52 protein-coding genes, 1 tRNA gene and 1 pseudogene are annotated in these 55,079 nt (G+C 72.4%); 26 read left to right on the top strand and 28 right to left on the bottom strand.

Annotated elements, in window-relative coordinates; all coding sequences use genetic code 11:
• Positions 1–251 precede the first annotated feature (251 nt).
• The 4 genes from ACWDYJ_RS23340 (at position 252) to ACWDYJ_RS23325 (ending at position 5,386) form a co-directional block, all read left to right on the top strand.
• The gene (locus ACWDYJ_RS23340; RefSeq protein ID WP_451567529.1) at positions 252–1,040 is read left to right on the top strand and encodes an MIP/aquaporin family protein; all 789 of its coding nucleotides are present in this window, start codon (positions 252–254) and stop codon (positions 1,038–1,040) included.
• 36 nt (positions 1,041–1,076) lie between these two features.
• Positions 1,077–2,618: a glycerol kinase GlpK gene (gene glpK / locus ACWDYJ_RS23335; RefSeq protein WP_451567528.1), complete on the top strand. Its 1,542-nt coding sequence runs from the start codon at positions 1,077–1,079 to the stop codon at positions 2,616–2,618.
• A gap of 38 nt (positions 2,619–2,656) precedes the next feature.
• Positions 2,657–4,264 (top strand): FAD-dependent oxidoreductase, encoded by a 1,608-nt coding sequence (locus ACWDYJ_RS23330; RefSeq protein ID WP_451567527.1) that lies wholly within the window; start codon positions 2,657–2,659, stop codon positions 4,262–4,264.
• Between the two features lie 126 nt (positions 4,265–4,390).
• Positions 4,391–5,386: a PAC2 family protein gene (locus ACWDYJ_RS23325; protein WP_451567526.1), complete on the top strand. Its 996-nt coding sequence runs from the start codon at positions 4,391–4,393 to the stop codon at positions 5,384–5,386.
• Positions 5,387–5,523: 137 nt separating this feature from the next.
• On the opposite strand, the gene mshC is transcribed toward ACWDYJ_RS23325, so the two are convergent.
• From mshC to ACWDYJ_RS23305, 4 genes are all read right to left on the bottom strand, one after another.
• Positions 5,524–6,753 carry a cysteine--1-D-myo-inosityl 2-amino-2-deoxy-alpha-D-glucopyranoside ligase gene (gene mshC / locus ACWDYJ_RS23320; RefSeq protein ID WP_451567525.1) on the bottom strand — a complete coding sequence of 410 codons (1,230 nt, stop codon included), beginning with the start codon at positions 6,751–6,753 and terminating at the stop codon, positions 5,524–5,526.
• A 120-nt stretch (positions 6,754–6,873) separates the two neighbouring features.
• Positions 6,874–7,668 carry an SCO1664 family protein gene (locus ACWDYJ_RS23315; protein ID WP_451567524.1) on the bottom strand — a complete coding sequence of 265 codons (795 nt, stop codon included), beginning with the start codon at positions 7,666–7,668 and terminating at the stop codon, positions 6,874–6,876.
• A 5-nt stretch (positions 7,669–7,673) separates the two neighbouring features.
• Positions 7,674–8,264, bottom strand: a complete 591-nt coding sequence (locus ACWDYJ_RS23310) for a DUF3090 domain-containing protein (RefSeq protein WP_451567523.1) — start codon at positions 8,262–8,264, stop codon at positions 7,674–7,676.
• A 75-nt stretch (positions 8,265–8,339) separates the two neighbouring features.
• Positions 8,340–9,047, bottom strand: a complete 708-nt coding sequence (locus ACWDYJ_RS23305) for a histidine phosphatase family protein (RefSeq protein WP_451567522.1) — start codon at positions 9,045–9,047, stop codon at positions 8,340–8,342.
• An 89-nt stretch (positions 9,048–9,136) separates the two neighbouring features.
• Here ACWDYJ_RS23305 and corA point away from each other — a divergent pair, with 89 nt between their 5' ends.
• The gene (corA, locus tag ACWDYJ_RS23300; RefSeq protein WP_451567521.1) at positions 9,137–10,129 is read left to right on the top strand and encodes a magnesium/cobalt transporter CorA; all 993 of its coding nucleotides are present in this window, start codon (positions 9,137–9,139) and stop codon (positions 10,127–10,129) included.
• Between the two features lie 13 nt (positions 10,130–10,142).
• Here the strand turns inward: corA and ACWDYJ_RS23295 are convergent, their stop codons facing one another.
• Both ACWDYJ_RS23295 and ACWDYJ_RS23290 read right to left on the bottom strand, forming a co-directional pair.
• A complete protein-coding gene (locus ACWDYJ_RS23295; protein ID WP_451567520.1) occupies positions 10,143–10,931 on the bottom strand; it encodes a ferritin-like domain-containing protein in 789 nt (262 codons plus the stop codon).
• A gap of 224 nt (positions 10,932–11,155) precedes the next feature.
• On the bottom strand, positions 11,156–12,205 hold the full coding sequence (locus ACWDYJ_RS23290; protein WP_451567519.1) for an LLM class F420-dependent oxidoreductase: 1,050 nt from the start codon (positions 12,203–12,205) through the stop codon (positions 11,156–11,158).
• Between the two features lie 106 nt (positions 12,206–12,311).
• On the opposite strand from ACWDYJ_RS23290, the gene ACWDYJ_RS23285 reads away from it, so the two are divergent.
• Both ACWDYJ_RS23285 and ACWDYJ_RS23280 read left to right on the top strand, forming a co-directional pair.
• Positions 12,312–13,295 (top strand): aldo/keto reductase, encoded by a 984-nt coding sequence (locus ACWDYJ_RS23285; protein WP_451567518.1) that lies wholly within the window; start codon positions 12,312–12,314, stop codon positions 13,293–13,295.
• Between the two features lie 95 nt (positions 13,296–13,390).
• Complete coding sequence (locus ACWDYJ_RS23280) at positions 13,391–15,754, top strand: helix-hairpin-helix domain-containing protein (protein ID WP_451567533.1); 2,364 nt, start codon at positions 13,391–13,393, stop codon at positions 15,752–15,754.
• Positions 15,755–15,795: 41 nt separating this feature from the next.
• On the opposite strand, the gene ACWDYJ_RS23275 is transcribed toward ACWDYJ_RS23280, so the two are convergent.
• Complete coding sequence (locus ACWDYJ_RS23275; RefSeq protein ID WP_451567517.1) at positions 15,796–16,494, bottom strand: hypothetical protein; 699 nt, start codon at positions 16,492–16,494, stop codon at positions 15,796–15,798.
• Between the two features lie 47 nt (positions 16,495–16,541).
• Here ACWDYJ_RS23275 and ACWDYJ_RS23270 point away from each other — a divergent pair, with 47 nt between their 5' ends.
• On the top strand, positions 16,542–16,730 hold the full coding sequence (locus tag ACWDYJ_RS23270; RefSeq protein ID WP_249765309.1) for a DUF5703 family protein: 189 nt from the start codon (positions 16,542–16,544) through the stop codon (positions 16,728–16,730).
• A 39-nt stretch (positions 16,731–16,769) separates the two neighbouring features.
• Here the strand turns inward: ACWDYJ_RS23270 and ACWDYJ_RS23265 are convergent, their stop codons facing one another.
• The 3 genes from ACWDYJ_RS23265 to ACWDYJ_RS23255 all read right to left on the bottom strand — a co-directional run bounded on the left by ACWDYJ_RS23265 (position 16,770) and on the right by ACWDYJ_RS23255 (position 19,397).
• Positions 16,770–17,561, bottom strand: coding sequence for a chaplin (locus ACWDYJ_RS23265; protein ID WP_451567516.1), 792 nt, complete (start codon positions 17,559–17,561; stop codon positions 16,770–16,772).
• Positions 17,562–17,707: 146 nt separating this feature from the next.
• Complete coding sequence (gene chpH, locus ACWDYJ_RS23260; protein ID WP_451567515.1) at positions 17,708–17,941, bottom strand: chaplin ChpH; 234 nt, start codon at positions 17,939–17,941, stop codon at positions 17,708–17,710.
• A gap of 130 nt (positions 17,942–18,071) precedes the next feature.
• Positions 18,072–19,397 carry a M20/M25/M40 family metallo-hydrolase gene (locus ACWDYJ_RS23255; RefSeq protein ID WP_451567514.1) on the bottom strand — a complete coding sequence of 442 codons (1,326 nt, stop codon included), beginning with the start codon at positions 19,395–19,397 and terminating at the stop codon, positions 18,072–18,074.
• Positions 19,398–19,566: 169 nt separating this feature from the next.
• Between ACWDYJ_RS23255 and ACWDYJ_RS23250 the strand changes: the two genes are divergently transcribed.
• A tRNA-Leu gene (locus ACWDYJ_RS23250) sits at positions 19,567–19,651 on the top strand.
• A 136-nt stretch (positions 19,652–19,787) separates the two neighbouring features.
• Here ACWDYJ_RS23250 and ACWDYJ_RS23245 read toward each other — a convergent pair.
• From ACWDYJ_RS23245 to ACWDYJ_RS23235, 3 genes are all read right to left on the bottom strand, one after another.
• Positions 19,788–21,227, bottom strand: a complete 1,440-nt coding sequence (locus ACWDYJ_RS23245) for an amino acid permease (RefSeq protein WP_451567513.1) — start codon at positions 21,225–21,227, stop codon at positions 19,788–19,790.
• A 219-nt stretch (positions 21,228–21,446) separates the two neighbouring features.
• On the bottom strand, positions 21,447–22,997 hold the full coding sequence (locus tag ACWDYJ_RS23240; RefSeq protein ID WP_451567512.1) for an APC family permease: 1,551 nt from the start codon (positions 22,995–22,997) through the stop codon (positions 21,447–21,449).
• 101 nt (positions 22,998–23,098) lie between these two features.
• Entirely contained in the window at positions 23,099–24,049 is a 951-nt protein-coding gene (locus ACWDYJ_RS23235; protein ID WP_451567511.1) for a hypothetical protein, read from the bottom strand.
• A 262-nt stretch (positions 24,050–24,311) separates the two neighbouring features.
• Between ACWDYJ_RS23235 and ACWDYJ_RS23230 the strand changes: the two genes are divergently transcribed.
• Complete coding sequence (locus ACWDYJ_RS23230; protein WP_451567510.1) at positions 24,312–24,737, top strand: ASCH domain-containing protein; 426 nt, start codon at positions 24,312–24,314, stop codon at positions 24,735–24,737.
• Between the two features lie 54 nt (positions 24,738–24,791).
• Here the strand turns inward: ACWDYJ_RS23230 and ACWDYJ_RS23225 are convergent, their stop codons facing one another.
• On the bottom strand, positions 24,792–26,447 hold the full coding sequence (locus ACWDYJ_RS23225) for an FAD-binding dehydrogenase (RefSeq protein WP_451567509.1): 1,656 nt from the start codon (positions 26,445–26,447) through the stop codon (positions 24,792–24,794).
• Positions 26,448–26,531: 84 nt separating this feature from the next.
• Between ACWDYJ_RS23225 and ACWDYJ_RS23220 the strand changes: the two genes are divergently transcribed.
• Positions 26,532–27,047, top strand: a complete 516-nt coding sequence (locus ACWDYJ_RS23220) for an NUDIX hydrolase (RefSeq protein ID WP_451567508.1) — start codon at positions 26,532–26,534, stop codon at positions 27,045–27,047.
• Positions 27,048–27,192: 145 nt separating this feature from the next.
• Here the strand turns inward: ACWDYJ_RS23220 and ACWDYJ_RS23215 are convergent, their stop codons facing one another.
• On the bottom strand, positions 27,193–27,504 hold the full coding sequence (locus ACWDYJ_RS23215) for a hypothetical protein (protein WP_451567507.1): 312 nt from the start codon (positions 27,502–27,504) through the stop codon (positions 27,193–27,195).
• Between the two features lie 112 nt (positions 27,505–27,616).
• Positions 27,617–29,047: an amidase gene (locus tag ACWDYJ_RS23210; protein WP_451567506.1), complete on the bottom strand. Its 1,431-nt coding sequence runs from the start codon at positions 29,045–29,047 to the stop codon at positions 27,617–27,619.
• Between the two features lie 126 nt (positions 29,048–29,173).
• Here ACWDYJ_RS23210 and ACWDYJ_RS23205 point away from each other — a divergent pair, with 126 nt between their 5' ends.
• The 8 genes and pseudogenes from ACWDYJ_RS23205 (at position 29,174) to ACWDYJ_RS23170 (ending at position 35,165) form a co-directional block, all read left to right on the top strand.
• Positions 29,174–29,833 carry a TetR/AcrR family transcriptional regulator gene (locus ACWDYJ_RS23205; protein ID WP_451567505.1) on the top strand — a complete coding sequence of 220 codons (660 nt, stop codon included), beginning with the start codon at positions 29,174–29,176 and terminating at the stop codon, positions 29,831–29,833.
• A 34-nt stretch (positions 29,834–29,867) separates the two neighbouring features.
• Positions 29,868–30,530, top strand: a complete 663-nt coding sequence (locus ACWDYJ_RS23200) for a GOLPH3/VPS74 family protein (RefSeq protein ID WP_451567504.1) — start codon at positions 29,868–29,870, stop codon at positions 30,528–30,530.
• Positions 30,531–30,641: 111 nt separating this feature from the next.
• A complete protein-coding gene (locus tag ACWDYJ_RS23195; protein WP_451567503.1) occupies positions 30,642–31,043 on the top strand; it encodes a YidH family protein in 402 nt (133 codons plus the stop codon).
• Complete coding sequence (locus ACWDYJ_RS23190; protein WP_451567502.1) at positions 31,036–31,353, top strand: DUF202 domain-containing protein; 318 nt, start codon at positions 31,036–31,038, stop codon at positions 31,351–31,353. Before ACWDYJ_RS23195 ends, ACWDYJ_RS23190 begins: the two co-directional genes overlap by 8 nt.
• A gap of 71 nt (positions 31,354–31,424) precedes the next feature.
• Positions 31,425–31,721: a hypothetical protein gene (locus tag ACWDYJ_RS23185; protein WP_451567501.1), complete on the top strand. Its 297-nt coding sequence runs from the start codon at positions 31,425–31,427 to the stop codon at positions 31,719–31,721.
• A gap of 103 nt (positions 31,722–31,824) precedes the next feature.
• A pseudogene (locus ACWDYJ_RS23180) lies at positions 31,825–32,731 on the top strand (MBL fold metallo-hydrolase).
• A 149-nt stretch (positions 32,732–32,880) separates the two neighbouring features.
• Positions 32,881–33,921, top strand: a complete 1,041-nt coding sequence (locus ACWDYJ_RS23175; RefSeq protein WP_451567500.1) for a phosphotransferase family protein — start codon at positions 32,881–32,883, stop codon at positions 33,919–33,921.
• 11 nt (positions 33,922–33,932) lie between these two features.
• Positions 33,933–35,165, top strand: a complete 1,233-nt coding sequence (locus tag ACWDYJ_RS23170; protein ID WP_451567499.1) for an acyl-CoA dehydrogenase family protein — start codon at positions 33,933–33,935, stop codon at positions 35,163–35,165.
• 66 nt (positions 35,166–35,231) lie between these two features.
• Here ACWDYJ_RS23170 and ACWDYJ_RS23165 read toward each other — a convergent pair whose 3' ends face one another.
• On the bottom strand, positions 35,232–35,603 hold the full coding sequence (locus tag ACWDYJ_RS23165) for a MerR family transcriptional regulator (RefSeq protein WP_451567498.1): 372 nt from the start codon (positions 35,601–35,603) through the stop codon (positions 35,232–35,234).
• 65 nt (positions 35,604–35,668) lie between these two features.
• On the opposite strand from ACWDYJ_RS23165, the gene ACWDYJ_RS23160 reads away from it, so the two are divergent.
• Positions 35,669–36,781 carry an alkene reductase gene (locus ACWDYJ_RS23160; RefSeq protein WP_451567497.1) on the top strand — a complete coding sequence of 371 codons (1,113 nt, stop codon included), beginning with the start codon at positions 35,669–35,671 and terminating at the stop codon, positions 36,779–36,781.
• Between the two features lie 24 nt (positions 36,782–36,805).
• Here ACWDYJ_RS23160 and ACWDYJ_RS23155 read toward each other — a convergent pair whose 3' ends face one another.
• From ACWDYJ_RS23155 to ACWDYJ_RS23145, 3 genes are read right to left on the bottom strand one after another with little or no spacing between them, the layout of a single operon-like run.
• On the bottom strand, positions 36,806–37,417 hold the full coding sequence (locus tag ACWDYJ_RS23155; protein ID WP_451567496.1) for a TetR/AcrR family transcriptional regulator: 612 nt from the start codon (positions 37,415–37,417) through the stop codon (positions 36,806–36,808).
• A gap of 59 nt (positions 37,418–37,476) precedes the next feature.
• Positions 37,477–39,201, bottom strand: a complete 1,725-nt coding sequence (locus tag ACWDYJ_RS23150) for a class I adenylate-forming enzyme family protein (RefSeq protein ID WP_451567495.1) — start codon at positions 39,199–39,201, stop codon at positions 37,477–37,479.
• A complete protein-coding gene (locus tag ACWDYJ_RS23145; RefSeq protein WP_451567494.1) occupies positions 39,198–39,971 on the bottom strand; it encodes an SDR family oxidoreductase in 774 nt (257 codons plus the stop codon). Before ACWDYJ_RS23145 ends, ACWDYJ_RS23150 begins: the two co-directional genes overlap by 4 nt.
• Positions 39,972–40,058: 87 nt before the next feature.
• On the opposite strand from ACWDYJ_RS23145, the gene ACWDYJ_RS23140 reads away from it, so the two are divergent.
• The 4 genes from ACWDYJ_RS23140 to ACWDYJ_RS23125 all read left to right on the top strand — a co-directional run bounded on the left by ACWDYJ_RS23140 (position 40,059) and on the right by ACWDYJ_RS23125 (position 44,492).
• Entirely contained in the window at positions 40,059–41,348 is a 1,290-nt protein-coding gene (locus tag ACWDYJ_RS23140; RefSeq protein WP_451567493.1) for an exo-beta-N-acetylmuramidase NamZ family protein, read from the top strand.
• A gap of 184 nt (positions 41,349–41,532) precedes the next feature.
• Positions 41,533–42,903, top strand: a complete 1,371-nt coding sequence (locus tag ACWDYJ_RS23135) for a serine-threonine protein kinase (protein WP_451567492.1) — start codon at positions 41,533–41,535, stop codon at positions 42,901–42,903.
• Positions 42,904–43,053: 150 nt separating this feature from the next.
• Positions 43,054–43,656: a hypothetical protein gene (locus ACWDYJ_RS23130; protein ID WP_451567491.1), complete on the top strand. Its 603-nt coding sequence runs from the start codon at positions 43,054–43,056 to the stop codon at positions 43,654–43,656.
• On the top strand, positions 43,653–44,492 hold the full coding sequence (locus tag ACWDYJ_RS23125; protein ID WP_451567490.1) for a 3-keto-5-aminohexanoate cleavage protein: 840 nt from the start codon (positions 43,653–43,655) through the stop codon (positions 44,490–44,492). The genes ACWDYJ_RS23130 and ACWDYJ_RS23125 overlap by 4 nt, the downstream gene beginning before the upstream one ends.
• On the opposite strand, the gene soxR is transcribed toward ACWDYJ_RS23125, so the two are convergent.
• The gene (gene soxR, locus ACWDYJ_RS23120; RefSeq protein WP_451567489.1) at positions 44,482–44,931 is read right to left on the bottom strand and encodes a redox-sensitive transcriptional activator SoxR; all 450 of its coding nucleotides are present in this window, start codon (positions 44,929–44,931) and stop codon (positions 44,482–44,484) included. The genes ACWDYJ_RS23125 and soxR overlap by 11 nt on opposite strands.
• A gap of 120 nt (positions 44,932–45,051) precedes the next feature.
• On the opposite strand from soxR, the gene ACWDYJ_RS23115 reads away from it, so the two are divergent.
• A complete protein-coding gene (locus tag ACWDYJ_RS23115; RefSeq protein ID WP_451567488.1) occupies positions 45,052–45,513 on the top strand; it encodes a MaoC family dehydratase in 462 nt (153 codons plus the stop codon).
• Here the strand turns inward: ACWDYJ_RS23115 and ACWDYJ_RS23110 are convergent.
• From ACWDYJ_RS23110 to ACWDYJ_RS23100, 3 genes are read right to left on the bottom strand one after another with little or no spacing between them, the layout of a single operon-like run.
• Positions 45,504–46,169, bottom strand: a complete 666-nt coding sequence (locus tag ACWDYJ_RS23110) for a TetR/AcrR family transcriptional regulator (protein WP_451567487.1) — start codon at positions 46,167–46,169, stop codon at positions 45,504–45,506. The genes ACWDYJ_RS23115 and ACWDYJ_RS23110 overlap by 10 nt on opposite strands.
• A 60-nt stretch (positions 46,170–46,229) precedes the next feature.
• Positions 46,230–46,535 (bottom strand): YiaA/YiaB family inner membrane protein, encoded by a 306-nt coding sequence (locus ACWDYJ_RS23105; RefSeq protein WP_451567486.1) that lies wholly within the window; start codon positions 46,533–46,535, stop codon positions 46,230–46,232.
• 59 nt (positions 46,536–46,594) lie between these two features.
• Positions 46,595–47,746, bottom strand: coding sequence for an acyl-CoA dehydrogenase family protein (locus ACWDYJ_RS23100; protein WP_451567485.1), 1,152 nt, complete (start codon positions 47,744–47,746; stop codon positions 46,595–46,597).
• 88 nt (positions 47,747–47,834) lie between these two features.
• On the opposite strand from ACWDYJ_RS23100, the gene ACWDYJ_RS23095 reads away from it, so the two are divergent.
• Positions 47,835–48,482: a TetR/AcrR family transcriptional regulator gene (locus tag ACWDYJ_RS23095; protein WP_451567484.1), complete on the top strand. Its 648-nt coding sequence runs from the start codon at positions 47,835–47,837 to the stop codon at positions 48,480–48,482.
• 110 nt (positions 48,483–48,592) lie between these two features.
• On the opposite strand, the gene ACWDYJ_RS23090 is transcribed toward ACWDYJ_RS23095, so the two are convergent.
• The 4 genes from ACWDYJ_RS23090 to ACWDYJ_RS23075 form a co-directional block, all read right to left on the bottom strand.
• The gene (locus tag ACWDYJ_RS23090; protein WP_451567483.1) at positions 48,593–49,672 is read right to left on the bottom strand and encodes a Zn-dependent alcohol dehydrogenase; all 1,080 of its coding nucleotides are present in this window, start codon (positions 49,670–49,672) and stop codon (positions 48,593–48,595) included.
• Positions 49,673–49,733: 61 nt separating this feature from the next.
• Positions 49,734–51,146, bottom strand: a complete 1,413-nt coding sequence (locus ACWDYJ_RS23085; RefSeq protein WP_451567482.1) for an aldehyde dehydrogenase family protein — start codon at positions 51,144–51,146, stop codon at positions 49,734–49,736.
• Positions 51,147–51,244: 98 nt separating this feature from the next.
• Positions 51,245–52,693: a CitMHS family transporter gene (locus ACWDYJ_RS23080; RefSeq protein ID WP_451567481.1), complete on the bottom strand. Its 1,449-nt coding sequence runs from the start codon at positions 52,691–52,693 to the stop codon at positions 51,245–51,247.
• 73 nt (positions 52,694–52,766) lie between these two features.
• Positions 52,767–55,031, bottom strand: coding sequence for a molybdopterin-dependent oxidoreductase (locus ACWDYJ_RS23075; protein WP_451567532.1), 2,265 nt, complete (start codon positions 55,029–55,031; stop codon positions 52,767–52,769).
• Positions 55,032–55,079: the final 48 nt, after the last annotated feature.

The raw sequence follows: 55,079 nt of genomic DNA, 5'->3' as shown, positions 1-55,079 counted from the left end.
TCGCCCAGTGGCCTGATTTGGGCGATCCTCCTGCGTGGTAACGATCCGACTCTTTGACCTGGCCAACCCTTGACGCGTTCTTCATCTAGGCGGAAAACTGCCGTTCATCGGTCGGCATTGTCGAACACCTACCGGCAATACGCGTTAGGGTATGGCGAGGCCAAGGACCGGTGCAGCACTCACCGAGTGCGTGGACTACCGGAGGGACCCGGTGTCCGCCTACCCCTGGACGTAAGACAAAGGAGTCGCGGGTGTCCACCTCCGACATCTTCATCGGCGAGATCATCGGTACCGCCGTACTCATCCTGCTCGGCGCCGGCGTGGTCGCCGCCGTCGTGCTCAAGCGCTCGAAGGCGCAGAACGCGGGCTGGCTGACGATCGCCTTCGGGTGGGGTTTCGCGGTCATGACCGCCGTCTACATGACCGGCACCCTGTCCGGCGCCCACCTCAACCCCGCCGTCACGGTCGGTATCGCGATCAAGGACGGCGACTGGAGCAACGTTCCGGTCTACTTCGCCGGCCAGCTGCTCGGCGCCATGATCGGTGCCACGCTGGCCTGGGTGGCGTACTACGGCCAGTTCCGGGCCCACCTCACGGACCCGGAGATCGTCGCCACCAAGTCCGAGCACGCGGGCCTGGTCGACCAGAAGACGGAGCCGGCCGCCGGCCCGGTACTCGGTGTCTTCTCCACCGGCCCCGAGATCCGCAACGTGTGGCAGAACCTCGCCACCGAGATCATCGGCACCCTGGTGCTCGTGCTCGCGGTACTCGCCTTCGGCCTCAACGACGACGGCAAGGGCCTCGGCACCCTCGGCGGTCTCATCGTCGCCCTGACCGTCGTCAGCATCGGCCTCTCGCTCGGCGGCCCGACCGGCTACGCCATCAACCCGGCGCGCGACCTGGGTCCGCGCATCGTCCACGCACTCCTGCCGCTGCCGAACAAGGGCGGCTCCGACTGGGGATACGCCTGGATCCCCGTCGTCGGCCCGCTGATCGGCGGAGCCCTCGCCGCGGGTATCTACAACCTCGCGTTCGTCTAAGCCGTTCGCCCACCGGACTTCCCAGGAGCAGCCACCATGACCACCAGCACCGGTCCTTTCATCGCCGCGATCGACCAGGGCACCACCTCCTCCCGCTGCATCGTCTTCGACCGTGACGGCCGCATCGTCGCCGTCGACCAGAAGGAGCACGAGCAGATCTTCCCGAAGCCGGGCTGGGTCGAGCACGACGCCACCGAGATCTGGACCAACGTCCAGGAGGTCGTCGCCTCGGCCATCGCGAAGGCGGCCCAGGACATTCCGGGCTTCACCGTTGCCGACGTCAAGGCCGTCGGCATCACCAACCAGCGCGAGACCACCCTCCTGTGGGACCGGCACACCGGCGAGCCGGTGCACAACGCGCTGGTCTGGCAGGACACCCGCACCGACGCCCTGTGCAAGGAGCTCGGCCGCAACGTCGGCCAGGACCGCTTCCGCCGCGAGACGGGCCTGCCGCTGGCGAGCTACTTCGCCGGTCCGAAGGTCCGCTGGCTGCTCGACAACGTCGAGGGCCTGCGGGAGCGCGCCGAGGCCGGCGACATCCTCTTCGGCACCATGGACTCGTGGGTCATCTGGAACCTGACCGGCGGCACCCAGGGCGGTGTGCACGTCACCGACGTCACCAACGCCTCGCGCACCATGCTGATGAACCTGCACACCCTGGCCTGGGACGAGAAGATCGCCGAGTCGATGGGCGTCCCGCTCAACGTGCTCCCCGAGATCCGTTCCTCCGCCGAGGTCTACGGCCACGTCAAGGAGGGCGTCCTCGCCGGTGTCCCGGTCGCCTCCGCGCTCGGTGACCAGCAGGCCGCCCTCTTCGGCCAGACCTGTTTCGCCGAGGGCGAGGCGAAGTCCACGTACGGCACCGGCACGTTCATGCTGATGAACACCGGCGACAAGATCATCAACTCCTACAGCGGCCTGCTGACCACGGTCGGCTACCAGATCGGCGACCAGAAGCCGGTCTACGCGCTGGAGGGCTCCATCGCCGTCACCGGCTCGCTCGTCCAGTGGATGCGCGACCAGATGGGCCTGATCAAGTCCGCGGCCGAGATCGAGACCCTGGCCTCCTCGGTCGAGGACAACGGCGGCGCCTACTTCGTGCCGGCCTTCTCCGGCCTGTTCGCCCCGTACTGGCGCTCCGACGCCCGCGGTGTGATCGCCGGCCTCACCCGGTACGTCACCAAGGCGCACATCGCCCGCGCCGTGCTGGAGGCCACCGCCTGGCAGACCCGCGAGATCACCGACGCCATGACCAAGGACTCGGGCGTCGAGCTCGCGGCCCTCAAGGTCGACGGCGGCATGACCTCCAACAACCTGCTGATGCAGACGCTCTCGGACTTCCTGGACGCCCCCGTGGTGCGCCCGATGGTCGCCGAGACCACCTGCCTCGGCGCCGCCTACGCCGCCGGCCTGGCCGTCGGCTTCTGGCCCGACACCGACGCCCTGCGCGCCAACTGGCGCCGCGCGGCGGAGTGGACCCCGCGGATGCCCGCCGAGCAGCGGGACCGCGAGTACAAGAGCTGGCTCAAGGCCGTGGAGCGGTCCATGGGCTGGGTCGACGACGAAGACGTCAGCTGACCGCACCGGCTGACGAATCGACGAGGAGCTGAAGAAACATGAGCAACCCGCAGAGCGTTCCCACCCTGGGCACGCACCCGACAGCCGGTTCGAACGCGAGCCGCGCCGAGACCCGTGAGCAGCTGGCGAAGGCCACGTACGACCTGCTCGTCATCGGCGGTGGAATCCTGGGCACCTCGGTGGCCTGGCACGCCGCGCAGTCGGGTCTGCGGGTCGCCATGGTGGACGCCGGCGACTTCGCCGGCGCCACCTCCTCGGCCTCCTCCAAGCTGGTCCACGGCGGTTTGCGCTACCTGCAGACCGGCGCGGTCAAGCTGGTCGCGGAGAACCACCACGAGCGCCGGGTGCTGGCCAAGGACGTGGCCCCGCACCTGGTCAACCCGCTGACCTTCTACCTGCCCGTGTACAAGGGCGGTCCGGTGGGCGCGGCGAAGCTGGGCGCGGGCGTGTTCGCGTACTCGGCGCTCTCCGCCTTCGGTGACGGCATCGGCAAGATCATCTCGCCGGCCCGCGCCGTCGCCGGCAACCCGGGCCTCAAGACGGACAACCTGAAGGCCGTCGCGGTCTACTACGACCACCAGATGAACGACTCCCGCGTCGCGGTCATGACGGTCCGCGCGGCCGTCGAGTCGGGTGCGGTCGTCCTCAACCACACCGAGGTCACCGGCCTGCGCATGACGCGCGGCCGGGTCACCGGCGCCGAGCTCAAGGACCGTCTCGACGGCACCGAGTTCGGGGTCGACGCGCGCGTGGTGCTCAACGCCACCGGCCCGTGGGTGGACCACCTGCGGCGCATGGAGGACAAGCACTCCATGCCGTCGATCCGCCTGTCCAAGGGCGCGCACATCGTCATGAAGCGCAAGTCGCCGTGGAAGGCCGCCATGGCCACCCCGATCGACAAGTACCGCATCACCTTCGCCCTCCCGTGGGAGGACCAGCTGCTCCTCGGTACGACCGACGAGGTCTACGAGGGCGATCCGGCGGACGTGTGTGCCACCGAGTCCGACATCCAGCAGATCCTGGACGAGGCGGCGTTCTCCGTGAACGACGCGGACCTCGACCGCTCGCTGATGACGTACGCCTTCGCCGGCCTGCGGGTGCTGCCGGGCGGTCCCGGCGGGGTGGAGAAGGCCAAGCGCGAGACGGTGGTCTCCGAGGGCGCCGGCGGCATGCTGTCGGTGGCCGGCGGCAAGTGGACGACGTACCGCCACATCGGCCGCGTGGTGATGGACAAGCTGGCCAAGCTCCCCGGCAGCCCGCTGACCGAGGACATGGAGCCGGTGAAGTCGCTCGTACGCCGGGTCCCGCTGCCCGGTGTCGCCAACCCGAACGCGGTCGCGCACCGGCTGCTCGTGGACCGGGAGCCGGGTACGCGGATGGACCCGCTGACCGCCCGTCACCTGGCCTCGCACTACGGCTCGCTGGCCTTCGACATCGCGCGGATCGCCAACGAGGACCCGGCGCTCGCGGAGCGGATCCACCCGGACGGGCCGGAGATCTGGGCGCAGGTCGCGTACGCCCGTGACAACGAGTGGGCCGAGACGGTCGACGACGTGCTGCGCCGCCGTACGACGGTGACGGTCCGGGGCCTGGACGACGCGTCCGTACGGGCACGGGTCGAGGAGATGCTGGCGCGCAAGGCATAGCTCCCGCGCAGGTGGGGAAGAGGGGCGGTTCCAAGGGGAACCGCCCCTCTGTCGTGGGCTGTGGCCGGGGTCGTCCCAAGGCTTAGGCTGACCCATGTGGGCAAGGAACTTCGGAAGGAGACCTGGGTGATCGAGCTTGAGGGCGTGCCCGAGCTGATCGACCCGGTCATGGTGGCCGCGTTCGAGGGCTGGAACGACGCGGGTGACGCCGCCTCCGGTGCGGTGGCGCACTTGGACCGGGAGTGGAAGGGAGAGGTCTTCGCGGCACTGGACGCCGAGGACTACTACGACTTCCAGGTCAACCGGCCGACGGTGTGGCTGGACAACGGGGTCAGGAAGATCACCTGGCCGACGACACGGCTGTCGGTGGTCCGCATCGGCGGCGCGAAGCCGCGCGACCTGGTGCTGGTGCGCGGTATCGAACCGTCGATGCGGTGGCGGTCGTTCTGCAACGAGCTGCTCGGCTTCGCGCACGAACTGGGCGTGGAGATGGTGGTCATCCTGGGCGCGCTGCTCGGGGACACCCCGCACACGCGGCCGGTGCCGGTGAGCGGTGTGACGTCGGACGCGGATCTCGCGCGGACGATGGACCTGGAGGAGACGAAGTACGAGGGTCCGACCGGGATCGTCGGCGTGCTCCAGGAGGCGTGTACGCACGCGGGTGTCCCGGCGGTCTCGCTGTGGGCGGCGGTTCCGCACTACGTGTCGCAGCCGCCGAACCCGAAGGCGACGCTGGCGCTGCTCAACCGGCTGGAGGATCTGATCGACATCCGGATCCCGCTGGGAGAGCTGCCGGAGGACGCGCGGGCGTGGCAGCTGGGCGTGGACCAACTGGCCGCCGAGGACAGCGAGGTGGCGGAGTACGTCCAGACGCTGGAGGAGGCGCGGGACACCGCCGATCTGCCGGAGGCGTCGGGGGACGCGATCGCGCGGGAGTTCGAGCGGTACCTGCGGCGGCGGGATCCGTCCGCCGCAGCCACGGAGCCGGGTGACGGGTCGTACCTGCGGGACCCCTCCAGCGGCCTGCCGCGTCCGCCGAAGCGCAAGCCGGACCCCTCCGGGGAGGAACCCCCGCCGCCGGCCGTGACCCCGGACGAGGACGAGACGCCCCCGGAGGCGTAGCCGGGGCTCCGCCCGGCGGGGCTGGATTGCCCGGAGGGCAAGATCAGCCCCGCCAGGGGGCACCTCCCAGCGGTAGCTGGGGGAGATCGAGGCGCGGGGGGCCGGGGGAAGCGCCCCCGGCTACGGTCCGCAGGCGGCTACAGCGCCACGCCCAGGAGGGCGTCCACCGTGCGGGAGACCAGGCCGGGAGCGGACTCGTCGTCGCCGCCCGAGGCGAGCTGCCGCTCGACCCAGCGGTCGACGGCCGCCAGCGCGGCCGGGGCGTCCAGGTCGCGCGACAGGGCGTCGCGGACCTCTTCCACCAGGGCGTCGGCCGCATGGCCGTCCGGCCGGGACACGGCCGCGCGCCACCGCTCTAGGCGGGCCACCGCGTCCGTCAGGACGTCGTCCGTCCACTCCCAGTCGGCCCGGTAGTGGTGCGAGAGCAGGGCGAGGCGGATGGCGGCCGGGTCGACCCCGGAGCGCCGCAGCGAGGAGACGAAGACCAGGTTGCCCTTGGACTTCGACATCTTCTGGCCGTGCAGGGCGACCATGCCCGCGTGGACGTACGCCTTGGCCATCGGGAACTCGCCCGTCAGCGCCTGCGCGTGCGAGGCGCCCATCTCGTGGTGCGGGAACGCCAGGTCGGAACCGCCGCCCTGGATGTCGAAGCCCATGCCGAGGTGGTCCAGCGCGATCGCGACGCACTCGATGTGCCAGCCCGGCCGGCCGCGGCCCAGCGAGCCGCCGTCCCAGCTGGGCTCGCCCGGCCGTGCGGCCATCCAGAGCATCGGGTCGAGCGGGTTCTTCTTCCCCGGGCGCTCCGGGTCGCCGCCGCGCTCGGCGGACAGCAGCCGCATCGCCTCGGCGTCGAGGTTCGAGACGCCGCCGAAGTGCGGGTCCGACTCCACCGAGAAGTAGGTGTCGCCGTCCAGTTCGTACGCGGCTCCCGCGTCGCGCAGCCGCTCGACCAGCGGCACGATGCCGGGTATGGCCTCGACGGCGCCGATGTAGTGCTGCGGCGGCAGCATCCGCAGGGCGGTCATGTCCTCGCGGAAGAGGGCCGTCTCGCGCTCGGCGAGTTCGGTCCAGTCGTGCCCGTCGCGCAGCGCCCGCTCCAGGAGCGGGTCGTCCACGTCCGTGACGTTCTGGACGTAGTGGACCTGCCGCTTGTTGTCGAGCCACACGCGCTGGACGAGGTCGAACGCGTTGTAGGTCGCCGCGTGACCGATGTGGGTCGCGTCGTACGGAGTGATACCGCAGACATAGATACGGGCGACGGGACCGGGGTCGAGGGTGATCGTCCCCTGGGTCGCGGTGTCGTGGATCTGGAGGTCGCGGCCCTTGCCAGGCAGGGCGGGGACCTCAGAAGCGGGCCAGGCATGCATGCCTCGAGACTAACCGGACGAGTGTTCCGGATACGAACCGGACCAGCACTGTTGGCTTGATCCGCATCCTTGCGGTCCGGCTGGTTGTGTGCGTCCGGCGGGTACGGGCGACACGCCGGTTCAGACCGGTGGCCAGGGGATCGCGGGCCACTGTCCGGACGGCTTCGGGTGTGTCCCGTTGCGCAGCAGGAGGGCTACGCGGGCCCGTACGGCGTCCAGCTCGGCCGGGGTGATCAGTTCCGCCAGCCGGGTGGCGAGCGGGCCCCCGTCGGCCAGCGTGTCCTCCAGGGACAGCAGCACGGCCCGCGCCTCGTCGGTGAGCGGCTCCCCCGCCCAGCCCCAGAGCAGGGTGCGCAGCTTGTCCTCGGTGTGGAAGGTCACGCCGTGGTCGATGCCGTAGAGCCGGCCGTCGGGTGCGGGCAGCAGGTGGCCGCCCTTGCGGTCGCCGTTGTTGATCACGACGTCCAGGACGGCGAGGCGGCGCAGCCTCGGGTCGTCGGCGTGCACGAGCAGGGCGGTGCGGCCCTCGCCGACCTCGGCGAAGGCGACGGGCTTCCAGCCCTCCCCCGCCTCCTCGCCGTCGACGAGCGCGAGGAGTCCGGCCTCCGGCGATTCTCCGGCGTCGATCCAGTGCTGGACCATGCCCTCGCCGTACGGGCCGTCGCGCAGCACGGTCGTGGGGACGAGACCCCATCCGGTGGCTTCGGAGACCAGGTACGCGGCGCGCTCGCGCCCGGCGAGGTTGCCGTCGGGGAAGTCCCACAGCGGGCGCTCGCCCTTGACGGGCTTGTAGACGCAGTCGACGCTGCGGCCTTCATATGTCACCGTGCACAGCAGTACGGCGTTGGACGCCTCGGCTATGCGTCCGCGGACGGTGAGCTCACCGCGGGTGAGCAGTTCCTCGATCGGGGTCACGACGCTCACACCTGGCGCCGGTACCCGTTCTGGCGGGGGCACACGTGCCCCTCGGGGTCGAGCGGGAGACTGCACAGCGGGCACGGCGGGCGGCCGGCGTTGACCACATCCAGGGCCCGCTTGGCGAAGGCCCGGGCCTGGGCACCGGACAGCCGCACCCGCAGCATCGGCGGGCCGTTCTCCTCGTCCTGGAGCAGGCGCTCCTCCGCCTCGGCGAGATCCTCGTCCGAGTCGGCTTCGAGTTCGACGAGCGCCTGCGCCTCGACGATCATCCGCTGCTCCTCGCCGTCCCAGGCGAGCGCCATCGTGCCGACGCGGAACTCCTCCTCGACCGGGACGTCGAGCGGCGCGGTGTCGACGGCCTCCGTGGAGGCGACGGCGGGGACCGGGGCGTTGCCGCCGGTGCGCCGTACGACCTCGTCCAGGAGTTCGTCCATCCGCTCGGCCAGCGCCGCGACCTGGGTCTTCTCCAGGGAGACGCTGGTGACGCGGGAGCCGGCGGAGGCCTGGAGGAAGAACGTACGGCGCCCAGGCAGACCGACCGTGCCGGCCACGAAGCGGTCCGGCGGGTCGTAAAGGAACACCTGACGGGGCACGTCCAGTCTCCAAGTCTCGGGCGGGAGCAGGGCTGCGCACGGATGTGGGCCCTGCCACCCTACTGCGCCGTTCGATCAGGCCGCGCCCGCGCCGCCGCCCACGACGGCGTTGCCGCCCTCCTCGGAAACCGTTTCGGGAGAGGGCGCCGGCCGCGGGACGAGCAGGCCGAAGTCGCCGGTGTCGCCGAGGCGGAGCAGGAACGGCCGGGTGGGGGTGTAGCGGATGACGGTGACCGAGCAGGGGTCGACGTGGATCCGCTGGAAGAGGTCGAGGTGCATGCCGAGGGCGTCGGCGACAAGGGACTTGATGATGTCGCCGTGCGAGCACATGAGGAAGACGCCGTCGCTGCCGTGCTCCTCCTCGATCCGCGCGTTCCATTCCCGTACGGCGTCCACGGCGCGCGCCTGCATGGCGCGCATGGACTCGCCGCCGGGGAAGGCTGCCGCCGAGGGGTGCTGCTGGACGATCTTCATCAGCGGTTCGTCGGAGAGCTCGGAGAGTTTGCGGCCCGACCAGTCGCCGTAGTGGCATTCGCCGATCCGCTCGTCGGTGTGCAGCGGCAGCTGCGGCCGGGCCGCGAGCAGCGGGGCCAGGGTTTCGCGGCAGCGCTCCAGCGGGCTGGTGACGGCGGCCGCGAGCGGTACCCCGGCGAGCCGTCCGGGCAGTGCGGCGGCCTGTTCCGCGCCGCGTTCGTCGAGGGTCACCCCCGGGGTCCATCCGGCGAGCAAGCCCGCGGTGTTGGCGGTGGACCGCCCGTGTCGTACGAGGATCAGCGTGGCCATGGGGCCCAGCCTAAGGGCTGTCCCGTAATCCCCGGCGGGCGAGGGGGTGGCACGGCGGTGGCGTGCGGGTGCGGCCGGGGCAGGGGAGAATGCGCCGGGTGATTGTCGACTGCGCGATGTACCGGGACGGCCGCCGCTCCGAGGCTCCCGAGGATTTCTCGGACGCCCTCGACGAGGCGCGGGCGACCGGTGACGCCTTCGTCTGGGTCGGCATGCACGAGCCGACGGCGAAGGAATTCGATCACGTGAGCCGGGAGTTCGGGCTGCACCCGCTGGCGGTCGAGGACGCGCTGACGGCTCACCAGCGTCCGAAGCTGGAGGTGTACGACGATTCGCTGTTCGTGGTCCTCAAGCCGGTGCTCTACGACGACGACGCGGACACGGTGACGACGGGCGAGCTGATGGTGTTCATCGGCGACTCCTTCGTGGTCACCGTCCGGCACGGCGAGGGCGCCGCGCTGGCCGCCGTACGGCGCCGGCTGGAGCAGGACCCGCAGGTGCTGCGGCACGGCCCGACGGCCGTGCTGTACGCGGTCTCGGACGCGGTGGTCGACCACTACATCGACGTGGCCGCCGAGCTCCAGGGCGATCTTGAGGAGCTGGAGGCGGAGGTCTTCGCGCCGAACGCCAAGGACGCGAAGAACACCGCCGCCCGGATCTACGGCTTCAAGCGGCAGGTGCTGGAGTTCCGGCGGGCGACGAGTCCGCTGCTCCAGCCGATGGACCGGCTGGCCTTCGGGCAGGTGCCCTTCGTGCACGAGCAGGCCCAGCCGTTCTTCCGCGACGTCGCCGACCACCTGACGAAGGCGAACGAGTACGTCGAAGGCCTGGACCGGCTGCTGTCGGACGCGCTGGCCGCGCATCTGGCGCAGATGGGGGTCCGGCAGAACGACGACATGCGCAAGATCTCCGCCTGGGCGGCGATGGCGGCCGTGCCGACGATGCTCGCGGGGGTCTACGGCATGAACTTCGAGCACATGCCGGAGCTCAGGCAGGGCTGGGGCTATCCGGCGGTGGTCGTGCTGATGGCCGGCCTGTGCCTGGGCCTGTACCGGATGTTCAAGCGCCGCGGCTGGCTGTAGCCGACGCCCGGCCTCAGCCGAACTCCGCCGCGGGCACGGGGGCGCCGCCCAGCGCGTCGCGGCGCTGCGGCATGCGCAGGGCGACCATGCGGTGCCAGCCGCTGAAACGCTCGTACCCGTACATCGCGCGGATGCCGGCGGCGAGTGCGGCGGCCTTGGGGGCGGGCCAGTGGAGCAGCCTGCCCATGTGGGCCATGACGGCGAGGCTCACGTCCCGGTAGACGGCGATCTCGGCGAGCGCGCTGTCCCGAAGAGTGCGCTGGATGGTCCGGCCGTGTCCCTCGGCGGCGAGGCGCAGCAGTTCCTCGTGGCAGTAGGCGAGGTGGTTGTCCTCGTCGTGGCTGATCATGCGGATGGCCTTGCCCACCTCGGGGTGGTTCCCGAAGTGCTTGACCAGCATCTCCATCTGGTCGGCGGCGCGCTGTTCGGTGACCCGGCTGTGCGCGAGGTAGACGACGATGTCCTCCTCGGTCAGCGGCTCCTCGCGGCGCAGCTTGTCGTGCGCGAGGCCGATGCCGCGCCGCTCCAGCAGCATCGTGTAGTCGGTCTCGGCCGGTACGGGGACGGCGGGCAGGCCGCGCTTGCGCAGCAGTGCCTGGAAGATCCGGCCGTGCTTGTCCTCGTCGGCGCCGTGCCGGGTGATCTTGGGTGCGAGATCGCTCATGCCTTCGGGGACGAGGGCGGCGATCCGGGCGTTCTCCCAGCCGCCCTGGCACTCCCCGCTGGCGGCGATGGAGCAGAACAGCTGGAAGGAGTCGTCGTGCTCGACGATCTCCTGGAACAGGCTGCGGGCAGAGAGCATGGAACGAGTCAAGGGCGGATCCGCCGCGCGGGCAACCGATACGTCGCACTCTTCGCCCGAATGAACGAAGCGACCGGGTGGGGCCCAGGGCGTAACCCGGGGGCACCGGTACGCGTTGTTGGCGGTGTCGGCCGTGGCGGGGAAGACCCCCGAGCCCCCACCACGGCCGCAGAAGAATCCGGCGGAAGAGTCCGGCAGAGAATCCATGTGCCGACCGGCGGGTGTCAGGCGACGCCCGCGCGCTCCAGGGCCTCAGTGCCGACGCGCAGGGCGGTGATCCGCTCGTCCAGGGTGAATCCGGCCGGGGCGAGCGTGAGGGTGGTGACCCCGGCCTCCGCGTAGGCGCGCATCCCGTCCGCGATCCGCTCCACGGAACCGAGCAGGGTGGTCGAGTCGATCAGCGAGTGCGGGACGGCGGCGGCCGCGCCCGTCTTGTCGCCACCCAGGTACTTGGCCTGGATGTCGGCGGCTTCCTTCTCGTAGCCCATGCGCTGGGCGAGCTGGTTGTAGAAGTTCTGCTTCGGGCTGCCCATTCCGCCGACGTAGAGGGCGGTGTACGGGCGGAACGTGTCCGCGAGCGCGGTCACGTCCTCGCCGACGGCCAGCGGCACGGTCGGGCAGACGTCGAAGCCGTCCATCGTGAGTCCGGCCTTCTCGCGGCCCGCGCGGATGTGGCGCAGGGCCGTCTCCTCCAGGTGCTCGGCGGCCGGGAAGATCAGCAGGGCGCCGTCGGCGATCTCGCCGGTCTGCTCGAGGTTCTTCGGCCCGATGGCGGCGATGTAGAGCGGGATGTGCTCGCGCTCCGGGTGCACGGTCAGCTTGAGCGGCTTGCCGGGGCCGCCGGGCAGCGGCAGGGTCCAGTGCTGCCCTTCGTAGGAGAGGCGCTCGCGGGCCATCGCCTTGCGGACGATCTCCACGTACTCCCGGGTCCGCGCGAGCGGCTTGTCGAACTTGACGCCGTACCAGCCCTCGGAGACCTGCGGTCCGGAGACGCCGAGGCCGAGGCGGAAGCGGCCCTTGGTGAGCGAGTCCAGGGTGGCGGCGGTCATGGCCGTCATGGCGGGCTGGCGGGCCGGGATCTGGAAGATGGCCGAGCCGACGTCGATGCGCTCGGTCTGGGCGGCGACCCAGGCGAGCACGGTGGCCGCGTCGGAGCCGTAGGCCTCGGCCGCCCAGCAGACGTCGTAGCCGAGGCGGTCCGCCTCCTGGGCGACGGCGAGGTTGTCGGCGTCCATGCCAGCGCCCCAGTAGCCGAGATTGATGCCGAGCCGCATGTGTCGTCCCCTTACGGTGTGCCGTTTACCGATCAGTAACGTAGGTCTGCGGGGACTCTAGCGCGCCCGGCTCTCCCACGGCAGTGCCCCAGTAGTCTCAGCGCTCATGGAGCAGAGGCATCTCGGCCGCACCGGACTGCGCGTCTCCCGGATCGGCCTCGGCACCCTGACCTGGGGCCGCGACACCGGCGAGGAGACCGCCGCCGAGCAGTTGAAGACGTTCTGGGAGGCGGGCGGCACGCTCGTCGACACGGCCGACGTGTACGGCGGCGGCGAGGCGGAGTACCTCCTGGGGCGGCTCGTGGGCGGGCTCGTGCCGCGCCGGGAGCTGGTCATCGCGACCAAGGCGGGCAGCGTGCCGGAACCGGACCGGCGGTTCAACGGCTCGCGCGGACATCTGCTGTCCGCGCTGGACGACTCGCTGGACCGGCTGGGCACCGACTACGTGGACCTGTGGCAGGTGCATGCCTTCGACCCGGCGACCCCGCTGGAGGAGACCCTGCAAGCCGTGGACCTGGCGGTCAGCAGCGGCCGGGCCCGGTACGCGGGGGTCTCCAACTTCTGCGGCTGGCAGCTGGCGAAGGCCGCGACCTGGCAGTTGGCGGCCCCCGGCGTACGGACCCGTCTCGCCTCCACCCAGATGGAGTACTCCCTCCTCCAGCGGGGCGTGGAGCGGGAGGTCCTGCCGGCCGCCCTCGATCTCGGGATCGGCCTGCTCCCCTCCTCCCCGCTGGGCCGCGGCGTGCTGACGGGCAAGTACCGGGAGGGCACGCCGGCGGACTCCCGGGGGGCGTCGCAGTCCCTGGCCGCCTTCGTGGATCCGTACCTCGACGAGGCGGCGGGCCGGATCGTGGACGCGGTGGCGACGGCGGCCCGGGGGCTGGCCGTGACCCCGCTGGAGGTGGCCCTGGCGTGGGTCCGGGACCGGCCGGGGGTGGTCGCGCCGATCGTCGGAGCCCGGACGTCCACACAGCTGGGGGCGGCGCTGTCGGTGGAGGCCCTTAGTCTTCCGGGGGAGATCTGCCAGGCGCTGGACGACGTTTCGGCGCCCGTGCACCGCTACCCCGACCAGGACTGGAGCACGCTGTGAGTACGGACCGCCGAGCCGCTGCCGCGGAAGAACCCGGGGACACGCCGACCCCTGCCGCCGCCCCGGCGCCCAAGGCGGACCCGTCCCCCGACCCGGTGCCCGCGCCGACGGCGGACACGGAACCGGGAGCTGAGCCCCACGTCCCCACCGACCCGGCCGGCCCTGAGGCCGGTGGCGCGGCCGAGGCGGGGGCGAGGTCCGCGCCACACGCGGACGCCAACGCCGGGGCGGAGCCCGACGGTTCACCCCCGGCGGACGGCGCGGCGGACCCGGCGCCGGACCCCGGCGCGGCCGACGCCGAACCGGGGCCCGCACCCCGTACGAACGAGGAATCCGGGGCGGAGCCCCACGTCCCCACCGACCCGGCCGGCCCTGAGGTCTGCGTGGGTGAGGTGGAGGCGGAGCCCGACGGCTCCGTGGACTCGGGGACGCGGGCCGGCGCGGCCGACGCCGAACCCGGGACGGAGGCCGACGGCTCCGCCGGTACGCCCCCGGAAGGGCCCGCGCCCGCGTTGAGCGAGGCGGCCGCCGAGCTGGCCGCGCAGAAGCTCGAGCGGGAGCGGATCGCGCGGCGGAAGGCGGAGCGGGAGGCTCCCGTCGAGGCGGGCGGCAAGCTCAGCGGCCGGGCCGCCGATCTGCTGGCCGCCGTACGGGCCGTGGAGAGCGGCGCGAAGCCGTCCGCCCCCGTGTACTTCGACGAGGCTCCGGCCGCGCCGCGCAAGGCGGCCCCGGCTCCCTCCCGTCCGGTCCCGGCCCCGGCCCCGGCTCCCGCTCCGGCGCCCTCCGTCGGGGACGTCGACGCCGTACGCGCCGTCCTGGCGCGCGGCGGAGCCCCCGAGCCTCTGGCCGCCCCGGCGGCCACGGCCCTCGGCGACGGCGCCGCCGAGGCGCTCACCGAGGACCCCTGGCGGCTGCTGGCGGTCCCCGGGGTGCGCCCGGCCCAGGCGGACGGCTTCGCGCAGGCCCTGCTGGGCCCGGCGGCGGGTCCCGGCGACGAACGCCGCAGCGCGGCCCTGGTGGGCTGGCTGCTGGCCCAGGCCGCCGTCAAGGGGCACACCGCCCTCGACGCCCCGCTCCTGGAGAAGGCCCTGGCCCAGTACGGCGTACCGGAGCCCGCCGGGGCCCTCGAACAGGCCATCGGCGAGGGCGCCGTGCTCGTGTTCCACGAACCGCTCGCCGACGCCACCCCCGTCGCGCAGGACACCGACGACACCGAGCAGCCCGTACGCGTCCTCGTGGGCCTGGAGGAGTACGCGCTGGCCGAGGAGAGCCTGGCCGACGGGCTGGCCCGGCTGGCCGGCACCTTCGGCGACCCGGCGGACTGGGACAAGGCCGCCACCGGACCCGGCTCCGAGCTGATCCGGGCGGCCGCCGCCCACGGCCTGGTGGCCCACACCGGCGGCGAGGCCGCCCGCGCCGAGCCGCGGGCCCTGGTGGCGGCCGCCCGGGAGCTGGGGCTGCGGGCCTGCCTGGCCGCGCACGCGCCCGCCGAGGGCGCCGTCACGGTGGCCGGCCTGCTCGCCGGGGCCGAGGGACCCGGCCGGGACGCCGACGGGCGGTTCGCGCTGGACCTCCTCGTGGTGCTGGACGCGCCGCAGCTGGACGTGGAGACGGCGGCCGCGCTGGTCGAGTCCGTGCCGGACGGGGCCCGGCTGGTGCTGTCCGGGGACCCCGGCGTGCTCGGATCCGCCGGGCCCGGGCGGGTGTTCGCCGATGTGCTGGCGGCTCTCTTCTGCCCCGTGGTGGTCTCCCGTACGCCCGATCCCGGCCCGCTCGGCGAGCTGGTCTCGGGCGTCGGGGTCGGGGAGCTGAACCGGGTCGACGCTCCCGGCAAGGAAGTCGTCATCGTCCCGGTGCGCGACGCCGGGGAGGCGGTGCACCGCACCGTGCAGCTGGTCGCCGAGTCGGTGCCGCGCGCCTTCGCGATCCCGGCGGACGCCGTGCAGGTCATCACGCCCGGCCATGGCGGCGCGGCGGGGACCCGGGCGCTGAACGCGGCCCTCAAGGAGCGGTTGAACCCCGGCCCCGGCCGGTTCGGCGGCTTCGACCCGGGCGACCGGGCCGTCCACGTGCCGTCTCCGGGGCGGGCGCTGCCAGCCCGGGTGGTGTCGGCCGACGCTCAGGGGCTGCACCTGGACATCGCGGGGGCACGGGTCGTCGTACCGCAGGAGCGGGTGGAGTCGCAGGTGCGGCACGGCTGGGCGGTGACGGCGCACCAGGCCGTCGGCGCGCGCTGGCCGGCGGTGGTCGTCGTCCTTCCGGGCGACGCGGCACAGGCCCTGTCGCGGGACTGGGTGTACACGGCCTTCGGGCGGGCCGAGCGGCACCTTTCCGTCGTCCACGGGGTGGATCAGGCGCTGCCGAACGCGGTGGCGAACGTACTGCCCAAGCCGCGTACGACCCGGCTGACGGCCCTGCTGCGGGCCTTGGCGGCGGCCGCCGAAGAGCCCCAGCCGTAGCCGTGCCCCCGCCCGGCACGGGCCGGGGCACGGCGCGGGCGTCAGGCCGGTGCCATACCGGGCTCGGCGGTCTCTTCGTCGTCCGCTTCGTCCGCGTCGACCGCGTGGTCCTCCGCGTCCTCGGCGTCCTCGGCGTATTCCGGCTCCTCGTCGAAGACGGAGCTCACGTCGAACCGGTGCAGGACGTCCTGGGCGTCGGTCTGCCCGAAGGGCGAGTCGAGCCAGTCCCCCGGTTCCGCGACCTCCTCCAGGGCCGCGATCCAGAGGGTGGAGTCGCCTTCCTCCAGGCCGAACTCCTTGTACCGGGAGGCGATCTCGTCGGGCTCGTACTCCCCGAAGAGCACGCCGAGCGCCCCGGCCGTGCTGCCGTCGTCGGCGAGCTCGGCATCCTGGTCGTGCGCGGCGACGCGCTCGGCCTGGGCGATCAGCCGGGCCGGTTCGACGACGGCGTAGTCGCGGCGGATGAGCACGCTGAAGGCGGCGGGCTCGGCGGGGCCGGTGTACGGGACACCCTCATCGGGTGTCGGGATCTCGAAGGGGGTGACCTCGTCGTAACGGTCGTAGAGGAGTTCGTCGTACTCCTCCGCCGCGGCGGCGAGTTCGTTGAAGGCGGCGTAGACGGCCGGGTCCTCGTCCCCGACCCTGCTCTCGACCGCGGCGAGGTGGCGGTCGAGAGCGGACTTGACCACCTCGGCGGCGGCGCGTACCTCGGCAACAGTGGGCAGAGCGGCATCAGACATGGAGCAGACGCTATCCGTAGCGGGCCTCTCCCCGCACAATAGATGCGATGCCGGAATACGAATTCGTCGACGTGTACGTGCCTCGCGGGGTCCCCCGCCAGGAGGCGACCCGACTCTTGACCGACCACGCCGAGTACGGCCACTGGGAACTCGACCGCCTGACGTTGCACCGCGACGGAAGCCGCCGGGTGCGCTTGCGGCGGCGGATCATCCGCCAGGTCCGCGCCACATGGTGACGCGGGCCCCTGGAACGGAGCCCGCGTCGTGAATGCCCGTCAGGCGGCGTTGCGCGCCCGCCGGTAGAGCACCGCGCCGCCCAGCAGCAGGCCGCCCGCGAGCGGGACACCTGCCGTCAGGACGTCACCGGATCCGGTGGCGGCGAGCTCCGCCCCCTGGCTGGAGGCGTCAGCGACGGCCCTGTCCGTCCTGATGGGCGTGACGGATCCCGTCGCGGGGGTGGTGGAGGTGCCCGGCGTGACCGGCTTCTCCGTCCCCGGCGTACCGGGCTTGCTGGGCTTGCCGGGGTTGTGCCCGCCGGGCTTGCCGGGCTTGCCCGGCTCTTCGTCGCACGGCTCCTCGTCCCCGCCGCCCGGGTTGTCGGGGTTGCCCGGGTTACCGGGGTGGCCGGGGTTACCCGGGTGGCCGGGGTTACCGGGGTGGCCGGGGTTACCCGGATTGCCAGGGTTACCGGGGTTACCCGGGTTGCCGGGGTTACCCGGGTTACCCGGGTTACCCGGGTTGCCGGGGTTACCCGGGTTGCCGGGGTTACCCGGGTTACCGGGGTTACCCGGGTTACCGGGGTTACCCGGGTTACCCGAGTTGTTGGCGCAGCTGTTCCCGAAGGCCGGGTTCAGCAGGCCGATCACGGAAACCGTGTTGCCACAGACGTTGACCGGCGCGTTCACCGGCGCCTGTACGTTGTTCCCGGACAGCACGCCCGGGGAGTTCGCGGCCTGTCCGGAAGCTCCGGATTCCGCATGCGCGTAACCACCGCCCAGCGCGAGGACACCCCCCGCGGCCGCCATGGTGATCAGCGTCTTCCTGGTGACTTGAACCTGTCGTCGCATCTGCACTCGTCGTCCCCTGTTGTGTACGTTTCGGCCGGCCCACGGGTTCCCCTGCCTCGTACGCCGGCCATGGCGATTTTTCGGGCCGGAAAGCCTGGTGGCCCCGGAGCGCTGGAATGCGCTCCGGGGCCAGGACTTCAGACGCGTCAGGCGTTGACGCAGGTGTTGCCGAAGGCCGGGTTCAGCAGGCCGATCACGTTAATCGTGTTACCGCACACGTTCACCGGGATGTGCACCGGGACCTGAATGACGTTGCCGGACGCGACACCGGGGGAGTGGACTGCCGCACCCTGGGCGCCGGCGTCGGCGACGGCCAGACCCGCTCCCGCGAGAACCAGACCACCGGTAGCAGCCGCAGCGGCGACAACCTTCTTGAGCATTGTTCCTCCTAGTAGGCAAGTGCGGTCCCAGCCGCGGACCGCACCACCTGTAACGAGGAGTTGCCACCGGGGCTACGAGCGTATGAGCGCATTCACTCTTCTCAGTGGAATCCGTACGCCTTTCCGATTCCTAGGCGTGGTCGATGAACCGGTCGAGCACCCGCACGCCGAACTTCAGACCGTCGACCGGCACCCGCTCGTCCACGCCGTGGAACATCCCGGCGAAGTCCAGCTCCGGCGGCAGCTGCAGCGGCGCGAAGCCGAAGCAGCGGATGCCGAGGTCGTCGAAGGACTTCGCGTCCGTACCGCCCGAGAGCATGTAGGGGACGGCTCGGGCGATCGGGTCCTCCGCCTTGAGGGCGCTCTGCATGGCGTCGACGAGCTTCCCGTCGAAGTCCGTCTCCAGGGCCTTGTCCGCGTGCACGTCCTCCCGCTTCACGCGGGGGCCGAGGATCCGGTCCAGGTCGGCGAAGAACTCGTCCTCGTAGCCCGGCAGGAAGCGGCCGTCCACATGGGCCGTGGCCTGGCCGGGGATGACGTTGACCTTGTACCCGGCGCCCAGCATCGTCGGAGCGGCCGAGTTGCGCAGCGTCGCGCCGACCATCTTGGCGATCCCGCCGAGCTTGGCGAGGGTGGCGTCCATGTTGTCCGGGTCGAGCGGGGTTCCGAGCGCGTCCGAGAGCTCGTCGAGGAAGGACCGTACGGTCTTGGTCACGCGCACCGGCCAGGTGTGGCGCCCGAGCCGCCCCACGGCCTCGCACAGCTCGGTGATGGCGTTGTCGTTGTTGGTCATCGACCCGTGGCCCGCGGTGCCCTCCACCGTGAGCCGCATCCAGTGCATGCCCTTCTGGGCGGTCTCGACGAGGTAGAGCCGCAGGTTCTCGTTCACGGTGAAGGAGAAGCCGCCGACCTCGCCGATCGCCTCGGTGACCCCCTCGAAGAGCCCGGGGTGCTTGTCCACGAGGTGGCGGGCGCCGTAGACGCCGCCGGCCTCCTCGTCCGCGAGGAAGGCCAGCACGATGTCCCGGGGCGGCTTGCGCCCGCTGCGCATGCGGTCGCGGACGACGGCCAGCGTCATCGCGTCCATGTCCTTCATGTCGACCGCGCCGCGGCCCCACAGGCACCCGTCGGCGATCTCGCCGGCGAAGGGATCGTAGGTCCAGTCGGCGGCATTGGCCGGGACCACGTCGGTGTGCCCGTGGATCAGCAGCGCCGGCCGCGACGGGTCCTCGCCCTCGATCCGGGCCACGGTCGAGGCGCGCCCCTTGTGCGACTCGAAGATCTGCGGCTCCAGCCCCACCTCGGCCAGCTGCTCCGCGACCCACTCGGCCGCCTTGCGTTCACCCGGACCCGAGTGGTCGCCGTAGTTGCTGGTGTCGATCCGGATGAGGTCCCGGCAGAGGTCGACGACCTCGTCCTCGCCGGAGACGGTCCTGCCCGCGCCCGATTCGCTCACGCTGCTTCCTCCCACTGATCAGTGCCGACTGCCTCCCCCATCCTCCCGCTCCGGGCCGCTCTCCCCAAGGGCGATCCAGGTCACCGGGGGGTGTGATCGGGGCCCCCGGAATGTTTGGTAATGTTTTCCACGTCGGAACGGCCCGCGAGGGACGCGAGACAGACACCTTGTCCGGGTGGCGGAATGGCAGACGCGCTAGCTTGAGGTGCTAGTGCCCTTTATCGGGCGTGGGGGTTCAAGTCCCCCCTCGGACACAGAGAGAGAAGGACCCCGCTTCGGCGGGGTCCTTCTTCGTTTTCCGGCGGAGTGGGCGGGGACGGGCTGGGGACGACGAGGCCCCCGGGCCGGGAGCGGATCCCGGCCCGGGGGCCTCGTGGGCGGTGGGGTGGGTCAGCCGCGGGACGCGGCGATCGCGGCCACGCGGCCGCGGACCAGGAACCAGCCGCCGACGAGGGCGGCGCCGATGAGCGGGACGCACAGGACCGTGGTACGGCCGACGCCGCCGTCGCACCACATCAGGACCAGGACCGTGGCGAGGAAGACCAGCGTGACGATCTGGGTGTACGGGGCCCAGGGCAGCCGGTAGGAGGGGCGTTCCAGGAGGCCCTGCTTCGCGCGGCGCCAGAAGTGGAGCGAGCACAGCATGACCATCGCCCAGGTGCCGAGGATGCCCAGCGAGGCGAAGTTCAGGACGATCTCGAAGGCCTCCTCCTCCATGTAGTAGTTCAGGACGACGCCCGCGACGCCGAAGGCGGCGGTGAACAGGACGCCGCCGTAGGGCACCTTGCCCTTGTTCATGACGCCGGTGAACTTCGGGGCGGAGCCGGACATGGCCATCGAGCGCAGGATGCGGCCGGTGGAGTAGAGGCCGGAGTTCAGGCTGGAGAGGGCCGCGGTCAGGACGACCAGGTTCATGACGCCCGCGGCGCCCGGGATGCCGAGCTTGTCGAAGACGGTCACGAAGGGGCTCTGCGAGGAGGAGTACGCGGTGTAGGGGAGCAGCAGGGCGAGCAGGACGATCGAGCCGACGTAGAAGAGGCCCACGCGCCACATGATCGAGTTGATCGCCTTCGGCATGATCTTCTCGGGGTTCTCGGTCTCGCCCGCGGCGACTCCGCAGAGCTCGACGGAGGCGTACGCGAAGACCACGCCCTGGATGACCAGGAGCATCGGGAGCATGCCGGTCGGGAAGATGCCGCCGTTGTCGGTGATGGTGGCCAGGCCCGGGGTGTGGCCGCCGATCTCGTGGCTGGTGGCGACGAGGTAGATGCCGACGAGCAGGAAGATCACCAGGGCGGCGACCTTGACGAGGGAGAACCAGAACTCCATCTCGCCGAAGTACTTCACCGAGATCAGGTTCGCGGTGAGGACGACGGCGAGCGCGATGAACGCGAGGATCCACTGCGGGACGTCGCTGAACATCGCCCAGAAGTGCGCGTAGGTCGCGGCGGCCGTGATGTCGGCCACGGTGGTCGTCGACCAGTTGAGGAAGTACAGCCAGCCCGCCGTGTAGGCGCCCTTCTCCCCCATGAACTCGCGCGCGTACGAGACGAAGGCGCCGGAGGACGGGCGGTAGAGGACGAGCTCGCCGAGGGCGCGGACCACGAAGAAGGCGAAGACGCCGCAGACCGCGTAGGCGATGGCGAGGGAGGGTCCGGCGCCGGCGAGCCGGCCTCCGGCTCCGAGGAACAGGCCGGTGCCTATCGCTCCGCCGATCGCGATCATGTTGATGTGGCGGGACTTGAGGTCCTTGCTGTAGCCCTCGTCGCCGGCGTCGACATGGCGGGAAGACGCCGGGGCGGGAGCCTCGGTCAAGGTGCGGTCACTCATGTATGACTTCGCCTTCGTGGGTGAAAGGACGGCAGGCCGGATCGCCGCGCAGGTGAGCTGGGTGGTGTCACATGTGACGGGATCCGGTGATGTGGTCGCACCAGGAGACCATGGGGTTCCGCCACCTTCCAAAATCCGGCCATGCGCACGGAAGCCCCCGGCGACCATGGAAACGGTCGCCGGGGGCTTCTCGAAGGCACGAATGCGAGGCTACGGGCCTCAGTCTCGCGGGGTGGACTCCGCGGCCTGGTCGAGCCGGAAGGCCTCGTTGCCCAGGCCGATCCGGGCGTGGACCTCGGGTCGGCGGGACTTCAGGAGCAGCCCGTGGACCAGGCCGGCCAGTGCGGCGACGGCGACGATGGCGGGCAGCGCCCAGCTGAGCGCGGAGCCCTGCTCGGCGCCGACCAGGACGGCGAAGTCCTTGACGGTGTAGACGGCGATGCCGATCAGGGCGAGGCCGGCGATGCCGGCCGCGGCGAGCCGCCAGATCTGGGCGCCGGCGGTGCCCCGGCGGACGAAGAAGGCGATGACGGCGACGGAGGCGGCGGCCATCAGGACGGTCACGCCGAGGGCGCCGACGCTGCCCATCCAGGTGAACAGGTGCAGGACGGGGGCGGTCGGGTCGCCGGTCGGCATGTCGTCGGTCAGCGCGAAGAGGATGACGACGAGGGCGGCGACGACCGTCTGGAGGAGGGAGCCGGTGGCGGGGGCGCCGGTGCCGGGGTTGGTCCGGCCGAAGCGGGCCGGGAGCAGGCCCTCGCGGCCCATGGCGAAGGCGTAGCGGGCGACGACGTTGTGGAAGCTGAGCATGGCCGCGAACATGCCGGTGACGAAGAGCACGTGCAGGACGTCGGTGAAGGTGGCGCCGAGGCGGCTCTCGGTGAGCGTGAAGAGCAGACCGGGTCCGGCTTCGGCGGACGTCTTGACGATCTCGCCGGGGCCGGCGGCGACGGTCAGGGCCCAGGCGCTGAAGGCGAAGAAGACGGCGGCGAAGCCGACGGCGAGGAACATCACACGTGACACCACAATGTGAGGCTTGCTGGTCTCCTCGGCGTAGACCGGGGACTGCTCGAAGCCGACGAAGGCGGCGATGCAGAAGCACAGGGCGGTGCCGAGGCCGGCGCCGCCGAGGGTGGCGGGGTCGAAGGCGCTCAGCGACAGGCCTTCGGGGCCGGGCTTGCCGAGGGCGGCGACGTCGAAGATGACGACGAGGGCGACCTCGATGAGGAGCAGGACTCCGAGCACCTTGGCGTTGAGGTCGATCTTCAGCCAGCCGAGCGCGCCGGTGGCGGCGACCGCGATCAGCGCCGGTATCCACCAGGCCAGCTCGGTGTCGAGGTAGGTCGCGAACAGGCCGGAAACCTCGAAGCCGAGGATGCCGTAGACGGCGACCTGCATGGCGCTGTACGCGACGAGGGCGACGAGCGAGGCGGCGGAGCCGGCCGTGGGGCCGAGGCCGCGCGCGATGTACGCGTAGAAGGCCCCGGCGTTGTGCACGTGCCGGCTCATCTCCGCGTAGCCGATGCTGAACAGGGCCAGGACGACGCCGAGGATCACGTAGAGGAGCGGCTGTCCGGCGATGCCCATGACGCCGAAGATCGTGGGCATGACACCGGCGACGACCATCAGGGGCGCGCTGGCGGCGAGTACGGAGAGCAGCAGGCCGGCGGTGCCGAGCCGGTCGGCACGCAGGGCCCGGTCCTGGCCCTTGTACGTGCGGATCTCGGCCGGGTCCGGTTCGGTGAGCGTGGTGGATCTGCCCGTCGGCATGGCGGGGGTCCTTTCGGGGAGCGGTCTCGAGCGAGCGGTGGTCAAGCGCTGTGTGAGCGGTGCGGTGTCCGGGCGGCGACCGCGCGGTGCCTACGCGGTGCCTACGCGGTGCCGAGCGCGGCGCTGCGCGCGGCGAGGAAGGCCTTGTGCGGGTCGCGGTCCGGGTAGGACCACGGAGCGGGGGTGGCGTGGCTGCCGATGCGGTGGAAGAGCGCGGCGGCCTCGGCCGGGCGGCCCTCGCTGAGCTTGGCGTGGGCGAGGAAGTTGAGGTCGACCCGGTTGCGGGGGTGGTCCTCGCGCTCCCACTCCAGCCACCAGTCGAAGGCCGAGCGCAGCACCTGGCGCGCGCGGCGGCCGGACCAGTGCTCGGTGACCGCCTCGGGGCTGGTGTGGCCGTGGGCGGCGGCGAGGACCCGGTAGCGCTCGGCGTGGGCGATGACGGGGAGCACGGCCAGCGGGGAGTCGGCCGGGGACTCCTCGGCGGCCCAGGCCGCGAAGTCGTAGACCTCGTGGAGCGGGTCGTGGCCGGAGGCGGGCGTGCGCTCGGCGAGGCGGGCGACCATCAGGTGGTGGGCGTGGTGGTGCTCGCGGTGGCGGGCCCGCACCTGGTCGAAGTGACGGCTGAACTCCTCCTCGGTGCCGAAGGCGCGGGTGAGCATGAGCAGGCCCAGCCAGGGGGTGGGGTCGGCGGGGAGCAGGCCGGCGGCGCGGCGGCAGGCCTCCTCGGCGGCCTCGGGGCTGCCCTTGCGGCGCAGGGCGGTGAAGACGGACGCGCAGGCGAGGAGGGTCGCGGCGTCGGCGCTGTCGGGTTCGGCGAGCAGCCATTCGCGGGCCCAGGCGGTGGCGGCCGGGGTCTCGGCGAGGACGACGATCCGGTGGCCGCGGCGGTCCCAGTCGTCGCCGGTGCCGACGAGCAGGGTACGGGCCTTGGACCAGCGTCCCTGCGTGAACTGGCCGCGTACGTCGACCAGTTCGATGTCGCACAGGGCGGGGTCGAAGAGCTGGGCGTCCCGTTTGCGGGCGCGGCCGAGGGGCGGCGGAGGCGGGGACATCCGCGGATTCCCTCCAGGACGCGGGCGCGGGTGGACGACGTACGTGGGAGCACGCACGGAGTTGGTCTGGCTCGTACGGCTGGATCATGCCGTAAGCGATACGGATGATCACGCACAGCAAAGCGGTACGCACAGCTCCGCGTCAAGGTCCAGGCCGGCGCGTGGCGAGTTTCAACTGGTGCGGTGACCGGGTGAGTTGGGGGGCTTGTGGCGATTCGGGCAAGAAGGGCGCGCAGGGGAGGGAGGTGCGTAGGGTGGGCGCATGACCCACCACGACGATCTCCAGCCGTACCTGTTGGGCTTCCCCGGGCCGCAGCGCGACCGACTGGTGGCGGCGGTGCTGAGCGGGGCGAAGACGGCGTCGACGGAGCTGCTGCGGGAGTACGAGGCCGAGGGCGAACCGCTGCCGGTGGCAGGCGGGCGTACGGTGCTGGTGGATTCCGGGGAGCGTCCGCTGGCGGTCCTGGAAATGACGGAGGTACGGGTGCTGCGGCTGGCCGAGGTGGACCTGCGGCACGCGCGGGACGAGGGAGAGGGTTTCGCGTCGGTGGCCGAATGGCGTGCCGCGCACGAACGGTTCTGGAACGGCGTGCCGCCGCAGGCCCAACCCGGCGGCCCGCACCACACGGTGGACGACGACACTCAGGTGGTGGCGGAGCGGTTCCGTGTGGTGGAGCGGCTGGCCTGACGGGAGGGGGCGGGGCCGGGCAGGGTGGGGCCCGGCCCGGCGCCGCGGGCGGGGTCAGGAGACCGCCCGCGCCGCCGCGCGGCCCGCCGCCCGGCCGGAGAAGACGCAGCCTCCGAGGAAGGTGCCCTCCAGGGCGCGGTAGCCGTGGACGCCGCCGCCGCCGAAGCCCGCCGCCTCCCCGGCGGCGTAGACGCCGGGGAGCGGTTCGCCCGCCGGTGTCAGGACGCGGGAGGACAGATCGGTCTCCAGGCCGCCCAGCGACTTGCGGGTCAGGATCGACAGCCGGACGGCGATCAGCGGGCCCGCCTTGGGGTCCAGGATGCGGTGGGGGGCCGCAGTGCGGATCAGCTTGTCGCCGAGGTACTTGCGCGCCCCGTGGATGGCCGTCACCTGGAGGTCCTTGGTGAAGGGGTTGGTGATCTCTCGGTCGCGGGCCACGATCTCGCCGCGGACCGTGTCCTCGTCGAGGAGGTTCTCCTTGGTCAGTTCGTTCATCCGGCGGACCATCGCGGACAGGTCGCGCTCGACGATGAAGTCGGCGCCCTGCTCCATGAACGCCTTGACCGGCCCGGGGACCGCCTGGCGGGCGCGGTCGATGACGTCGCGGATCGACTTCCCGGTGAGGTCCGGGTTCTGTTCGGAGCCGGAGAGGCCGAACTCCTTGCCGATGATGCGCTGGTTGAGCACGAACCAGGTGTGGTCGTGGCCGGTCTTCATGATGTGGTCGAGGGTTCCGAGGGTGTCGAAGCCCGGGAAGAGCGGTACGGGCAGCCGCTTGCCGGTGGCGTCCAGCCAGAGCGAGGACGGGCCGGGCAGGATGCGGATGCCGTGCCGGGACCAGATCGGGTCCCAGTTCTCGATGCCCTCCGTGTAATGCCACATACGATCCTTGTTGATGTGGCTGGCGCCCGCCGCCTCCGCGATGCCGAGCATCAGGCCGTCCACGTGCGCCGGGACTCCGGAGAGCATCCGCTCGGGCGGGGTGCCGAGTCGGGCCGGCCACTGCTCGCGGACGAGGTCGTGGTTGCCGCCGATGCCGCCGCTGGTCACGATCACCGCCTGGGCCCGCAGGGTGAAGGACCCGGTGCTCTCGCGACTGCTCGCGGTGCCGCGTACCGCGTCGGATGACACAAGAATGTCACCGGTGACGGTGTCCACCACACCGTCCGTGGTGGACAGTCCGGTGACCCGGTGGCGGAACGCGAACCGGACCAGCCCGCGGGCCGCCCCCGCCCGGACCCGGCGTACGAAGGGCTCCACCAGACCGGGCCCGGTGCCCCAGGTGATGTGGAAGCGGGGGACGGAGTTGCCGTGGCCGTTGGCGTCGTAGCCGCCGCGTTCCGCCCAGCCGACGACGGGGAAGAAGCGGACGCCCTGGGCGTGCAGCCAGGACCGCTTCTCACCGGCCGCGAAGTCGACGTAGGCCTCGGCCCAGCGGCGCGGCCAGGCGTCCTCCTCGCGGTCGAAGCCGGCGGTGCCGAACCAGTCCTGGAGGGCGAGGTCGCGGTTGTCCTTGATCCGCATCCGGCGCTGCTCCGGGGAGTCCACGAAGAACAGCCCGCCGAAGGACCAGTGCGCCTGCCCTCCTATCGACCGCTCGGGCTCCTGGTCGAGGAGGATGACCTTGCGGCCCGCGTCGACGAGCTCGGCGGTGGCCACGAGACCCGCGAGCCCTGCTCCGATCACGATCACGTCAGCGTCGTACGTCATGCGTTGCCCGTCCTCCGGTCGGTGGTGGGGCAGATCCTTGGCTACGGAGCGGTAACCAGTCAACAGCGGTGGTTGGATGACTGTGTGAGCGCCGCTGATGAAGTGCTGGACGTGGTGGACCGTGACGACCGGGTCGTCGGGCAGGCCCGGCGGGGCGAGGTGTACGCCAGAGGCCTGATCCACCGGTGTGTGTTCGTGCAGGCCAGGGACGCGCGGGGGCGGATCTTCGTCCACCGGCGGACCGCGTCGAAGCTGGTGTTCCCCGCGCACTACGACATGTTCGTGGGCGGGGTGCTGGGCGCCGGGGAGAGCTACGCGCGAGCGGCGCTGCGGGAGGCCGAGGAGGAGCTCGGCGTCCGGGGCCTGACGCAGCCGACGCCGCTGTTCAGGTTCCTGTACGAGGGTCCCGGCGGGGCCTGGTGGTCGTCCGTGCACGAGGTGCGGTGCGTGCTGCCGGTGGCTCCGCAGGAGTCGGAAGTGGACTGGCACACGTGGCTGTCGCAGGAGGAACTGGACCGCCGGGTCGCCGACGGCGAGTGGGCGTGGGTACCGGACGGCCTGGAGGCGTACCGGCGGCTGACGGCCTTCCGCCGCCGCTAGCGAGTGTCGTCAAAGTAGCTCCGGCCGCCCGAAGGGCCAGGAGGGACTTTGGCCGTGCCCGGGGATCTTCGTGGATCGGCCCGCGTCGTCCGGTGCCCGTACAGGGCCCGGAACGTCCCCTCACGAGCCCCGGGTGGCCGACGGATTACAGGCCGAGCACCAGCACGATCACGACTGTCGGCGGGACCAGCGCGACCCACCCCGCCCCACGGCGCGCCCTGGCCAGGACGGGACGGCGGGGGGACGTCCGGGAGGCCACCACGAGCAGCGGGGTCGCCGTCCAGGACGCCCACCAGCAGGCAATGACGACCGCCACGGTCCGGGGGTGGGCGTCCTCCTCGGCCATCGGAGCCAACGCGCCGAAGAAGAAGGCCACGGGAATCAGGAGCACGGTCACGACCGTGGTCCACACCGGCACCGGGCGGCCGGCGGTCTGGGCTGGGGCTGTTTCGTGCATAGGGACAAGCCAAGCGTTTCCGAACGCCGCTTCGCCTGCGCGCGCGTACTCAGGTCCGGCCGGTCCCCGTACTCAACTCGCCGGGACGGCTGACCGGGCCTCGGCCCGAGGCTCAATCCACCAGGGCGGCCCCGCGCGGGTCGATCGGTGTGAGTACTCCGAGCCGGTCCTCGACCGCCTGTGCCGCGTCCAGGCACAGGTCCTCCCGGAAGGCACGTCCGATGATCTGGACTCCGCACGGCAGACCGTCGGCCGCCCCGGTCGGGACGGCCACGGCTGGCACGCCCACGAAGCTGGTCACGGTGCACAGCCGCATTCCCGCGCCGACCCGGTCCCGGCCGGCCCTGTCGCGTGACTCCAGCCCCGGCTCGACCGGCGGCTCGGTGAACGACGGGCCGAGCAAGAGCGGGTACTCGTCGAGGAATTCGGCCCACGAGCGGCGGATGTTCATCCAGGTGCCCATCAGCTTCATGAACTCGTCCGCGCTCGCGGGCGGTGTCCGCTCCATCGTCATCGCGATGTAGCGGTCCCCGCCCTTGCCGAGCAGCCCGCGTACCGCCGGCCAGGTGGGGGCGAACTCGGTCACGGTGATCCGGCCGTACGCGTCGAGGGCCTCCTCCAGCCGGGGTACGTCCTGCACCTCCCGTACGTCGTATCCGGCGTCGCGCAGTGCCTCGGCCGCGGCCTCGACGGCTGCGCGCACCGCGGGGTGGACGCCGTGCCCGCCCGGGTCCGCTACGACCGCGACCTTCACCGGTCCCGGGAGCGGGGGGCCATAGGCGGGCACCGGTACGGCCCGCGGGTCGCGCGGGTCGGTGCCGGTCAGCACCTCGTACGCCAGCCTCAGGTCACCCACCCTCCGGGCCAACGGGCCGTCGGTCACCAGCATCTGGGATGCCGGGCCGGGGTCGTCCGGGCCGAGCACGCGGTGGTCGGCGGGGAAGCGCCCGGTGGTCGGCTTCAGCCCTGCCACTCCGCAGAACTGGGCCGGGATGCGGATCGAGCCACCGGAGTCGTTGCCGAGGCCGAGCGCCGCCATGCCCGTGGCAACGGCCACCGCGTCGCCTCCGCTGGTGCCGCCCGGAGTGCGGCTGCGGTCCCAGGGGTTGGCCGTGTCGCCGAACAGCTCGCTGCGCGTGTGCATTCCGGCCAGGATCAGGGTCGGTACGTTGGTGTGCCCGATCGGAATGGCTCCGGCGGCACGGAGCCGCGCGACCGGGGGCGCGTCGGCGGCCGCCACCAGATCGCGGAAGCGCTCCACGCCGAAGGTGGTCGGTACGCCTTCGACCGCCGTGGTCTCCTTCACCGTGAACGGCACGCCCGCGAGCGGCCCCAGCACCTCGCCCGCCGCCCGTCTGCGGTCCGTGTGCGCCGCGGCCTCGCGCGCTCGCTCCGCCAGGAGCTGGGTGACCGCGTTCACCTGCGGGTTGACCGCGGCGATGCGCTCCAGATGGCTGTCGACCACTTCGACGGCCGACGCGGCTCCGCTGCGTACGGCCTCCGCCTGCGCGGCGGCCGACCTCTGCCACAAGGTGTCCTGCATGGCTGTATCTCTCCCCGTCCTCGTTTCGATGCGCTCGCATCGGAACAATAGCCGGGAACCGATGCGCTCGCATCGAATAGACTGGGCGGCACGACGTCGGGCGGTGGAACAGGGAGGCGACCGGGCATGCCCAGGCAGGTGGACCACGAGAGCCGACGCCATCTCATCGCCGAGGCCGTCTGCCGACTCGCCGACGAACGCGGGCTGGAGGGCGTGACCCTGCGCGACGTCGCCGCCCGCGCACAGGTGTCGATGGGCGCCGTCCAGCGGTGCTTTCGCACCAAGGAAGAGATGCTGGTATTCGCTCTCGGGCACATCGGGGAGAGGATCAGCGAACGCGTGCGGGCCCGTCTCGTCAGGAGCCCGGCCCAGTCGGCCGCGTCCGCCCTGGGCCACGCGGCCACCGAGATCTCACTGCTCCGGGAAGAGCACCGTGCCGAAGCCAGGGTCTGGCTCGCCTTCGTCGCGCAAGCGGCTGTCAACACGGCACTCGCCACGACGCTGAAGGCGAACTACGCGGCCCTGCAGGAGGCGTTCGCCCGTCTCGTCGCGGAAGCCTGCGAGGACGCCGACGGCGCGGTGCCCCTCGACGCCCCGCGAGAGGCCCGCACCCTCCTCGCCCTCGCGGACGGCCTCACCGCACACGTCCTCATCGGCCACCTCAGCCCGCGGCAGGCCCAAGACGTCCTCCATGCCCACCTGGGCAGCCTCTGGGAGAGGCCGGTCCGGCGCACTCCGGAAGCGCTCCGGGGAACTTCTCCGGAGGGCCGGACGTCTCATCAGTGAGCGAGCGGTCACTGAGCGTACGGGGGTAACGGGTATGGCGATCACACTGGCCGAGGAGATCATGCTGCTGTCGCTGGACGACGAGTCCGGCTCGGCGAAGCAGAGGCAAGCCGCCGGCTGGGCAGTGGCGGGGGGAATCCTGCTCGAGCTGGTGCTGGCCGGGCGGGTTGCCGTCGCGGGCAAGTACCTGGAACTGACCGACACGGCTCCGACCGGGGACCAGCTGCTCGACAGTCGGACGGCGCTGATCGAGACCTGGCTGCGGGGTCGCGGCAAGCGCCGGGTGACGGAGTGGCTGACGAAGGACCAGCCCAAGGCCGTCGCCGCGACTCTGGAGAGCCTGTGCGGGCGCGGGGTGGTCGTGGAGGAGAAGCACAGGGCGCTCGGCGTGTTCCCCGTACGCCGTTACCCGGAGGCCGACGGCGCGGTCGAGAGCGAACTGCGGGACCGGCTCCGGGCCGTCGTGGTGGACGGCGCCGAGCCGGACATACGGACAGCGGGCCTCATCACGCTGATCCACTCGGCCAAGCTGCACCGCCTGGCCTTCCCCGACAGCCCCCGCAAGGAGATTGCCGCACGCATGGCGGAGGTCGCCGCCGGGCAATGGGCGGGCGAGAGCGTGCGCGCCGCCGTGCGCGACATGCAGGCGGCGATGGCCGCGGTCACCGTGATGACGATAGCCCTCGCCGGCAGCTAGCTACGGGGTGTCCGGCCACGCCGTCGGCGACCCGCCCGCGCAGCCGGTCCGGGTCCGGTCCCGACGACCCCGGTCCCCGACGCGGCGGGCGGTTCGCCGTAGATTGGGCGGATGATCGACTTCGTCAAGGACGTGCGCCTGTGGTTCGCACCGCAGCGGCTGCGGGACGGGGGCGAGATCCCGGACTATCGGTTCTCCCTCGCCAACGAGCGGACCTTCCTGGCCTGGATCCGGACCGCGCTGGCCCTGGTGGGCGGCGGTTTCGCGGTGGACCAGTTCCTGCCCGACCTGCGGTGGGCGGTGCGGGTCGGGATGGCCGTCGCCCTGCTGGTGGTGGGGGCGGCGTGCGCGCTGCGGGCGGTGAACCACTGGGTACGGTGCGAGCGGGCGATGCGGCAGGGCGAGGATCTGCCGCTGTCGCGGTTCCCGGTAGTGCTGAGCCTGGGGGTCGGGCTGGTCGCCGTCGTGATGGTGGTGGTCGTGCTGCTGGGCTGGACGCGCGGCGGTGAGTGATTCCGCCGCGGGGCGCGATGCGGGGCTTCAGCCCGAGCGGACCCGGCTGGCGTGGCGGCGTACGACACTGGCCTGCTCGGTCGTGGCCGTGCTGGCGCTGCGGCAGGCGCTGAGCGGGTCCGGGTCGCCTGGGGAGGTCGCCGGGGCGGCGGCGGTTGCGCTGACCTGGATGGCCTTCCTGTGGGTGGCGCACCGGCGGATACGGGCGCTCGCCGCGAACAGGCCTCCGGCTCTGAACCCGCGGTCAGCGCTGGGGGCGGTGCTGTGCACGGTGGCGCTGGCGGTGCTCGCGGTGGCGATGGTCTTCTGAGCCGACACGAGCTCGGACCTCGCGGAGCGTTTCGGGCGAAACGGGGCGATCCGCATGAGATTCTCTGCGCCATGACGACCTTGCACCACGAGCACCCCGCGCACGCGCACGCGCACGGCCCCGACTGCGGACATCAGGCGGTCCCGCACGGCGATCACGTGGACTACGCGCACGACGGCCACCTGCACCGGCAGCACTCGGGGCACTGGGACGAGTGCGAGCCCTCTGCGCACAGCCCGCACGCGCGCCACGACCACGCGCACGGCACGCAGTGCGGGCACGCCGCGGTGCCGCACGGCGACCACCTCGACTACCTGCACGACGGGCACCGGCACGCGGAGCACGACGGCCACTACGACGACCACTGACGCCGCCCGACGGCGTCACCCCCGCGTCACCCCCCTCTCCCCCGGCGCCGCCCCGCCTGACAGGATGCTGACCGCCTGTCACAGCAGCCCGGGGAGAGCGCGGATGACCGTCGAAGAGCCGTACCTCGTCCAGCCCGCGCCCGGGGTGTACGCCTACGTCCAGCCGGACGGGGGCTGGTGCCTGAACAACGCCGGCTTCGTGAGCGACGGCGGCCACACGCTGCTCGTCGACACCGCCGCCACCGAGCGGCGGGCGCGGGCGCTCCGCGAGGCCGTCGTGGCGGCCGGGGTGCCGCTGCCCCGGACGGTGGTCAACACCCACCACCACGGCGACCACACCTACGGCAACGGCGTCTTCATCCCCGAGGCGCTGATCCTGGGGCACGACAACGCGCGGGCCGAGCAGCTCGCCGCCGGGCACCAGCTGGAGATGATCTGGCCGGCCACCGACTTCGGCACGATAGAGATCACCGCGCCCGGTCTCACGTACAGCGACCGGATGACCCTGCACGGAGTGCGAGGTCCAGATCCTGCACCCGGGCGTCGCGCACACCACCGGTGACTCGATCGTGTGGCTGCCCCGGCAGCGGGTCGTGTTCACGGGGGACCTCGTCTTCGCCGAGGGCACGCCGTTCCTGGCGATGGGTTCGCTGTCCGGGTCGCTGCGGGCGCTGGAGCTGTTGCGCTCGCTGGGCGCGGAGACCGTCGTACCGGGCCACGGGCCGCTGACCGACGCGTCGGCGTACGAGGCGACCGAGCGCTATCTGCGGTACGTGGCCGAACTCGCCCTCGTCGGGCGGGCGGAGGGGCTCACCCCGCTGGAGAGTGCGCGCCGGGCGGACCTGGGCGAGTTCGCGGCCTGGCGGGAGAGCGAGCGGCTCGTGGCGAACCTGCACCGGGCGTACGCGGAGCTGGCCGGGGAGCCGGAGGGGGCACCCCTGGACATCCTGGCCGTGCTGAAGGACATGACGGTGATGAATCGCGGGACGCCGATTCTCTGTCACGCGTGACATTGCAGGGTGAAAGGTGCTCTTTCAGCGTGCACTCTGGACGGCATACCGACTGGTCGGCATGATGGCTGGCGACAGTCCCGCACTCCCTTGGCCTTCTTGATCTCGCTTTGCTCGACCCTCGTCAACTCCGCACGGAGGTGCGCACCATGACCTCAGCCTCACCCGACCCCCGGGGTCTCGATCTGGAGCGGCTGCGCGGCCATCTCGACAGCGTGCGACCCGGGCTCGTGACCGGGGCGCTGAGCGGCCGGTTGATCGAAGGAGGCCGGTCGAACCTCACGTACGCGGTCACCGACGGCTCCGCCCGGTGGGTGGTGCGTCGGCCACCGCTCGGCCACGTCCTGGCCACCGCGCACGACATGCGGCGCGAGCACCGGGTGATCGCGGCCCTGCACGGGACGGCCGTACCGGTGCCCGAGCCGCTGCTGCTGTGTGAGGACGAGTCCGTGCTGGGGTCGCCGTTCTACGTGATGGAGCACGTGGACGGGGTCCCGTACCGGACGGCGGGCCAGCTCGCCGGGATCGGCGCCGAGCGCACCCGGCGGGCGGCGCTCGGCCTGGTGGACACCCTCGTCGACCTGCACGCGGTGGACCCGCAGGCGGTCGGCCTGGGCGACTTCGGCCGGCCCGAGGGCTTCCTCGACCGGCAGTTGCGCCGCTGGGGCAAGCAGCTCGCGGCCTCCCGGGGCCGGGAGCTCTCCGGCATCGACGAACTGCACGGCGCGCTCGGCCGGGCGCTGCCCGCCTCCCCCACGCCGACCGTGGTGCACGGGGACTTCCGGCTGGACAACGTACTCATCGGCGGGCCGGACGACACGATCCGGGCGGTGCTGGACTGGGAGATGTCCACACTGGGCGATCCGCTGACCGACCTCGGCCTGCTGGTGATGTACAGCTCCGACCTCGGGCTGAGCGATTCGCCGGTGAGCACGACGAGCGGAGCGCCGGGCCATCCCGCGCCCGCCGAGCTGATCGAGCGCTACGCCGTCCGCTCCGGCCGGGACACCGGTGCGATCGCCTGGTACACGGCCTTCGCCTGGTTCAAACTCGCGGTGATCCTCGAAGGCATCCACTACCGCTGGACGCTCGGGCAGACCGTCGGCGCGGGTTTCGACCGGATCGGCGAGCTGGTGCCGGTCTTCATCGAGCACGGTCTGACCACTCTGCAGGAACTCCAGGAAGGCTGAGGCACTCCCCCATGGATTTCGCATTCGACACCCGGACCGAGGAACTCCGCGAGCGGCTGCTCGCGTTCATGGAGGAGTACGTCTACCCGGCGGAAACCGTCGCCGCCGAGCAGCGCGCGCGGCTGGCCTCGCCCTGGGACACCCCGGCCGTCTTCGGTGAGCTGAAGGCCGAGGCGCGCCGCCAGGGGCTCTGGAACCTCTTCTTCGTGGACCAGCACGGGTCGGCCGGGGCCGGCGCCGGGCTGACCAACCTCCAGTACGCGCCGCTCGCCGAGATCACCGGCCGTAGTCCGCACCTGGCGCCGATGGCGACCAACTGCGCGGCGCCGGACACAGGGAACATGGAGCTGTTGGCGCAGTTCGCCACCGAGGCGCAGAAGAAGCAGTGGCTGGAGCCGCTGCTGGCCGGCGAGATCCGCTCGGCCTTCGCGATGACCGAGCCCGAAGTGGCCTCTTCGGACGCGACGAACATCGAGACGCGGATCGAGAGGTCCGCGGACGGTGACGAGTACGTGGTCACCGGGCGCAAGTGGTTCATCTCCGGGGCGATGAACCCGGACTGCAAGATCTTCATCGTCATGGGCAAGACCGATCCGGACGGCGCCGATCCGCGACGCCAGCAGTCGATGATCCTGGTGCCGCGCGACACCCCGGGGGTGGAGGTGCGCCGGGCGATGACGGTGTACGGGTACGCGGACCACGATCACGGTGGACATGCCGAGGTGACATTTGACGGTGTACGCGTGCCCGCCGCGAACCTGATCGGCGAGGAGGGCAGCGGTTTCGCCATCGCCCAGGCCCGGCTCGGCCCGGGGCGCATCCACCACTGCATGCGGCTGATCGGCATGGCGGAGCGGGCGATCGAGCTGATGTGCCGGCGCGCGGTGGGACGTACCGCCTTCGGCAAGGAACTGGCCGCGCAGGGGGTCGTGCAGAACTGGATCGCGGACGCACGGGTGACCGTGGAGCAGTTGAGGCTGCTGGTGCTGAAGACGGCTTGGCTGATGGACACGGTCGGGAACCGGGGTGCGCACACCGAGATCCAGGCCATCAAGATCGCGACCCCGCGCGCGGTCGTCGGGATCCTGGACCAGGCGGTGCAGTTGCACGGCGCGGGCGGGGTGAGCCAGGACTTCCCGCTGGCCGAGCTGTGGGCCGCGGCGCGGACGCTGCGGCTGGCCGACGGACCGGACGAGGTGCACCAGCGTTCCCTGGCTCACCGGGAGCTGAAGAAGTACCGCTGACGGGCACCCCGCCCGGACCCGCGGTCCGGTGTCGACCCCGGACCGCGGTTCCGGGCGGGGGGTCGGTCAAGCGACGCCGAGCCGGCCCGCCGCCGCGTCGATGACCTCGTCCAGCACGTCGCGGGAGCGGACCAGGTCGCCGATCATCCGGTCGATCCGGTCCCGCTCGGCGGCCAGTTCGGCCACCAGTCGCGCAGTGGCGCGCACCGACGGGCCGCCGTCCTCGTCCCGCATGCACGGCAGGATCTGGGCGATCTTCGAGCTGTGCAGTCCGGCCGCGTAGAGCTCCTGGATGCGGATGACGCGGTCGACGGCCCGCTCGGGGAAGTCCCGGTGCCCTCCGGGCGTCCGGTCGCAAGCCAGCAGACCCTGCTGTTCGTAGTAGCGCAGCGAACGCTCACCCACCCCGGTGCGCGCCGCCAGTTCACCGATCCGCATGCCCCACCTCGACTCCCTCAGCAGCCCTTGAATCTGACATCAGTGTCAGGTTTTACGGTACCGGCATGACGCACACAGAGCAGGTCTCCACCGCCGCATCCCGTCTCTTCGAATCCGCCCGCCTCGGCGGCCTGGAGCTCCCCAGCCGCCTGGTCATGGCGCCGCTGACGCGCAACCGCGCCGGGGCCGACGGCGTCCCGGGCGAACTCATGGCCGCCTACTACGCGCAGCGCGCCACGGCCGGTCTGATCATCGCCGAGGCCACCACGCCGAACGCCGTCGGCCAGACGTACCCCCGCATCCCCGGCATCCACACCCCGGCGCAGATCGCCGGCTGGCGCCGGGTCACCGGCGCGGTGAGCGCCGCGGGCGGCCGGATGTTCCTGCAGCTCCAGCACGGTGGCCGGGTCGGCCATCCGGACACCAGCGGCCACATCCCGCTCGCCCCCTCCGCGGTCCGCTTCCCGGAACCGCTGCACACCCCCGGCGGACTCCAGGACGCCGTCGTACCCCGGGAGATGACGGCCGAGGACATCAGGTCCACCGTCGCCGACTTCGCCGCCGCGGCCCGGGCCGCCGTCGAGGCGGGCTTCGCCGGTGTGGAGGTGCACTCCGCCAACGGCCATCTGCTCCACCAGTTCCTCGCGGACAACACCAACCGCCGCACCGACGAGTGGGGCGGTTCGGCGGAGGGGCGGATCCGGTTCACCGTCGAGGTGGTGCGGGCGGTCGCCGAGGCCATCGGCCCGGAGCGGGTCGGCGTACGGATCTCCCCCGGGCTGAACGTCAATGCCGTCGAGGAGGGCGACACCGAGGAGATCTACCCGGCGCTGATCAAGGCCCTGGCGGATCTCGGCCCGGTCTACCTGCACCAGGTGTACGCCGATCCGGACCGGCCCCTCTTCGCGCGGATCCGCCGGGCCTGGCCGGGCACCCTGATCGCCAACCCCCGGCTCTCGCGCGAGGAGGTCGCCGCCGACGGCGGGAAGCGAAGCGCCGAACGCCTGCTGGCGGCGGGGGCCGACCTGGTCGCGCTGGGCCGCGGCTTCCTCGCCAACCCGGATTTCGTGGAGCGGCTGCGTACGGGCGCCCCGCTGAACGAGCTCCGGCCGGAGTTCCTGATGCACGTGCACGGGGCGGAGGGCTACACCGACTACCCCGCGCTGGCGCGGGTGTGAGAGGCCGGGGCGCCGAGGCGCTCCCTACGGCCGCAGGGAGCGCAGCAGCAGGTCCGCGAGGTGGTCGGCGACCTGCTGCGGGGTGAGCGGCCCGTCGGTGCGGTACCAGGTGGACAGGTGGTGGACGGAGCCGAAGTAGTAGTCCACCACCAGGTCTGCGGGGGTGGCCGTGGCGAACACGCCGGTGCGCTGCCCTTCCTCGACCAGCGCCCGGAAGCGCTCGTGGTAGCGCCTGCGCTCCGCCCGCACCTGCTTGTACTTCTCCGGGCTGAGCTGGTGCATCGAGCGGAAGAAGATCATCGCGTCGTCGAGGTTCTCGATCGTGGTGACCACCACGTCGGCGGCCGCGGCGCGCAGCCGCTCCTCCACGGGGGCGTCGGATCCGGCCACCGCGTCGAGGCGCTGCTGCTGGAGGCGCAGCATGCGCGCGTACACCTCGTGCAGCAGGTCGTCCTTGGACCCGAAGTAGTGGTAGAGCGCTCCCTTGGTGACCCCGGCGGCCTCGACGATCTCCTGGACGGAGGTGCGGTCGTAGCCGCGTTCGGCGAACAGCCTGGTGGCCACGGCCAGCAGCCGCTGCGGCACCGGGGTCTCCCGGTTGTCGCCCGCGGGCTCCGTGGTGGTCCTGGCGGCCATGGCGCTCGCCTTCCTTTCCTGATCCCTACCTGCTGCGCTGTACGACTGTCCGACTGTTTTCAGCCGCGTTCGCGCAGTTGCCGTCGCAGGATCTTGCCACTCGTCGTCTGGGGAAGGACAGGCAGGATCTCCACCTGGCGCGGGTACTTGTACGCGGCGATGCGCTCGGCGCAGTACGCGGACAGTTCGGCCGGCTCCACCGAGGCCCCCGGGCGCAGGCTCACGTACGCCTTGACGCTCTCCCCGCGGTACGGGTCCGGGACCCCGACCACGGCCGCCTCCCGTACGGCGGGGTGGGTGTAGAGCACGTCCTCCACCTCGCGCGGCCAGACCTTGAAGCCGGAGGCGTTGATCATGTCCTTCTTGCGGTCGACCACGTAGAGCCAGCCGACGGCGTCCATGAACCCGACGTCGCCGGTGCGCAGTTCGCCGTCCGGGAAGGCCTCGGCGCTCTCGATGGGCAGCCCCCAGTAGCCGGGCACGACCTGCGGGCCGCGGACGGCTATCTCGCCGGTCTCGCCGAAGGGCAGCTCGGCGCCGTGCTCGTCGAGGATCCGGACGACGGTCTCCGCGCCCGGGACGCCGACCGAGAGGGTGCCGGAGACGGGGTCGACGGGGGCTTCGAGGTGGGCGGGGACGGAGGCGCAGGGGGCGGTGCACTCGGTGAGGCCGTAGCCGTTGCGGAGGTAGAAGCCGAAGGTGGCGCGGAGGCGTTCGACGAGCGCGGGAGGGAGCGGGGCGCCGCCGGAGGAGATCACCCGGAAGGAGGCGAAGTGGTCCGGGGTGGCGGCGGGGTGGGCGGCGAGGGCCATGAAGGCGGTGGCCGGTCCGATGGTGTAGGCGGGGCGGTGTTCGAGGAAGGCGTCCAGGACGGTGCCGGCGTCGAAGCGGTGGGCGAGGGCGAGGGTTCCGGCGTTGGTGAAGCAGGCGGTGAGCTCGCAGACCATGCCGGTGATGTGGAAGAGGGGGGCGAGGGCGAAGTAGGTGGCGCCCTCGGGTACAGGGTGACCTGTGACCTGTCGCATTGCGTTGTAGGTGAGCGCGCCGTGCGGGTTCACGGCTCCCTTGGGGGTGCCCGAGGTGCCGGAGGTGTAGCTGATGAGGGCGGTGTCGGTGGCGGTCAGGCCGGGGTCGGGTGGCGCGGTATGGCCCTGGCGGGCCACGGTGGCGAGGTCGGCGGCATCCGGGGCGGCCAGGGGGTCCGCGGCGGGGTCGGCCGTATGCCGGGTGAGGACGCGGGGGTCGTCGCGCGTCTGGAAGTCCAGGTCATCGGCGGTCAGGATGACCCGTACGCCGGTCCCCCGCACCGTCTCGCGCAGGTACGCCGCCCAGGCGCGGCCCTCGCAGAGCAGTCCGGCGGCGCCCGAGTCGCGCAGGATGTGCGCGGCCTCGGCCGACTTGTACATCGGGTTGAGCGGGACGACCACCGCCCCGGCCTTCCAGGCGGCCAGCACGGCGAGGACGAGGTCCGGGGTGTTCTGCAGCATGACCGCGACCCGGTCGCCGCGGCCGATGCCCCGCGCGGCGAGGTGACCGGCGAGGGAGTCGGAGAGGGCGTCGGCCTCGGCGTAGGCGATCCGGCCGTCGAAGTACGCGAGGGCCGGGCGCTCGGGGGCGCGCGCCACGGCGGCGCGGAAGGCGTGCAGCACGCTGGGCGGCGGCGCGACCGGGGCGCGCTGGGCCGCACTCAGCTGCCGCAGCCAGGGCCGCGCGGCGTACCGGGATCCGGACCCGGCGTCGATGTCCGGGGCGGGGTCCGGTGCGGTCAGGGGGGCGGCGGTCACGACGACTCCCACTTCTGCTGGAGGTGGTTCATGCCGCTCAGCCAGCGGTCGGGGTCGGTCGCGCGGGAGGCGTAGTAGTCCGCCACCTCGGGGTGCGGGAGGATCAAGAACCGGCCTTTCTCCATGCCGTCGAACAGCGCGTCCACGACCGCTTCCGGCTCGATCGCGGTCGGCGCCAGGACGAGTTCGCCCGCCGAGCCCGCGGCGGTCAGCATGTCGGTGCGCACACCCTGCGGGCAGATGGCATGGACCTGGACACCGCGGTGGCGGTAGGTCAGCGAGAGCCATTCCGCGAAGGCGAGTGCACTGTGCTTGGTGACACTGTACGGTGCCGCTCCGATCATGGTCAGCAGGCCGGCGGCGGAGACGGTGGACACGAAACGCCCGCTCCCGCGCTCCAGCCAGTCGGGCAGCAGCGTCCGGGCCGCGCGGACATGTGCCATGACGTTGGTGTCCCAGGCCGCCTCCCAGACGGCCTCGTCCACGAACGCGTCGCCGCCCGAGGCGAGTCCGGCGTTGGCGCAGTACACGTCCACCGCCCCGCCGAGGGCCTCACGCGCCTCGGCCGCGATCGTCGACGCGTCTCCCGGCACGGCGATCGCGCGCGCCCCGATCGCGCCCGCCACGGAGGCGGCCCTGGCGGGGTCGAGGTCGTTGACGACCACCGTCGCGCCCTCGGCGGCGAAGCGATGCGCGAGGGCCGCGCCGATGCCGCCGCCCGCTCCGGTGACGACGACTCGCTGGTCCTGGTACACGCTCACGGGGATCACCTTTCGTCACTGACCGCGACTCGGTCCCCGGCAGACTAACCAGTCGGTATGTCGGTACGGAAGGGGTGCGGCACCTAGCGTGGCCGCATGACGCTGTCGCGACGCGGGGTGCTGGGACTGGCGGGAACCATGGGTGCTGTGGGGGCTGTCGGCGCTGCGGGGGCTGTCGGCGCCCTGGGGACGGTCCCGGCCGCGGGCGCGCAGCGGGCCGACCGCGTGCGGACCGGCTTCGAGCGCCTCGCCGCCGACGGGTACGCGGTGCTCGCCGGACAGCGGGTCGGCGTCGTCACCAACCCCACCGGGATCACCGCCGACGCCCGCCACCTGGTCGACGTACTGCACGCGGACGAACGGGTCGACCTGGTCGCGGTGTTCGGGCCGGAGCACGGATTTCGCGGAACGGCGCAGGCGGGCGGTTCGGAGGGCTCCTCGCGGGACCCGGCGACCGGTCTGCCGGTGTACGACACGTACGACAAGAGCGGGCAGCGGCTCGCGGACCTGTTCACGGCGGCCGGCATCGACACGGTCGTCTTCGACATCCAGGACGTCGGGGCGCGCTTCTACACCTACGTCTGGACCCTCTACGACTGCATGCGCGCGGCGGCGCTGGCCGGCAAGGCCGTGGTGGTGCTGGACCGGCCGAACCCGGTGGGCGGCCGCCGGGCGGCCGGGCCGGTGCTGGAGCGGCCGTACGCCAGCTTCGTCGGCCGGGAGCCGATCGCGCTCGCGCACGGGATGACGGCGGCCGAGCTGGCTCTGCTGTTCAACGGCGAGTTCCTGACCGGTGCGTCCTTCCCCCGGGGACCGGTGCGGCTGCGCACCGTACGCATGTCGGGGTGGCGGCGCGAGTCCTTCTTCGGAGCGACGGGGCTGCCCTGGGTGCCGCCGAGCCCGAACATGCCGACGCCGGACACGGCACTCGCATACGCGGGCACCTGTCTGTTCGAGGGGACGAACCTGTCCGAGGGCCGGGGTACGACCACGCCCTTCGAGGTGGTGGGCGCGGAGGGCGTCGACCGGCGGTGGGCGGAGGCAGCGAACGCGCTGGGGCTGCCCGGGGTCTGGTTCCGGGAGGCGTACTTCACGCCCGCCTTCTCCAAGCACGCCGGCAAGGTCTGCGGTGGCGTGCGGCTCGTCGTGCACGACCGGGAGGCCTTCGATCCGGTGCGGGCGGGGATCGGGCTGCTGGTCACGGCGCGAAGGGTGTGCGGCGGCTTCGCGTGGCGGGCGGACCACTGGATCGACCGGCTGACCGGGTCGGACCGGGTACGGACGATGGTGGACGCGGGGGCGGGCGTGGAGGAGATCGCGGGCGACTGGGCGGCGGGGCTGGCGCGGTTCGCGGGGGTCCGGGAGGGGTACCTGCTGTACCCCTGATCCGGGTCCTGGGCCGGGTCCTGTTCAGGGTCCCTGTATCTGGGTCCTGTTTCTGGGTCCTGTTTCTCGGTCCTGTTTCTCGGTCCTGGCGTGCCTTCGATCCGGTGCTGCCGCGGGGCTGGCCGGGTGGCCCTCGCGGCGAGATGCTGCACGCACCGGTCGGTACGGCGCGGAGGGGGACGTCATGACGGACATCGGATTCGGGGTCGGAGTCGGGGTCGGGGTCGGGATCGGGGTCGGGCCGTACCGGGAGCTGACCTTCGACGCCCAGGGCGATGTGGACCCGGCGACGCGGGAGGCGGTGGCCCGGATCGAGGCGACCGATCTGCTGGTCTTCGCGCACGGCTGGAACAGCGATCGGTCCGCGGCCACGCGGCTCTACGACCGGTTCTTCGCTCCCTTCCCGGGACTGGTGGGGTCAGGGGTGCGGCTCGGGTACGTCGGGGTCGTATGGCCGTCGATCCGGTTCTCCGACGAGCCGATACCGGACTTCGAGGCGGCGCGCGGCGCCCTTCCCGGGCCGGACTCCGGGACGGACGACGGGCCGGCGCTGGACCCCGGCACGCGGCGGGCGCTCGGGGAGTTCTGGCCGGGCCGGGAGGCCGAGCTGGACCGGGTCGCCGAACTGCTTGCGGAACGGCCGGATTCGGTGGCGGCCTTCGCCGAGTTCGGGGCGTTGGTACGGGAACTGGCCGAGGCCGACGTCGCGGGCACGGCGGGCACGGCGGCCTCGGCAGCCGCCCGGGAGGTGCCGGCCCTCTTCGCCGAGGACGTCCTGACGGTCTGCCAGGCCCTCGCCGACGCGCTGGCCCAGGCGTCGGCCCAGGCGTCGGCCCAGGTCCAGGCGTCGGCCGCGTCGGCGGATCCGGGTCTCGCGCCCGTCGGTGGAACTCGGCGCGCCCTGTGGGACGGTGCGAAGGAACTGCTGCGCCAGGCGACGTACTACGAGATGAAGAAGCGGGCCGGCGTGGTCGGCGAGCGCGGCCTCGGCCCCGTACTGACAGACCTTGCGGGGCGCCGGCCGGCCCTGCGGATCCACCTGGTCGGACACAGCTTCGGGGCCCGGGTGGTGTCCTTCTCGCTGCGCGCCGTGCCGGACGGCTCGCGGCACCTGAAATCGCTGACACTGCTGCAAGGGGCCTTCTCCCACTACGCGTTCAGCGAGCGTCTCCCCCACGACACGCGCCGCGGCGGCGCCCTGCGGGGGCTCCAGCGCAGGGTGGACGGCCCGGTGGTGGCCTGCCACTCCTCCCACGACTCCTCGCTCGGGCTGTTCTATCCGCTGGCCTCCCGGATGGCGGGTGATTCGGCCGGTCTGCTGGGCTTCGACGAGCGGTGGGGCGCGATCGGGCACGACGGGGTGCGGGCCGTGCCGGGCGCGCCGCGGCTGAGCCTCGACGCGGCCTTGGCCGGTGGACTGCCGGGGGCCGGTTGCGTCAGCGTGGACGCGAGTTCCGTGGTGCGCCGCGGCGGAGCGCCGTCGGGGGCGCACAGCGACATCTGCCACGAGGAACTGGCCCGGGTCGTGGTCGCCGCGGGGCGCATGGGGCGCTGAGTTCCGGCCATGTGCCACCGGCACGCCTCGACCGCCCCCGCATGCGCCCGCATCCGGCAGGGCATGTTGGGCACGTCGGGTTCGGCTGCTTCGTTCGAAGGAGTGGACGGGCACAGGTGTGAACGGGGGCTCTGCGGAGGTGAAGGTGCGATGGCAGGTTTTCGGAGTCTGGCTTACCAGGTACGGGACGCGCGCAACGACCGGGCCCTGCGGCGTCATTCGCTGCGTCGCTGCCTGGAGCGGTTCGCGCCGTACGGGCACAGGGCGACGTGGTGGCACCTGTGCGACCGGCACGGGATCGCTCCGGAGGACCGGGGGGCCGATCCGCTGCGGCTGGTCGCGGCGCTCGAGGAGTTGGAGGACGCGCGGGCGGTCTGGCTGGAGTACGAGCGGCAGTTCGCGGCGCGGCGCAGACGGGAGAAGCACGACGGGGTGCGCCGCCCGGAGTGGGCGTGGGGCGGCAGCGGGGACGCGGTGGTGCGGTGCGCCGATCCGGGGGTGCGGCCGGAGGGGACGCTGGGCGAGGTGTTGCGGCGGCTGGTGAGGGCGCTGGAGTCGGAGCCGGGGACGGCGTGCCCGGTGTGCGGGGAGCGGGATCTGCACTGGCCGGCGGCGCTCTCGGGGCCGGGTGCCTGGGCGGCCGGGGCCTGGGCGTGGGACGGGCCGGTGTGCGCGGGCTGCGGGATCGTGGTGCCGAGACCGGCCCTGGCGGACTCGGCGGTGGTGCACCGGGCTTCGGCGGGCGCGGCGTGAGCGGTACGGGTGCGCGTACGAGTACCGGGACGGACGCGCGTACCGGAACGGGCGCGGTGGGCGGAGGCGGCCGGCGAGGGCTGCTCCAGGTCTCGCTGAACGGTTCGCGCGGAGCCGCCGACGGGGCGGCGGTGCCGATGTCCCCGCAGGCACTGGCGGAGTCGGCGCTCGCGGCCGTCGCCGCCGGGGCCGGGGAGGTGCTGGTGCACCCGCGGACTCCGTGCGGCCGGGAGAGCCTCTCGCCCCGCGTGATCGGGCCGCTGCTGGAGGAGTTGCGCGGCGCGGGGGTCCGCGTACCTCTGACGGTGTCGGCGAGCATCGCCGCCGAGCCGGATTCCGCGGGGCGGCTGGTGCGGGTGCGGTCCTGGACGGTGCTGCCGGACCGGGCCGTGGTGGGGTTCGCGGATCCCGGCGCGGCCGAGCTGGGACGGGGCCTGCTGGCCCGCGGGGTGGGGGTGGACGCGGTGGTCCCGCTGGGCGGCGGGGCCGGGCCGCGGCCGCTGGCCCGGTTCCTGGCCTGGGCGGCGCCGGAGCACGCGCGGGTGCGGCTGGTGGCGGAGCTGTCGGAGGCCGATCCGGCGCTGGTGGCGGGGCTGCGCTGGCTGCCGCCGGTGCCGTTGGTGCTGTACGGGCGGGAGGCGGCCGCGTGGCCCGTGCTGCGGCTGGCCGTGCGGTGCGGCGTGGGCGCGCGGATCGGCGTAGGAGAGGTGCTTCACCTGCCGGACGGGCGGCCGGCCCGGTCGAATGCCGAGCTGGTGGCCGCCGCCGTGCGGGAGACTTCGGGCGACGCCGCGGGCGGGAGTACCGGGGGCGCCGGGGGCGCGGCTACTGCGTGAGTCTGGAGCCGGTGATGCGCTCGCCGATGGCGTCGTCCGGGTTCGACAGTGCGCAGGTTTTCAGCGAAAGGCAGCCGCAGCCGATGCAGTCGGTCAAGTTGTCGCGCAGGACGCTGAGTTGAGCGATCCGCTTGTCGAGTTCGGCGCGCCAGTTCTCGGACAGCAGCGCCCAGTCCTCGCGGGTGGGGGTGCGCCCTTCCGGAAGTCGGGCCAGCGCGTCGCGGATGCCGGCGAGCGGGATGCCGACCCGCTGGGCGGCGCGCACGAAGGCGACCCGGCGCAGCGCGTCACGGCTGTAGCGCCGTTGGTTTCCGGAGGTGCGGCGGCTGCTGATCAGACCCTTGGCCTCGTAGAAGTGGAGCGCCGATACGGCCGCTCCGCTGCGCGCGGACAGCTGGCCGACGGTGAGTTCGTGGACTTTCTCGGGAATCTGCGGCACCCGACCGAGCGTAGCCGGACGTCCGTTGACACACACATGTGGGGCCCAGCATGCTGAGCAAGCGCTTATTCATCTGCGGCGCTGAGACGGCAGGCAGACACCGGAAGACAGGGGCAGGGCATGGCCGAACCGAGGATCTTCACCTCCGCCGAGGAGCTGCGCGCCGCGATCGGCGAGCAACTCGGTCCCAGCGGATGGCTGGAGGTGGACCAGAAGCGGATCGACCTGTTCGCGGACGCGACCGGCGACCACCAGTGGATCCACGTCGACCCCGAGCGGGCGGCCTCCGGGCCCTTCGGCACGACCATCGCGCACGGCTACCTGACGCTGTCGCTGCTGCCGAGCCTGGTGCCGCAGATCATGCGGGTCGAGGGCATGAGGATGGGCGTCAACTACGGCCTGAACAAGGTGCGTTTCCCGGCGCCGGTGCCCGTCGGTTCGCGGCTGCGCGCCACGGCCGTGCTCACGGAGGTGGCGGAGGCGGGCGGCGGCGTCCAGGTGTCGGCGACCGTGGCCGTCGAGCGCGAGGGCGGCGAGAAGCCGGTGTGCGTGGCGGAGTCGGTGTCCCGCTACTACTTCTGAGCCGGGGCGGTGGTCGGCGCGGCGCCGGGGGCGGCGGCCGGGCGGGCGCCCACCATGCGGAGCACGAGGTCGGCGTAGAGCGCGCCGACCTCGTCGGGCGTGCGCTGTCCTGCCACGCTGAACCAGCGGGCCACGTCGATGCACAGGGACAGCACGGCGAGGGTCGTGCCGGGGACGTCGGGGACCTCGAACTCCCCTGCCCGCACGCCGTCGGCGAGGATGCGGCGCACGGCGGCGTCGCTCTTCCGGCGCAGTGCGACGATTTCGGAGCGGTGCTCCGGAGCGAGAGCATCGAGCTCGTACTGGACCACGCGCGCGGTGGTGTGATGCGCGGCGTGCCAGCGTACGAAGGACCGTACGGCCTCGTCGAGCCGCTCGGCGGCGGTCCCCGGGGCGGAGGCGGCGCTCTCCAGGATCCACAGCGCCTTGTCGTGGCCTATGCGGCTGATCCGGTGGAGGAGCTCTTCCTTGGTCTTGTAGTGGATGTAGAGCGCGGCCGGGCTCATACCGGCCCGCCCCGCAATGTCACGTGTGGTGGTGGCGTGGTACCCGCGCTCGGCGAAGGCATCGACGGCCGCGACGAGCAGCCGCCGCGCGGCGTCGGGGGTGACCTCCGACCACGGCTGGTAGCCATCGGTCTGCGCCGCGCTGTCCATCGCTCGCTCACCCTCGTCGCCCAGTAGGAATGAACACCATACCGGAGGGTGAGCAAGCGCTTAGCGCTCCTGCGGGGCGGACTTCGCCGCGAAGGGGTCGTAGCCCGTCATGAGCTTCTCCATCCGGGCCTGGTCGACCCGGCTGACGATCTGGGTCACCTCCTGCCGGTCGCGCACCACCTTGGCGAGGGTGAAGGCCGAGGTGGTCAGGTACAGCACCGCGATGCCGAGGAAGGCGCGCACCCAGCCGTTGGTGTCCAGGTTGTAGATCCCCAGGGCCACGGCGGCCATGGCGATGCCGAAGGAGGCGACGGCCTGGCCGTAGTACGCCCCGGTGTTCTGCTGCTTGACCGGTGTCTCGTTCATGGCTCCAGCATCGGGCGGGGCCGCCGGGCGCACATGGGCGCGCGTACTCACGTACGTACTCAGAACGCGGAGACTCCCGTCAGGGCCCTGCCGATCAGCAGTTTCTGGATCTGGCTGGTGCCCTCGTACAGAGTCATGACGCGGGCGTCGCGCAGGAGTTTGCCGGCCGGGTACTCGTCGATGTAGCCGTAGCCGCCGTGCACTTGGAGGGCGTTGCTCGCGGCGCGCACGGCGGCCTCGGAGGCGAAGAGCTTGGCGGTGGAGGACTCGGTGGCGAAGGGCCGGCCGCGGTCGACGAGGTCGGCGACCCGCCAGGTGAGCATCCGGGCCGCGTCCACGTCGACCGAGATGTCGGCGATCAGCTCCTGGACCAGCTGGTGGTGGGCGATGCGCTTGCCGAACTGTTCGCGGTCGGCGGCGTAGGAGACGGCGGCGTCCAGCGCGGCCTGGGCGATGCCGACGCAGCCGGCGGCCACCGACATCCGCCCCTTGGCCAGGGCCGACATGGCGACGGAGAAGCCCTTGCCCTCGGGGCCGAGCATCGCGGCGGCGGGTACGCGGACGCCGTCGAGGGCGAGTTCGGCGGTGGCCTGGCCGCGCAGGCCGAGTTTGCCGTGGATCTCTCGGCGAGTCAGACCGGGGGTGTCGGTGGGGACGAGGAAGGCCGAGACCCCGCGGTGGCCGGGCGCGTCGTTGGTGCGGGCGAAGAGGAGGACGACATCGGCCCAGGTGCCGTTGGTGATGAACATCTTGCTGCCGCTGACGGCGTACGCGTCCCCCTCGCGCACCGCCCCCGCGGTGAGGCTGCCCGCGTCGGAGCCGGCGCCGGGCTCGGTCAGGCCGAAGCAGCCGAGTGCGTCGCCGGAGCACAGTCGGGGCAGCCACTCCCGCTTCTGCTCCTCGTTGCCCCAGGCGGCGATGGTCTTGGCGACCAGGCCGAGGGAGACGGAGACGATGCCGCGCACGGCGGAGTCGCCGCGGCCGAGTTCCTCGGTGACGAGCACGTAGGCGAGGTGGTCGCCGCCGGAGCCGCCGTACTCCTCGGGCACGGTGAGCCCGAGGAAACCGAGGTCGCCGAGCTTCTTCACGATGCCGCGGTCCACGCTCTCGGCACGGTCCCACTGGGCGGCGTACGGGGTGATCTCGCGCTCGGTGAACGCGCGGGCGAGCCGGCGCACCGCGGCCTGCTCCTCGCTGAGCTCCAGGTTCACGGGGTCCCTCCGGGTGTGATCCGGGGCCGTCGTTCAGCTGTTAACTAGCGCCGGTAGTTTCTGGCGGGCAGGGCCTACTATGTGGCGCATGGCCAGACCGCGCAAGCCCCTCCTCAGCAGAGACCGCATCGTCGAGGTGGCGGGGGCGCTGGTGGACGCGGAGGGACTGGAGGCGGTGTCGACGCGGCGGCTGGCGGCGGCGCTCGGGGTGAGCGGGCCTTCGCTGTACAACCACTTCCGGACCAAGGACGCGATCCTGGAGGCGGTCGCGGACGCGGTGAGCGCGCGGGTCGACCTGTCGATGTTCGACGGGGGCCAGGACTGGCAGGGAGCGTTGCGGGACTGGGCGCATTCGTACCGGGACGCCTTGTCCGACCATCCCCACATCGTGCCGGTACTGGCCCGTGGCCCGGGGCGCAGGCCCGCCGGACTGCGGCTGGCGGACGCGGTGTTCGGCGCCATGACGGCCGCGGGATGGCCGCCCGCCCACGCGACCCGGATCGGCGCGCTCATGCGGTACTTCATCCTGGGCTCGGCGGTGGCCTCGTTCGCCGGTGGTTTCGTGGACGACGAGACGGCGTACGACCCGGCGGACTACCCGCACCTGGGCCAGGCGCACCTCCTGGCGGAGCGCCGGCGCGAGGTGGACGAGGGCGCCTTCGAGACGGGCCTGACGGCGCTCCTGGACGGACTGGCCCTCCAGTACGAGGCGCTGCGCGGCGGCCCCACCCGGTGACGGAGGCGGCGGCCCCACCCGGTGACGGAGGCGCCCAGCGGCGCGGCCACGTCTAGTCGGGCCGCACCACTGGGCGGATGCGCGGTGTGGACGGTCTGTGCGGCAGCCGGTCAGAAGACGACCAGCGAGCGTCCGCCCTTGCCCGCCAGCATGGCGTCGAAGGCGGCCGGGATCCCGTCGAGCGTGATGCGGTCGGTGACCAGGGCGCCGAGGTCGAGGCGGCCGGCCCGGACGTGGTCGGCGATCACCGGAAGGTCGCGGGCCGGGTCGCTGTTGCCGTAGACGCAGCCGGTGAGGGTGCGGGCGAAGTGGAAGATCTCCAGCGCGTGGAAGGTGACCTGCTGGTCCTTGCCGCCGATGCCGACGACCGTGGTCCGGCCGCCGCGGCGGGTGGACTCCCAGGCGCCGCGGATGGTCTCGGCGCGGCCGACGCATTCGATGGCGACGTCCGCGCCCTGCCCGCCGGTCAGCGCGCGGATCTGCTTGGCGGTGGTGTCGGAGGCCAGCACGAAGTCGGTGGCTCCGGCCGCCCGCGCCAGTTCCTCCTTGGCCGGGGAGACGTCCACGGCCACGATCGGGCCGGCCTGGGCGATCCGGGCCGACTGGAGGGCGGCCAGGCCGACCCCGCCGACGCCGAACACGGCCACCGACTCGCCCGGCCGGACCTGGGCGCTGTGGTGGACGGCGCCGTAGCCGGTGAGGACGGCGCAGCCGAGCAGGGCCGCCTCCGTGAGCGGGATCCCCTCGGGGGCGGGCAGCACGCAGTTCGCCGCGACGAGGGTCTCCTCCGCGAAAGCGGCGACGTTGAGCCCGGGGTGCAGCTCGGCGCCCTCGGCGTCGTGGGCGTAGACGGCGCCGACCCCGGCCAGGGCCTTGGCGCAGAGCCACACCTCGCCGATCAGGCAGTGGTGGCACTCGCCGCAGGACGGCGCCCAGTTGAGCACCACCGCGTCGCCGGGGGTGACGTGGGTGACGCCCTCGCCGACGGCGAGGACCGTCCCGGCGCCCTCGTGGCCGAGGACGGCGGGGACGGGCACCCGCATGGTGCCGTTGGTGAGGGAGAGGTCGGAGTGGCAGACCCCGGCTGCGGCGAGCCGCACCCGGACCTGCCCGGGGCCGGGCTCGGGCAGCACGATCTCCCGTATCTCCAGCGGGGCTCCGACGGCGGGCAGGATGGCGGCGCGGACCATGGTCGTCGTCTCCGTGTCTTCCGGTGCGGCTTCGGGCTTCAGGGGTTTCGGGCGTCAGGCGTCAGAACTGCAGGGACTTGGTCTGGAGGTACTCACCCAGGCCGTGCGGGCCGAGCTCCCGGCCGACGCCCGACTGCTTGTAGCCACCGAAGGGCGCGCGCACGTTGAAGCGGCCGCCGTTGACATCCACCTGGCCGGTGTCCATGCGGCGGGCGAAGGCCACGGCCGTCTCCTCGTCCGCCGCCCACACCGCGCCGCCCAGGCCGTAGACGGTGCCGTTGGCGATGCGCAGGGCGTCGTCCTGGTCCTCGTAGGGAAGGATCGCCAGCACGGGGCCGAAGATCTCCTCCTGGGCGATGGTCATCTCGGGAGTGACGTCGGCGAAGACGGTCGGCGCGACGAAGTACCCGCGGTCGTGGGGCGCGTCGGGGCCGCCCGCGACGAGGCGGGCGCCCTCCTCGACGCCCTTGACGATGTACGCGCGCACGCGGTCGCGCTGGGTGGCGTTGACGACCGGGCCCAGGCGGGTGCCCGGGTCGCGGGGGTCGCCCGAGGGGTACTTGGCGACGGCGGCGGCCGCGAGGGCGACGGCCTCCTCGTGCTGGTCCCGGTGGACGAGCATGCGGGTGAGCGCGTTGCAGCTCTGGCCGGAGTTGTTCATGACGTGGCCCACGCCGACCGCGACGGCCTTGGCCAGGTCGGCCCCGGGCAGGATGACGTTGGCCGACTTGCCGCCCAGTTCGAGGGCGACGCGCTTGATCGCGGCGCCGGCGATGGCGCCGATCTTCTTGCCGACGGCGGTCGAGCCGGTGAAGGAGACGAGGTCCACTCCCTCGTGCTCGGCCAGCGCCTGACCGGCGACCGGGCCGGTGCCGGTCACCAGGTTGAAGACTCCGGCCGGGATGCCCGCCTCGTGCACGGCTTCGGCGAAGAGCTGTGCGGTCAGCGGCGTGTCCTCGGCCGGCTTGAGGACGATGGTGCAGCCTGCGGCGAGAGCGGGTGCCACCTTGGCAACGATCTGGTGCAGCGGGTAGTTCCAGGGCGTGATAGCCCCGACCACGCCGACCGGCTCCATCAGCACGGTGGAGTTCCCTATGCGCTCCTCGAAGGCGTACGACGCCCCGAGCTCGGCGTACGAGGCGGCCACCGCGATCGGCGAACCGACGTGCACCGCCTCCGCGAAGCCGAGCGGGGAGCCGAGCTCGGCGGTGATGGTCTCGGCGATCTCCCCCTTGCGGGCGGCCAGCACATCACGGAGGGCGCCGATCAGGGCCGCCCGGTCGGCCGGCGCCGTGGCCGCCCAGCCGGGGAAGGCCGCGCGGGCCGCTCGTACGGCCGCGTCCACGTCCTCGGCGTTGCCCGCCGGCACCGCGGCGATGACCTGCTCGTCGGCCGGGTTGACGACCTCGATCCGGCCGGGTCCGGCGGCGGGCCGCCACTCGCCGCCGATGTACATACCGTCGTGGGCCTTCATGGCATTCCTCCCGAGCACGCACCAGCGCGTAGACCTGACGTCGTCCACACCCTACAAACTAGCGGCGATAGTTTTCCGGGCGCCAGGGGCGGACGGCATCAGATGATGCCGAAAAGCATCCCTGCGGCGAGGACGACGAGGGAGGTGAGAGCCGCCCATTTCACGGTGAATCGCGTGTGATCGCCGAACTCGACCTTGGCCATGCCGACCAGGACGTAGACAGCCGGAACCAGCGGGCTGGACATGTGCAGGGCCTGGCCGACCAGGGAGGCGCGGGCGATCTCCAGCGGGGACACCCCGTGCGCGGCGCCGGCCTCGGCCAGTACCGGCAGGACGCCGAAGTAGAAGCCGTCGTTCGACATGAAGTAGGTGAGGGGCAGGCTCAGCAGGCCCGTGACCAGGGCCATGTGCGGGCCCATGCCCTCGGGAATCGCGTCGACCAGCCAGTCCGCCATGTGCTTGACCATGCCGGTGCCGGTGAGGACGCCGGTGAAAACGGCCGCGGCGAAGACCATGCCGGCCACGTTGAGCACGTTGTCCGCGTGGGCGGCGATACGGGCCTTCTGGTCGGGCATGTGGGGGAAGTTGACCGTGAGGGCGAGGGCGGCGCCGAGGAGGAACAGCACCGGGATCGGCAGCAGCTCCATGATCATCGCGGTGAGCAGGACGACGGTCAGACCGGCGTTGAACCAGTACAGGCGGGGTCGCAGGGTCGCGCGGTTCGGGTCGAGGCCCTGGAAACCGTCGTTTTCCGGCGGGGTGGGTGATGCGGCGGATTCGGCGGGTTCTGTGCGGTCCTCGGCGGAGCCGGTGGCCACAGGGGTGGAGCCGGCGCCGCCCTTGCGGGTGCGGGCGGCAGCTGCTCCACCCTTCGCCCCCGAGCCGGCCGGTACCAGGGATTCCTCGAGGAGCTCCTGCCCCGGCAGGGCCAGGACGCCGACGCGGCGGCGCTCCCTGAGGCCCAGGACGTAGGACAGGATGAAGACGCAGACCAGGCCGACGGCCAGCGCGGGGATCATGGGGACGAAGATGTCGCCCGCGTCGAGCTTGAGGGCGGTGGCGGCGCGGGCGGTGGGGCCGCCCCAGGGCAGGGTGTTCATGACGCCGTTGGCGGTCGCCGCGACGCCGGTCATGACCACCAGGCTCATGCCGAGCCGCTTGTAGAGCGGGTACATGGCCGAGACGGTGATCATGAAGGTGGTGGAGCCGTCCCCGTCGAGCGAGACGATCGCGGCGAGGACGGCCGTGCCGACCACGACACGCATCGGGTCGGCCTTGCAGAAGCGCAGGATGCCCCGCACGATCGGATCGAAGAGGCCGACGTCGATCATCACACCGAAGTAGACGATGGCGAACATCAGCATGGCGGCGGTCGGGGCGAGCTTGCCGACGCCGTCGATGACGTAGTCCCCCAGGTGCGCGCCCTTTCCGGCGAACACGCAGAAGAGCGCGGGGATGAGCACGAGCGCCGCGATGGGCGACATTTTCTTCAGCATGATCAGAACCAGGAAGGTCGCGATCATGGCGAAGCCGAGGAAGGTCAGCATGCAGGGAACGTAGGTGCCTCCTCCTTATGCCAACAAGACGTCCACGCGTGAGCAATACGAGCAAAAGCCCAGCTCAGGGCAGGGGTGTCAGCTGGACGGGGAAGCCGTTGAGCACCGCCGTGCCGGACAGGGGGTCCAGCCGGCTGCCGTCGAGCAGCTGGTTCACGTTCACTCCGGGCGCGGCGGAGGCCACGGCGAGGCGGGTGCCGGCCCGGTCGTGGCCCCAGCCGTGCGGGAGGCTGACCACGCCGGTGCGGACGGCGTCGGTGACCTCCACCGGCACCTCCAGGCTTCCGCCGTCGGCGGTGATGCGGGCCATGCCGCCGTGGGCGAGGCCGAGCCGGTCCGCGTCCTCGGGGTGGACCTGGAGGGTGCAGCGGTTGGAACCTCCGACGAGGGCCGGGACGTTGTGCAACCAGCTGTTGTTGGACCGCAGGTGGCGGCGGCCCACGAGCACGAGGGCGGCGGGGTGGTCGGCGAGTGCCGCGCGCAGCCTGGGGAGCTCGGCCGCTATCGGGTCCGGGAGCAGCTCGATCCTGCCGCTGCGGGTCCTCAGCACGCCCGGGAGCCGGGGCCGCAGCGGGCCGAGGTCGATGCCGTGGGGGTGCGCGAGCAGCCGTCGCAGGCTGAGCCCCTCCTGCCGCGCGGGCCGCCCGGAGTCGCCGTCCGTCGGCCCGTCGGCGCCGAACCGGTCCCCGTACGGGCCGAGTCGGAGCATCAGGTCGAGCCGTCGCTCCGGGCCGCTCTCGCCCGTGAGTAGGCCGGCGAGGTGCGCCGGGTCGGCTCCGTGCAGCGGAGAGCGCGGGTCGGCGGTCTCTTTGGTGAGGGCGCCCTGGATCGCCATCTCGTCGACGGCGGAGGGCTCGGCGGAGCCGTGCATGCCGGAGACGGCCAGGATGAGACGGGCGTGGATTTCGCACTCGTCGAGCCGGTCCGCTTCGAGGGGGACGGCGGGGCGGGTGTAGCGGACCTGGTTGTGGATGGCGAAGCCGTTGAAGGCGAAGTCGTGGTGGGCGCTCTGGGAGGGCGGCGGCGGGGGCAGCACGACATGGGCGTGGCGCGAGGTCTCGTTGAGGTACGGGTCGACGCTGACCATGAAGTCGAGACCGGCGAGGGCGGCGTCGAGCCGGCGGCCGTCGGGGGCTGACAGCACGGGGTTGGCGCCGATGGCGATCACGGCCCGGATCCGTCCCTCGCCGGGGGTCTCGATCTCCTCGGCCAGGGCGGCAGTGGGCAGTTCGCTCTTGGCCTCGGGGTGGCCGCTGACCCGGCTGTGCCAGCGGCCGAGGGCGAATCCCCGGCCGGGCCCGGCAGGGCGGGGCCGCGGGCCGGCCGCCGGGAGCGGGAAGAGGGCTCCGCCCGGACGGTCGAGGTTGCCGGTGAGGGTGTTGAGTACGTCGACCAGCCAGCTGGCGAGCGTCCCGTACTCCACGGTGCAGCTGCCGATGCGCCCGTAGACGGCGGCGGTCGGCGCGGCCGCGAGGTCGCGGGCGAGGGTGCGGATCTCGGCGGCCGGGAGGTCGCAGGCGGGAGAGACGGCCTCGGGGGTGAAACTCCCGAGCGCGTCCGCGAGTTCCCCGAGGCCCTCGATGTGTTCCGCCAGGACGCCGGGATCCGCGAGCTTCTCCGTCAGCAGGGTGTGCGCGAGCGCGGCCAGCAGCAGGGCGTCGCTGCCGGGCCGCGGCGCGAGGTGCCGGTCGGCGAGCCGGGCGGTGCGCGTGCGGCGCGGGTCGACGACGACGAGGGTGCCGCCGCGCGCCCGCAGGGCCTTGAGCCGGCCGGGGAAGTCGGGCGCGGTGCAGAGGGAGCCGTTGGACTCCACCGGGTTGGCGCCGAGCAGCAGCAGGAAGTCGGTGTGGTCCAGATCGGGTACGGGGATGGCGAAGGGGTCGCCGAACAGGAGCCCGCTGGAGACGTGTTTGGGCATCTGGTCGAGCGTGCTGGCGGTGAAGAGGTTGCGGGTGCCGAGCGCGCCGATCAGGAGCGGCGGGTAGAGGGCGCCGGCCATGGTGTGGACGTTCGGATTCCCGAGGACGACACCGGCCGACTGGGCTCCGTGTTCCCGGACGAGAGCGGGGACGGCGGCGGCGATGGCGTCGTAGGCCTCTTCCCACGTGGCTTCCCGGAGTTGGCCGCCGCGGCGGACCAGGGGGGTGCGCAGCCGGTCGGGGTCGGCGTCGAGCGCACCGAAGGCGGCGCCCTTGGGGCAGATGAAACCGCGGCTGAAGATGTCGTCACGGTCGCCTCGGGCGCCGGTGACGGTGGTGCCCTCGATGGTGAGGGTGAGGCCGCAAGTGGCTTCGCAGAGAGGGCAGATACGCGGGGCGGTGCGGGGCATAGGGCCCTCCTGGGGACGGCGGGCGGCGGCGCGGGCCCGGTCCGGGCC

This window comes from Streptomyces sp. NPDC003042, from assembly GCF_053591315.1.
The sequence above is the reverse complement of the archived record's forward strand: the minus strand, read 5'-3'. Positions and strand labels throughout refer to the sequence as shown.

Excerpts from the sequence above, each read along its gene's own strand:
- glpK (WP_451567528.1), top strand. The coding sequence starts at position 1,077 with ATGACCACCAGCACCGGTCCTTTCATCGCCGCGATCGACCAGGGCACC.
- ACWDYJ_RS23330 (WP_451567527.1), top strand. The coding sequence starts at position 2,657 with ATGAGCAACCCGCAGAGCGTTCCCACCCTGGGCACGCACCCGACAGCC.
- mshC (WP_451567525.1), bottom strand. The coding sequence starts at position 6,753 with ATGCATGCCTGGCCCGCTTCTGAGGTCCCCGCCCTGCCTGGCAAGGGC.
- ACWDYJ_RS23305 (WP_451567522.1), bottom strand. The coding sequence starts at position 9,047 with ATGGCCACGCTGATCCTCGTACGACACGGGCGGTCCACCGCCAACACC.
- corA (WP_451567521.1), top strand. The coding sequence starts at position 9,137 with ATGCGCCGGGTGATTGTCGACTGCGCGATGTACCGGGACGGCCGCCGC.
- ACWDYJ_RS23295 (WP_451567520.1), bottom strand. The coding sequence starts at position 10,931 with ATGCTCTCTGCCCGCAGCCTGTTCCAGGAGATCGTCGAGCACGACGAC.
- ACWDYJ_RS23290 (WP_451567519.1), bottom strand. The coding sequence starts at position 12,205 with ATGCGGCTCGGCATCAATCTCGGCTACTGGGGCGCTGGCATGGACGCC.
- ACWDYJ_RS23285 (WP_451567518.1), top strand. The coding sequence starts at position 12,312 with ATGGAGCAGAGGCATCTCGGCCGCACCGGACTGCGCGTCTCCCGGATC.
- ACWDYJ_RS23275 (WP_451567517.1), bottom strand. The coding sequence starts at position 16,494 with ATGTCTGATGCCGCTCTGCCCACTGTTGCCGAGGTACGCGCCGCCGCC.
- ACWDYJ_RS23270 (WP_249765309.1), top strand. The coding sequence starts at position 16,542 with ATGCCGGAATACGAATTCGTCGACGTGTACGTGCCTCGCGGGGTCCCC.
- ACWDYJ_RS23265 (WP_451567516.1), bottom strand. The coding sequence starts at position 17,561 with ATGCGACGACAGGTTCAAGTCACCAGGAAGACGCTGATCACCATGGCG.
- chpH (WP_451567515.1), bottom strand. The coding sequence starts at position 17,941 with ATGCTCAAGAAGGTTGTCGCCGCTGCGGCTGCTACCGGTGGTCTGGTT.
- ACWDYJ_RS23245 (WP_451567513.1), bottom strand. The coding sequence starts at position 21,227 with ATGAGTGACCGCACCTTGACCGAGGCTCCCGCCCCGGCGTCTTCCCGC.
- ACWDYJ_RS23240 (WP_451567512.1), bottom strand. The coding sequence starts at position 22,997 with ATGCCGACGGGCAGATCCACCACGCTCACCGAACCGGACCCGGCCGAG.
- ACWDYJ_RS23235 (WP_451567511.1), bottom strand. The coding sequence starts at position 24,049 with ATGTCCCCGCCTCCGCCGCCCCTCGGCCGCGCCCGCAAACGGGACGCC.
- ACWDYJ_RS23230 (WP_451567510.1), top strand. The coding sequence starts at position 24,312 with ATGACCCACCACGACGATCTCCAGCCGTACCTGTTGGGCTTCCCCGGG.
- ACWDYJ_RS23225 (WP_451567509.1), bottom strand. The coding sequence starts at position 26,447 with ATGACGTACGACGCTGACGTGATCGTGATCGGAGCAGGGCTCGCGGGT.
- ACWDYJ_RS23215 (WP_451567507.1), bottom strand. The coding sequence starts at position 27,504 with ATGCACGAAACAGCCCCAGCCCAGACCGCCGGCCGCCCGGTGCCGGTG.
- ACWDYJ_RS23210 (WP_451567506.1), bottom strand. The coding sequence starts at position 29,047 with ATGCAGGACACCTTGTGGCAGAGGTCGGCCGCCGCGCAGGCGGAGGCC.
- ACWDYJ_RS23205 (WP_451567505.1), top strand. The coding sequence starts at position 29,174 with ATGCCCAGGCAGGTGGACCACGAGAGCCGACGCCATCTCATCGCCGAG.
- ACWDYJ_RS23200 (WP_451567504.1), top strand. The coding sequence starts at position 29,868 with ATGGCGATCACACTGGCCGAGGAGATCATGCTGCTGTCGCTGGACGAC.
- ACWDYJ_RS23195 (WP_451567503.1), top strand. The coding sequence starts at position 30,642 with ATGATCGACTTCGTCAAGGACGTGCGCCTGTGGTTCGCACCGCAGCGG.
- ACWDYJ_RS23185 (WP_451567501.1), top strand. The coding sequence starts at position 31,425 with ATGACGACCTTGCACCACGAGCACCCCGCGCACGCGCACGCGCACGGC.
- ACWDYJ_RS23175 (WP_451567500.1), top strand. The coding sequence starts at position 32,881 with ATGACCTCAGCCTCACCCGACCCCCGGGGTCTCGATCTGGAGCGGCTG.
- ACWDYJ_RS23170 (WP_451567499.1), top strand. The coding sequence starts at position 33,933 with ATGGATTTCGCATTCGACACCCGGACCGAGGAACTCCGCGAGCGGCTG.
- ACWDYJ_RS23165 (WP_451567498.1), bottom strand. The coding sequence starts at position 35,603 with ATGCGGATCGGTGAACTGGCGGCGCGCACCGGGGTGGGTGAGCGTTCG.
- ACWDYJ_RS23160 (WP_451567497.1), top strand. The coding sequence starts at position 35,669 with ATGACGCACACAGAGCAGGTCTCCACCGCCGCATCCCGTCTCTTCGAA.
- ACWDYJ_RS23155 (WP_451567496.1), bottom strand. The coding sequence starts at position 37,417 with ATGGCCGCCAGGACCACCACGGAGCCCGCGGGCGACAACCGGGAGACC.
- ACWDYJ_RS23140 (WP_451567493.1), top strand. The coding sequence starts at position 40,059 with ATGACGCTGTCGCGACGCGGGGTGCTGGGACTGGCGGGAACCATGGGT.
- ACWDYJ_RS23135 (WP_451567492.1), top strand. The coding sequence starts at position 41,533 with ATGACGGACATCGGATTCGGGGTCGGAGTCGGGGTCGGGGTCGGGATC.
- ACWDYJ_RS23130 (WP_451567491.1), top strand. The coding sequence starts at position 43,054 with ATGGCAGGTTTTCGGAGTCTGGCTTACCAGGTACGGGACGCGCGCAAC.
- ACWDYJ_RS23115 (WP_451567488.1), top strand. The coding sequence starts at position 45,052 with ATGGCCGAACCGAGGATCTTCACCTCCGCCGAGGAGCTGCGCGCCGCG.
- ACWDYJ_RS23110 (WP_451567487.1), bottom strand. The coding sequence starts at position 46,169 with ATGGACAGCGCGGCGCAGACCGATGGCTACCAGCCGTGGTCGGAGGTC.
- ACWDYJ_RS23105 (WP_451567486.1), bottom strand. The coding sequence starts at position 46,535 with ATGAACGAGACACCGGTCAAGCAGCAGAACACCGGGGCGTACTACGGC.
- ACWDYJ_RS23095 (WP_451567484.1), top strand. The coding sequence starts at position 47,835 with ATGGCCAGACCGCGCAAGCCCCTCCTCAGCAGAGACCGCATCGTCGAG.
- ACWDYJ_RS23090 (WP_451567483.1), bottom strand. The coding sequence starts at position 49,672 with ATGGTCCGCGCCGCCATCCTGCCCGCCGTCGGAGCCCCGCTGGAGATA.
- ACWDYJ_RS23085 (WP_451567482.1), bottom strand. The coding sequence starts at position 51,146 with ATGAAGGCCCACGACGGTATGTACATCGGCGGCGAGTGGCGGCCCGCC.
- ACWDYJ_RS23080 (WP_451567481.1), bottom strand. The coding sequence starts at position 52,693 with ATGCTGACCTTCCTCGGCTTCGCCATGATCGCGACCTTCCTGGTTCTG.
- ACWDYJ_RS23075 (WP_451567532.1), bottom strand. The coding sequence starts at position 55,031 with ATGCCCCGCACCGCCCCGCGTATCTGCCCTCTCTGCGAAGCCACTTGC.